General features: G+C 47.9%; 34 protein-coding genes, 2 tRNA genes and 2 riboswitches (2 of these 38 cut by a window edge). Of the genes, 25 read left to right on the top strand and 11 right to left on the bottom strand.

Annotation, left to right across the window (positions count from 1 at the left end; translation table 11 throughout):
- From FHS56_RS04830 to FHS56_RS04810, 5 genes are all read left to right on the top strand, one after another.
- Positions 1 to 748 carry the final stretch of a T9SS type A sorting domain-containing protein gene (locus FHS56_RS04830; RefSeq protein ID WP_166918717.1) on the top strand. The gene continues 6,173 nt to the left of window position 1, outside the view, so 748 of the gene's 6,921 nt are visible here — the last part of the coding sequence; its start codon lies off the left edge, out of view; it ends in the stop codon at positions 746 to 748.
- A gap of 300 nt (positions 749 to 1,048) precedes the next feature.
- On the top strand, positions 1,049 to 8,278 hold the full coding sequence (locus FHS56_RS04825) for a T9SS type A sorting domain-containing protein (RefSeq protein WP_166918716.1): 7,230 nt from the start codon (positions 1,049 to 1,051) through the stop codon (positions 8,276 to 8,278).
- Positions 8,279 to 8,424: 146 nt separating this feature from the next.
- Positions 8,425 to 12,117 (top strand): T9SS type B sorting domain-containing protein, encoded by a 3,693-nt coding sequence (locus FHS56_RS04820; protein WP_166918715.1) that lies wholly within the window; start codon positions 8,425 to 8,427, stop codon positions 12,115 to 12,117.
- A gap of 83 nt (positions 12,118 to 12,200) precedes the next feature.
- On the top strand, positions 12,201 to 14,711 hold the full coding sequence (locus FHS56_RS04815) for a DNA gyrase/topoisomerase IV subunit A (RefSeq protein WP_166918714.1): 2,511 nt from the start codon (positions 12,201 to 12,203) through the stop codon (positions 14,709 to 14,711).
- Positions 14,712 to 14,832: 121 nt separating this feature from the next.
- Positions 14,833 to 14,910: transfer RNA gene (locus FHS56_RS04810), tRNA-Val, on the top strand.
- Between the two features lie 234 nt (positions 14,911 to 15,144).
- On the opposite strand, the gene uvrC is transcribed toward FHS56_RS04810, so the two are convergent.
- Genes uvrC through FHS56_RS04790 form a run of 4 tightly spaced genes read right to left on the bottom strand, consistent with a single transcriptional unit; the run spans position 15,145 to position 22,513 of the window.
- On the bottom strand, positions 15,145 to 16,965 hold the full coding sequence (uvrC, locus tag FHS56_RS04805) for an excinuclease ABC subunit UvrC (protein WP_166918713.1): 1,821 nt from the start codon (positions 16,963 to 16,965) through the stop codon (positions 15,145 to 15,147).
- A gap of 3 nt (positions 16,966 to 16,968) precedes the next feature.
- Positions 16,969 to 19,221 carry a penicillin-binding protein 1A gene (locus FHS56_RS04800; protein WP_166918712.1) on the bottom strand — a complete coding sequence of 751 codons (2,253 nt, stop codon included), beginning with the start codon at positions 19,219 to 19,221 and terminating at the stop codon, positions 16,969 to 16,971.
- 25 nt (positions 19,222 to 19,246) lie between these two features.
- The gene (gene porW / locus FHS56_RS04795; RefSeq protein WP_166918711.1) at positions 19,247 to 21,436 is read right to left on the bottom strand and encodes a type IX secretion system periplasmic lipoprotein PorW/SprE; all 2,190 of its coding nucleotides are present in this window, start codon (positions 21,434 to 21,436) and stop codon (positions 19,247 to 19,249) included.
- A gap of 51 nt (positions 21,437 to 21,487) precedes the next feature.
- A complete protein-coding gene (locus FHS56_RS04790) occupies positions 21,488 to 22,513 on the bottom strand; it encodes an RluA family pseudouridine synthase (protein ID WP_166918710.1) in 1,026 nt (341 codons plus the stop codon).
- On the opposite strand from FHS56_RS04790, the gene FHS56_RS04785 reads away from it, so the two are divergent.
- The 4 genes from FHS56_RS04785 (at position 22,494) to FHS56_RS04770 (ending at position 26,516) form a co-directional block, all read left to right on the top strand.
- A complete protein-coding gene (locus FHS56_RS04785; protein ID WP_208409628.1) occupies positions 22,494 to 23,426 on the top strand; it encodes a 1-aminocyclopropane-1-carboxylate deaminase/D-cysteine desulfhydrase in 933 nt (310 codons plus the stop codon). The genes FHS56_RS04790 and FHS56_RS04785 overlap by 20 nt on opposite strands.
- 75 nt (positions 23,427 to 23,501) lie before the next feature.
- The gene (locus tag FHS56_RS04780) at positions 23,502 to 24,278 is read left to right on the top strand and encodes an SDR family NAD(P)-dependent oxidoreductase (protein WP_166918709.1); all 777 of its coding nucleotides are present in this window, start codon (positions 23,502 to 23,504) and stop codon (positions 24,276 to 24,278) included.
- Positions 24,275 to 24,796, top strand: a complete 522-nt coding sequence (locus tag FHS56_RS04775; RefSeq protein ID WP_166918708.1) for an NADPH-dependent FMN reductase — start codon at positions 24,275 to 24,277, stop codon at positions 24,794 to 24,796. The genes FHS56_RS04780 and FHS56_RS04775 overlap by 4 nt, the downstream gene beginning before the upstream one ends.
- 76 nt (positions 24,797 to 24,872) lie before the next feature.
- Positions 24,873 to 26,516, top strand: coding sequence for a CTP synthase (locus tag FHS56_RS04770; protein ID WP_166918707.1), 1,644 nt, complete (start codon positions 24,873 to 24,875; stop codon positions 26,514 to 26,516).
- A 99-nt stretch (positions 26,517 to 26,615) separates the two neighbouring features.
- Here FHS56_RS04770 and FHS56_RS04765 read toward each other — a convergent pair whose 3' ends face one another.
- The 3 genes from FHS56_RS04765 to FHS56_RS04755 all read right to left on the bottom strand — a co-directional run bounded on the left by FHS56_RS04765 (position 26,616) and on the right by FHS56_RS04755 (position 30,278).
- Complete coding sequence (locus FHS56_RS04765) at positions 26,616 to 27,851, bottom strand: homoserine dehydrogenase (RefSeq protein WP_166918706.1); 1,236 nt, start codon at positions 27,849 to 27,851, stop codon at positions 26,616 to 26,618.
- Positions 27,852 to 27,916: 65 nt separating this feature from the next.
- The gene (locus FHS56_RS04760; RefSeq protein ID WP_166918705.1) at positions 27,917 to 28,960 is read right to left on the bottom strand and encodes a homoserine O-acetyltransferase family protein; all 1,044 of its coding nucleotides are present in this window, start codon (positions 28,958 to 28,960) and stop codon (positions 27,917 to 27,919) included.
- A 4-nt stretch (positions 28,961 to 28,964) separates the two neighbouring features.
- Positions 28,965 to 30,278, bottom strand: coding sequence for an O-acetylhomoserine aminocarboxypropyltransferase/cysteine synthase family protein (locus FHS56_RS04755; RefSeq protein WP_166918704.1), 1,314 nt, complete (start codon positions 30,276 to 30,278; stop codon positions 28,965 to 28,967).
- A 292-nt stretch (positions 30,279 to 30,570) separates the two neighbouring features.
- A riboswitch (SAM riboswitch) is annotated at positions 30,571 to 30,679 on the bottom strand.
- A 211-nt stretch (positions 30,680 to 30,890) separates the two neighbouring features.
- On the opposite strand from FHS56_RS04755, the gene FHS56_RS04750 reads away from it, so the two are divergent.
- Positions 30,891 to 32,267, top strand: a complete 1,377-nt coding sequence (locus FHS56_RS04750) for a M28 family peptidase (protein WP_166918703.1) — start codon at positions 30,891 to 30,893, stop codon at positions 32,265 to 32,267.
- Positions 32,268 to 32,631: 364 nt separating this feature from the next.
- On the opposite strand, the gene nhaD is transcribed toward FHS56_RS04750, so the two are convergent.
- Positions 32,632 to 33,939, bottom strand: coding sequence for a sodium:proton antiporter NhaD (gene nhaD / locus FHS56_RS04745; RefSeq protein ID WP_166918702.1), 1,308 nt, complete (start codon positions 33,937 to 33,939; stop codon positions 32,632 to 32,634).
- 221 nt (positions 33,940 to 34,160) lie between these two features.
- On the opposite strand from nhaD, the gene FHS56_RS04740 reads away from it, so the two are divergent.
- The 11 genes from FHS56_RS04740 to FHS56_RS04690 all read left to right on the top strand — a co-directional run bounded on the left by FHS56_RS04740 (position 34,161) and on the right by FHS56_RS04690 (position 43,609).
- Positions 34,161 to 34,604 carry a Fur family transcriptional regulator gene (locus tag FHS56_RS04740; protein ID WP_317165654.1) on the top strand — a complete coding sequence of 148 codons (444 nt, stop codon included), beginning with the start codon at positions 34,161 to 34,163 and terminating at the stop codon, positions 34,602 to 34,604.
- A 61-nt stretch (positions 34,605 to 34,665) separates the two neighbouring features.
- On the top strand, positions 34,666 to 35,295 hold the full coding sequence (locus tag FHS56_RS04735) for a peroxiredoxin (RefSeq protein WP_038031444.1): 630 nt from the start codon (positions 34,666 to 34,668) through the stop codon (positions 35,293 to 35,295).
- Between the two features lie 115 nt (positions 35,296 to 35,410).
- A riboswitch (TPP riboswitch) is annotated at positions 35,411 to 35,513 on the top strand.
- 97 nt (positions 35,514 to 35,610) lie between these two features.
- Positions 35,611 to 35,823 (top strand): sulfur carrier protein ThiS, encoded by a 213-nt coding sequence (gene thiS / locus FHS56_RS04730; protein ID WP_166918701.1) that lies wholly within the window; start codon positions 35,611 to 35,613, stop codon positions 35,821 to 35,823.
- A 39-nt stretch (positions 35,824 to 35,862) separates the two neighbouring features.
- The gene (thiC, locus tag FHS56_RS04725) at positions 35,863 to 37,746 is read left to right on the top strand and encodes a phosphomethylpyrimidine synthase ThiC (protein ID WP_166918700.1); all 1,884 of its coding nucleotides are present in this window, start codon (positions 35,863 to 35,865) and stop codon (positions 37,744 to 37,746) included.
- Positions 37,709 to 38,314, top strand: a complete 606-nt coding sequence (locus tag FHS56_RS04720) for a thiamine phosphate synthase (protein ID WP_166918699.1) — start codon at positions 37,709 to 37,711, stop codon at positions 38,312 to 38,314. The genes thiC and FHS56_RS04720 overlap by 38 nt, the downstream gene beginning before the upstream one ends.
- Positions 38,284 to 38,964 carry a thiamine phosphate synthase gene (locus FHS56_RS04715; protein ID WP_166918698.1) on the top strand — a complete coding sequence of 227 codons (681 nt, stop codon included), beginning with the start codon at positions 38,284 to 38,286 and terminating at the stop codon, positions 38,962 to 38,964. The genes FHS56_RS04720 and FHS56_RS04715 overlap by 31 nt, the downstream gene beginning before the upstream one ends.
- A 13-nt stretch (positions 38,965 to 38,977) precedes the next feature.
- Complete coding sequence (locus tag FHS56_RS04710) at positions 38,978 to 39,745, top strand: thiazole synthase (RefSeq protein ID WP_166918697.1); 768 nt, start codon at positions 38,978 to 38,980, stop codon at positions 39,743 to 39,745.
- A gap of 11 nt (positions 39,746 to 39,756) precedes the next feature.
- Complete coding sequence (gene thiH, locus FHS56_RS04705; RefSeq protein ID WP_166918696.1) at positions 39,757 to 40,911, top strand: 2-iminoacetate synthase ThiH; 1,155 nt, start codon at positions 39,757 to 39,759, stop codon at positions 40,909 to 40,911.
- Positions 40,880 to 41,986 carry a HesA/MoeB/ThiF family protein gene (moeB, locus tag FHS56_RS04700; protein ID WP_166918695.1) on the top strand — a complete coding sequence of 369 codons (1,107 nt, stop codon included), beginning with the start codon at positions 40,880 to 40,882 and terminating at the stop codon, positions 41,984 to 41,986. The genes thiH and moeB overlap by 32 nt, the downstream gene beginning before the upstream one ends.
- A 67-nt stretch (positions 41,987 to 42,053) precedes the next feature.
- Positions 42,054 to 43,358, top strand: coding sequence for a nucleotide sugar dehydrogenase (locus FHS56_RS04695; protein WP_208409626.1), 1,305 nt, complete (start codon positions 42,054 to 42,056; stop codon positions 43,356 to 43,358).
- Between the two features lie 175 nt (positions 43,359 to 43,533).
- A tRNA-Glu gene (locus tag FHS56_RS04690) sits at positions 43,534 to 43,609 on the top strand.
- Positions 43,610 to 43,771: 162 nt separating this feature from the next.
- Here FHS56_RS04690 and FHS56_RS04685 read toward each other — a convergent pair.
- Positions 43,772 to 44,050 carry a hypothetical protein gene (locus FHS56_RS04685; RefSeq protein ID WP_166918694.1) on the bottom strand — a complete coding sequence of 93 codons (279 nt, stop codon included), beginning with the start codon at positions 44,048 to 44,050 and terminating at the stop codon, positions 43,772 to 43,774.
- Positions 44,051 to 44,286: 236 nt separating this feature from the next.
- On the opposite strand from FHS56_RS04685, the gene FHS56_RS04680 reads away from it, so the two are divergent.
- The 3 genes from FHS56_RS04680 (at position 44,287) to FHS56_RS04670 (ending at position 51,112) form a co-directional block, all read left to right on the top strand.
- Positions 44,287 to 50,124, top strand: coding sequence for a CHAT domain-containing protein (locus tag FHS56_RS04680; RefSeq protein WP_166918693.1), 5,838 nt, complete (start codon positions 44,287 to 44,289; stop codon positions 50,122 to 50,124).
- Positions 50,125 to 50,373: 249 nt separating this feature from the next.
- On the top strand, positions 50,374 to 50,688 hold the full coding sequence (locus FHS56_RS11940) for a CHAT domain-containing protein (protein ID WP_243844142.1): 315 nt from the start codon (positions 50,374 to 50,376) through the stop codon (positions 50,686 to 50,688).
- Between the two features lie 274 nt (positions 50,689 to 50,962).
- Positions 50,963 to 51,112 (top strand): hypothetical protein, encoded by a 150-nt coding sequence (locus tag FHS56_RS04670; RefSeq protein WP_166917842.1) that lies wholly within the window; start codon positions 50,963 to 50,965, stop codon positions 51,110 to 51,112.
- A 254-nt stretch (positions 51,113 to 51,366) separates the two neighbouring features.
- Here the strand turns inward: FHS56_RS04670 and FHS56_RS04665 are convergent, their stop codons facing one another.
- On the bottom strand, positions 51,367 to 53,274 hold the full coding sequence (locus tag FHS56_RS04665; protein WP_166918691.1) for a hypothetical protein: 1,908 nt from the start codon (positions 53,272 to 53,274) through the stop codon (positions 51,367 to 51,369).
- Between the two features lie 645 nt (positions 53,275 to 53,919).
- Positions 53,920 to 55,704 (bottom strand): sodium:solute symporter family protein, encoded by a 1,785-nt coding sequence (locus FHS56_RS04660; protein WP_166918690.1) that lies wholly within the window; start codon positions 55,702 to 55,704, stop codon positions 53,920 to 53,922.
- A gap of 104 nt (positions 55,705 to 55,808) precedes the next feature.
- On the opposite strand from FHS56_RS04660, the gene polA reads away from it, so the two are divergent.
- Positions 55,809 to 57,671, top strand: the 5' portion of a protein-coding gene (polA, locus tag FHS56_RS04655; RefSeq protein WP_166918689.1) for a DNA polymerase I. Its footprint extends 948 nt past the window's final position; only the first 1,863 of its 2,811 coding nucleotides appear in the window; the start codon lies at positions 55,809 to 55,811; its stop codon lies beyond the right edge, outside the window.

Genomic DNA, 57,671 nt, shown 5'->3' with positions numbered 1-57,671 from the left:
GGCAACACCCTCAATAGTCAATACGGAATTGTCTATCCGCAGAGGTTATGCCTCCAAAGGCGAGTACTGGCGCGACATTGGTGGAATCGGGGACTTGGAGTCTAATATTGTAACCATCAGCTCTACCGAGCGTGTGACCACCTTAGGCAACAGCCGCTTTACCATCGGATGGTATTTCATTCCGTTGCCCGTAGAGGTATTGAGCCTGCAGGCGAAGGTAGTCAATCAGAGCCAAGTACAGCTTGATTGGGTAGTTGTCAACGAAAGCCACTTGGCTTACTATGGCATAGAACGCAGCACCAACGGGCAGCAGTTTGAAGAAATAGCCCGTGTGGAAGCCCGCAATAGCGGCGAAACAGTGGCTGCCTACTACCACATCGACCCTGCTCCGCACATAGGGGTGAATTACTACCGCCTGCGCCAAGAAGAAAAAGACGGCAAAGTAAGTTATTCGAAGGCAGTGGCAGTAGAAGTAAGGGATAATATTTCTGAGCTGGGTAGGATGAGCGTTTATCCCAATCCACTGACCGGCAGTGAGCTGTTTGTTGTTTTACCTCATACAGATATGAAGGTTGCTGTCCTGCGTTTGTATGATGCTCAGGGACGCCTCGTAGAAGTGAATCGTCATACAGTGGACGCACATACACTTCGCTTGCAATTTAGCCGTAAACCACAAGCCGGCGTGTATATACTGAGTCTTCAGACAGACAAGGGGCAAGTGTACTATGCTCGTCTTGTGATTGAGTAGCAGCTTACAACGGTAAGTGATTGTTCAGATGAAGGAGCCCTATAAGGGCTCCTTTTTTTGAGTCTGAAATTTGTACTGTTTTTTGTTAGTTCAAAAAAATGCTTTTGCCTTTGGACATCTTTGGGGGATTTTTCTATTATTTGACGCAACAGAGCGTCGATCTATTCTTAAACATAATTAACCATTTTTCGTACCATAAAAAAATAAGAACATCTTACTTAGTTATTGCCCCTTTCTCATTTACCTTTGCAAAAGGTGAGATATTTAAGGAAAAGTAACTGTCTTAAAAATGTAAGCGCTATGAAAGTGCATAAATCGCAAAAATGGGTAGTGATTTTAGTTTTGCTGATGAGCTTGCCCATGCTCACGTGGGCACAAGCAGTTTTTACGTGGACAGGTGCATCCAATACTGCATGGAATAACTCTGCCAACTGGATAAGGGTGGGGATTGATGATGATAACGATGGCATCCCTGATGCGAATGATGATGTAGTATTTACAGGGGCGAATAATTGCACACTCTCTCGCAATGAAGCCTGTAAAAACCTGACCTTTGCGCTTACCTACACGGGCAGGCTAAGTTTGGGTACTCATACCCTGGAGGTGTACGGCAACTGGACACATATTGCTTCCAGCAATGTATTTCAGCCCAATACGGGTACAGTGGTGCTCCGTGACGGAGGGGCTGTGTCTTACCAGATAACAATGAACACTTCGTATAATGACTACTTTTATACGCTCATTTTTGACAGAGGTAGCAAGACTACGGACATAGGTCCTGCTTTTGGTGGGGGTACACGCATGGTAAGCAATGAGCTCATAATGGAGAGTGGTACACTCACAGCAGCAGGTACAGGCTATTTGCCGGTGGCTAACTTGCGTGTGCGTGGCGGAAACTCTTCCTTTAGTAGCTTAGGTGGTAGAATTTTGCAAGTACAGGGTAATGCGGTTGTGGAAAGTGGTAGCTTTACTTTGCAGGCTTCAGCTAAAGTGGAGATTCAAGGCAATTATACGCAAAATGGCGGTTACATCGTAGGGGATAATACTACTGCCCCGTTTTCAGCTCCAGTTCGCTTCATGGGGGGCAGCTCAACGAGTGTGGTCAGTGGGACAGCCGTGAACATACGTGCTGCAGTATCTATTCTCAAAAATGTACGTTGGAATGTACCGGTTACTATAGGGGAAACTACCGCACAGAAGAACTTGGTGATAGGAAACAATGGGCTTTTGGATATACAAACCACTGCGCCGCATAGCATCAATGGTAGTGTGGTGTATGCCAATGACAATGGGGTAATCCGGGCTTCTGCATCACCTACTGTGCTCAAAATTTTACAAGATTGGGACAGCAGTCAATCTACGGCAGTCGATCCTTTGCAGCGCCCGGTGGGTGACTCGCAAATCTATTTTATAGGTAATACAAGCAATTGTAGCATCAACGTATCGGCTAATACGTTTTTCGACTACTTGTATATTAACAAGACCGATGCGTATCGTATAGTAAGCAATACAGGCTCCAACCCTTTGCGCATCAAGAAAAACTTTCATATCCTGTCAGGCACTTTCCGTGCTAATAACGTAACCAATGCTACCAATACTTTATCTATTGTAGCATCGGTAAATCATCGCCTGAACCGGAACAACAGCACAGGAGGAGCCATTAATATTAGCTCCGATCCTATTCAAGCTTTGGCGATGGGAGCCAATACCGGAGAAACTGTTTCTTACCCTGCAGGAGATATTATTGTAGAAGAAGACGTCATTATAGAAGACGATGCATGTTTGGACTTGGGAACCAACGAACCGGGCAATATAGAAACTAATCGCACCAATTTTATTACCATTGCGCTATACGTAGGCAAAAATTTGGATGACAAAAACAATACACTGCCTTCTAATGCACAGGCAATCCCAAGTACTTCTTATCCTACTAATCCGGGACCACCACGTGGTTTGTATTGCGGACTCTCTACTGCTTATCCTTTGGGGGTTCGCCAAAGTTGTACAGCTGCGGGAACTGTGAATTATCAAACAGGATTAGCGCCAAGAGAAAACTATCAAATCCCGACGATTGTATTCTTCGGAGGAACTCCCGCAACCATTGTCGGAAACGTACCTCAGTTACCTAATTTTTGTAACAATTTCAATGGGGGCAAGGGTCTCTTATTGCCGAATGTTTACATCGTAAAGACCAGCACGAGTGCAGATCCGAATGCCACTCAAGTAACCATGTCAAATAACCTCCGCATTCATGGCAATTTTAAAATTCTGCGAGGGACTTTTAACACCAACGGCTACACCCTTTATTACGGCGACTACGCAGCCAAAGATGTGGGAGGGGGTATTAGCGACGCTGCCCTTATGAGCAATTACTATTCGCGTGATGACGTCATAGACGTATATGGGCGCTTTTTACTCACTGCTGGCAGTCGTTTGTTTATGAATACCGCAGGAGAAGAAAGAGGGACGTTTTTACGTGTGCGCAAAGGAGGCTTTTTCCGTGCTTTGGGGACTGCTGCCAACCGTGCCACAGTAACACGCGAAGGTACGCCCGGGCAGTATTATCGTATTTGTGTGTATAACGGAGGTGCCATAGAAGCCATTCATACAGAGTTTACCTTTATGTCGGCTTTCAGCGACAGCCGATATGGAACGTCTGATTCTAGAAACTGGCTGGGAGACAACACTATTACAAGCTCGCCCAACTACGATCTACCCTCTTGGGAATACGAAGGAGGACCGGGTTCTGGGCATGGCTGGCAAGAGAGCCGGGGGGGGTTGAAGGTGATGATGGGCGCTATCATTAACCCTCTTGACAACACTTCGCCCGATCTGCAATGGGGCACTGTGCCCCATAATTTCAGCTATTGTTCTTTTGGTAGTGGGGGCATAAACGCAGCTTGTTTAACCATCAATACGGGACAAGCATTGACTATTTACAATGCTAACTTTTCTAGCAACAGCGGTAGCTATTCTAAGAATGTGATTGCCAACGCTCGTTATTATTTTAACTCTTCTGTAATGGGTGACCCTGCTGCTAATGTGGCAGGTTTTGGTAATTTGCAAATAAACGTGATTACCATGAAGAGCTCTTCTGGTGCCATAGGAGGCGGTGTGGGTGAGCAGTATGATGGTGGTTTGAACGACAACAATGTAAATCCTTTCTATGACCAAATTCGCTGGGAGAACTATGTGAGGATTTATTGGGTGGGGAATTCCTGGGGAACAACAGGACCCAATCCAAAGCGTCAGAGAATAATAAAAGAAGGTGACGTAGTAGTAAGTGGCGGCGAAGGTCCCTATTATGAAAATTCTAACCTAGATCCCCTAGTATATAAATATATAGATGAGACACACACGGATGATGCAACTGCTTGGACTAACCCCAAAAACTGGTCTTTATATAACGACCGATACTATAACCCCTTCCAAATATACCCTGGCCAAACCACCTTACCCTATGGCTTGCCTAAAAAAAACAAAGAATCTACTGTATGGGTAGGTAATGACCCCAATGGTGAAATACCGGCAGATACCTTGAAGATGTTTGATGTGATGATAACACGTTCGGCGGGCTCAAATCCCACTGTGGATATAGACGTTGAGGTGTATGGCGCGGTAGTGGTCAATGCCGGCGTGCTCCGCGATGGGCAGCGCATTTATGATGCACGTGATAATGGAGCATCAGGTACTGCGGGAGTTTTTGGGCAAATGCTGGCAAGAGAAGATCTAGACCCTTCGGTTAATCGAGGAAGGGATAGTACTACTAGTAGTATACCTCACAAGGTGCTTACCATCTCTGCTGGGCGTGTTTTGACTGTGGGGGGCGACATGCAAGTGCGTGCCAATGGGCAGTTGAAACTGCAAGCCAACGCAGAAGTGCGTATAGGTACTAACTTATTTGCCTTAGATAACCTTGCAAGTTGGAATGAGAATATCTCACCACCAGCATATTATTGCGACGCGGCTGATGATTCTAAAAGTTATGTGACTATGGGTGGTTTAAAGACTATGCCCAATATTGTAATGGATCCAACTGCTACGCTAGTGTTTAATGGAACAGGCGAGCAGCAAATCATGGTACGTAGAAACGAGGTGCAAAATGTACGCGTGGATAAACCGGGTGGTGTACTTCGTGTGCAGGGGCTCACTTTCTCTGAGCGCGCACGATTCCAGATCCTGGGTAATTTGACCATCAACGGAGGGGAGTTCCGTATGCTTTCTACTACGCCCCTGTTGGTCAATGGTAATGTAACCTTGAACGGAGGTAGCTTTACCTTTAACGACAGCCCAGTGACAGTACGGGGTAATTGGATAAACAATGGGGCGAATATAGACCCGGGAGCAGGGCGCATCAACTTTCACCCCAATAGCACGGCTAAGCGCATCATTAAAACCAATGGACAGCCCTTCCCCGCTGTTTACATTGGCTTCTTTGTAGATTACACGCAGGTGGGTAATTGCTATATGAAAGATGCCGACCCTGATGACTATCCTGTGGGTCATCCCATTCGTTACCCGAAAGTTACCTCTATGGTAGAGTATGAGGTGCAAGATGAGTTGATTGCATTGGGGCATACCACCGTGATGGCAAACCGGAAGTTGAGCACCTTACCTAATGCCAATGTGAAGTTGAAGTTGGCGGGTGTACGTGTGGAAAACAATGGGGTGCTGGATTTGAACCCAGGGGCAGAATTGCTTATAGATCCCAACCCGGCTTATCCTTTCTATGTGGATAAAAGAAATAATATTTCTCCGATTCAAGCAGATAAACCCACTCGAACGCTTTTGATCGAAGAGGGCGGTTATTTGGAAGCTGTGGGCTCTGCTTCGCAATATGTGAAAATCAGCCGGCAAGGGATATCTGACTATTACCGCTTCTTGGTAGAAGGTACTATTCAAGCGCGTTACTTCCTGTTTGAATTTATGGATGAGCGCGGAGTGGATCTTTCTGGCACCTTAACCGGTGATGGAGCAGGGGTGGCAGGTAGCGGTATATTAGGAAGCACCAACAGTGCAGGTAGGGGCGCAAGCACAGACCCAGCAGCTGGTATTGGCAGCTTTAGCGATGGTATTTTTACCAACGGCAAGCCGCTTGCCGGGTCAGTGTATTTAAACTTGCCGATAGTTTACTCAACAAGCGATATCTATAGAACCAACTTTGCACTGCCCATTCCGGGAGGCTATAACGTACGGCGAAGCCCCAGTAGTTGTGCATCCAACCAAGTAGTTTTCCGCCTAGCATCCGGTGCTTTCCGTGGGGAAAGCTATGATGACGACCGAGATGTGGCAAGCTGCTTTGGGGGAGATGGTAATGTGCGCTGGATTGAAAATATCAAGCGCTGGGATGGGCGCACCAATGGAGGAGTGGCTACTAATGATAACTTGTGGACTAACCCTGCAAACTGGGAAGGGGATGTCTTGCCTACTTCCAGCGATGATGTAGTTATAGACTACACAGCATCCAATCTTGACCCGAATTATGCTTCTGGTGGGCGTTCTTTTGTAGTAGAAATTACTTCTGGTACAGTTCAGTGCGCCAGCTTAACCATCAATGCTACCAACGATCCCAATGGTCCTATCAACGATGTTTACTTGCGTTTGAATGGCGGAAACTTGCAGGTAACCGGCGACTTCTCTGTGCAATCAAACAGCCATGTAGAAGTGCTTAACCCTGCTAGTACGATTACCGTAGGAGGCAGCTGGAACATACGTGGTGCCTTCACCCATGGCAACGGTACAGTGGTGTTCGATGGCGGCACCGGATCGCGGGTAATCTATGGAGGTGCCAATCATGCCCCTGGTACCTATGGCGTATTTAATAACCCCTTCTATAATGTAGAATTCCGCTCCGGAATCAGTGAGCTCAACTCTACCTTGTTCGTAGAAAACGATCTGACCATTGCGGCTGGGGCTACTTTGGATGCAAGTATTGCCAATAACCGTATAGACATCAAAGGCAACTGGGTGAACCACGGTACCTTCGTGCCGCGTCAAGGAGAGGTGGTCTTTTCGGGCAACAAGCCCCAAGCATTAACAAAGACCGGCGGGGCAGGCTATGAAACCTTCTGGCGCTTGATTATGGCAAAAGAGGATGTAACCTCTGCGGGTAGCTTTACACCTTCTACTACCAATTTGACGCTCAATAATCGTGTGGTCGTTGGACCCATCACGGGTTCGGTACTGGGCGGGGAGCTCTACCTCATGAACGGAAAAATTATTTCCGATAAAAACAAGGAGTTAATTATATCGGAAAAGGCACAATGGCGCCGTGACCCCTCATCACCGGTTGCCAGTGCCTTTGTAGAGGGACCAGCCGGGCGTATATTCTCTAGCTTTTCCTCTGAGGTGCGGTTGGCTTTTCCTATAGGGAAGGGAAGCTATCCTGGGACTATTACTGATGGGGTAGCCTTGAATGTGAGGCTTAATAAACAGGTACCCACCACCTTCACAGTAGAGCAGTTCAATGCCAACCCCGAAGACTGGACACCTTCCAACACACGGACATTGTATCCGGCAAGCAGCCGCATCAACATGATTTCGCAAGACCGCTATTGGGTGGTGAAGAATATAGAGTTTCCTAACGATCCAAACAATGCTGCAGATTTCGTATCGCTTTCTGTGGAGCTGCCCTTCCGTGGCGAGGATGAAACTTCCAACTTTCCTATCAACGTGAATGGCAACACCTACTACGTGAGTGCTGCCAACAACCTAAGTTTACTGGAAGATATCCACATATTGCAAGACTTTGACGATTATGACAAAAACTTGGCAGGATTGCGGAATACCGCTCCCCCAGACATCGAGCGTCGAGTACGTCGTGGGCAGGCAGACGATGAAGGACAATACTGGAGAGACTTGGGTGGTTTGCCTTTCTTGTCAAACTCCAATACACAGATAATAGCCGGCGGTATCGCTACGCTGGGCAATGGGCAAATGACCTTCGGTTGGCATTTTATTCCTTTGCCGGTAGAAATTCTCAACTTAGGAGCCAAAGCAGTAGAGGGCAGAGTGCATCTCAGCTGGGTAACCGTGTATGAAAAAGACAACGCCGGCTTCACGATTGAGCGTAGCCTGAATACCAGGGAGATAGAAGAAATAGGTTGGTTAGAGGCAAAAGGTTCGGAAGGGAGCAGTGTAACCGCCTATGAGTACTGGGATAACCATCCGCCTCAAGGCGTGGTGTATTATCGCCTGCGTCAGAAAGATAAAAATGGAAGCACCAGCTATTCGAAGTGGGTGGCTGTAGAAGTAAAACAAGGCAATCGTTACGAGCCGGGCAAAGTGAGTCTGTATCCTAACCCGGCACAAGACGGACAGTCGTTCTATGTAGAATTGCCTTATGGCATGGAGCTTTACGAATGGCAGGTGGTGGACATGAAAGGCAATATCATCGCAGGCGAACGTGCCCAATCCGGCATGAAGAATACTTTGAAGGTAGATTTGAAACGCCGCTTGCCAGAAGGTGTATATTTAGTGCGTTTGCGCACCCAAAGCGGCTGGCAATTTGTTCGGTGGGTAGTTCTGTAAAGCATCGCGCCTGATTCTGAAAAAGAGGGGTATCTTCTCTAACAGATGCCCCTCTTTTTTCGTATGAACAATGAGTCTGTTTTATTGTTTTTGATTACATTTTCGGACTCTTACTGTATTTACGAGTGATACAAAGTGCTAATGTCATGAAAAGAATATTGTTAGTTTGGCTGACAGTACTACTTTCTGCTACTGTTTATGCTCAAACCACTCGCTATGTAGATGCCAACGGAGGAGCTGATGCTGGTGATTGTGCTTCAGCTGGCAGCCCTTGTAAGACCATCACCTACGCGGTACAAAGGGCGCAAGCCGGCGATATTGTACAAGTGGCAGCAGGCACCTACAATACTGCACTTGGAGAAAGCGCTACTCTTACGCTAAACAAGCGCCTTACCTTAAAAGGTGCGCAGGCAGATGTGTCGCCCAATATGCCTACTTCGGACAGAACGCTGATCTGTTCTGAAACGACTACTCTACCTGAATCGATTTTGGATGGCGTTGGTTTAGTTGTAACGGCTGCCGGAGTAGTTATCAATGGCTTTGAAATATTGAATGCCAATATACAAATATCCGCTTCTGATGTTACGGTGCAATACTGCATGATTACTCCAGCGAGCACTCAAAGGGCAATAGAACGTACAGGCTCTGGGCAGCTTACCCATTGGCTAATAGAGGAAAATCGTATCGGACATAAAAATGGGCTGACAATGGATGCGGAGGGCTTTTTTGTGCAGCAGATTGATGACCTTCGCATGCGTAGAAACTATGTATGGAAAGCCGACGGCGCTTTTCGACTGATAAACGTAACTAATGCATTGCTTGAAGAAAATGTGGTGAACAATGGAGCTCAATGGCGCAGTAATTCCCCTCCCGGCTGTTCTTCCTTTAGCTATAGAGGGCAGCCCAAGCCTTCGGTCGACTCTGATGCTTCCTTTTTTGCTTTGAGCATAGAAGGGGCATGCAGCAACCTACGTATTGAACGCAATGAGTTCGACGGAGTAGTCACTGACTCGCAAGCAGAAGAAGGGCTGGTACGTATCCATGCTTCTGAGTTGGCAGGAAGCTGTGTCTTTATGAATAATTTTTTTGTGAGCTCTGGCGGCTTGCCCGTTATTCGAATCCCCAATGCCTATAGCAGTTATACACACAATTTCATTGTTTTCAGAGAAAATTTTATTAACGGCACTACCCCTTTGGTGGACGTAGGTACAGGAACCCCCAGCGGCAGTATTGATGCCAATGCTAATAACTGGGCGCTGAAGAAAATGGGAGACCCCAGTACGAAGAGTGCTAATGTTAGCGGAAGCCCCAATGCCCGCAATGCATTTAAAACGGTTACCTACTTTTTTCTGTCTGATGGGAGGGTAAGTAACGACCAAGACTCGCTGGCATATGGCTTCCAAAGTAAGCGTCAAATTGGCTACTCCTCCTCCTCCAATACCTTGCAAGAAGCCATCGATGCCACACCTGCGGACCCAGCAGAGCGTTGGACCTTGGTTTTGTCTTACTCAGAATACCCAGGTGGAATTTTTGATAAAGCTGAGCCATCAGTAATAAACCGCCCTATGATTTTGTATGGTTTTGTGTCGGGGTATGGCACGGTTACACTTACAAGTTCTACGCTCAGTGCTCCCCTTCTGGAGGTAAGCAGCGATTCGGTTACTATAAGACGTCTTTTCTTACGACTTACCAACGTTGCTACTAAAGGCATTAGCATAAAGGGCAGCAATCAAGTGCTGCTTGACAGCATACAGTTTCAAGTTAACAACGGAGTTGCTGATTTTACCCATCTTATCATAGATTCGGACGACGCTTCGGCTTCGCTAGAGCAGAACAGTGTGATGGTAACCAACTGCAACTTCAATGCCACCGCCACGCCCAATGTAGGGCAGGGAGTGGCTATTTACAATGCCAACAAGGGAGTGAGTGGGCAACCTCTGCCAGTTTATCAAAGCATACGCATTGAAAATAACACCTTTTCCGGCAATTTGAAATACTATGTTTTTATGGACGGCGCAGCTGGCAAAGAGGTAGATACGGATATAGACATAAGAACCAATTCCTTTAACGGCAAATTGCCCTCTGCAATGTTGGATGCGGAAAAATACACACTAACCGAAAAAATTATCGACGGTATAGACGTGTACAATACCGGTTATTGCTATTTTGAAAATAATACTGCCTATGTTACAACCAACAGCTTTTACACTCCTTATACCAACACACCGGACCTAAGCCGCGCAATTGCACGCTTGCAAGATGGTGGTGTAGTGAAGTTCTTACCGGGTAATTATCCTCATGTTATTGTGGTAGATAAAGGCGTTACGTTACAACCCGATGGAAATGGAGACTTTACTGCTGCAGGCATTGACATCAATGCTCCCGGAAAGGAACTGATTTTAAAAGGAAAACTGACTATCAATCAGTCGCTTACGCTTACCGCCGGCTATGTGCGTAGTAATTATGACTTCGTCATGTTGCGAGCTACGGTAGTAAACGGAGGAGATAATGGCTCTTATGTGCGTGCCAAAAAAGTATGGTGGGATTTAAGTAACGGTTCGGGACTTACCACCGTGAACTTCCCCATAGGCGAAGCTGGACAGAACGAGTACAGAGGGCTTATCCTTAGAAATATAGATGGCGATGCATTGTTGTATGCTGAAACCCAAACCATACCACTTCCAAGTAATGCAGTGTTTGGAAGCAGCGTGAGTGGAACAATAGGCACGCGTTCCTGGAAGCTTGTGACGGATTTGGGGAGTATCACTACCAATGGGGAAGTGGAAATATTTTTTGGTAATGGAGATGGGGTCAATGCTTCGAACCACTTGTATTTGGCAGCGGCACAAGCCCCAGGTTTTTTAGGTACTTACGAAGCTCTTTTGCCTGCTACTACCAATACTTATCCGATAGGTTCAGTGAAGGGGGCGCATCGAACCATAGGCAGCGGCGACGCCTATTTTATACTGGTTTACAGCTGCCCTGCCGAAGGACCACCCCCCACGGTGACTACTTCTTCGCAGTTCTACGATGCCGACAACCAAGTGGTTTATGTATGTAGTGGAAGCTCGGTAGTTTTAGAAGCAAGCATCAACGACCCTACCTTTACCTATACATGGCAGCAAAGTAATGATGCTATTGGATGGACAAATATTCCGGGTGCCGAAGCCTCTACCTACACTGCTTCACAGCCGGGTTACTATCGCTATGTGGCACAAAGCCTATGTTTTACTGTTGCCTCTCCGCCAATACAACTTGTAGTCCCTTCTGAGCCGTCTGTTGTCGTACTCGATGCCGCCGGGCAAGCTGTAACTGCCCCCATCGAATTGTTTTTGGGTAATACAGTGAACCTTCAGCTACAGATTAGGGGAGGAAATGGCTTAGAGAAGGTCCTCTGGGAGCCTTCCGAAGGCATAGACAACCCCACCGGAAAAAATGTGGTGTTGACAGCAGTGCGCCCCGGCAGCACAACTTATACCGTTACTGTGCGTTACGGCGAAGGTTGTGCAGTGAGTACTACTTTTGAAGTCGTTGCTATAGAGGATTACTTCTTGCCCAATGCTTTTTCGCCTAATGGCGACGGCGTGAATGACACCTTCAAGTTTTTTGGTTTTGGAGTGTCAACCCTTAATTTCCGTGTATTCAATCGCTTTGGGCAGCTGGTATATGAAACCAACCGAGTAGAAGACCTGATGAATATCGGTTGGGATGGCAAAAGCCTCGATGGGCAAGAGCTGCCGGGTGGAATTTATATTTGGGAGCTGAACGCAAAGAAAATCAACGGAGACCCCATCACACTGAATGGGAAAACCACCGGTACCCTTATGATTCTGCGTTGAATTTTATTGAGCCAGGGTATAATCGGGAGCATGGCTTGGGTCATGCTCCTTTTGATTTTTAAAGAGAATGCTTCTAATTTTACATGAAACATCATCGAAAAAAAGCCAATATGAACGTAGAAAAAGAGGTGATGCCCGTATCGGGGCTATATGAGAACTGGTTCTTGGATTACGCATCTTATGTGATTTTGGAGCGTGCCGTGCCGGCGCTCGAGGATGGCTTGAAGCCTGTGCAGCGGCGTATTTTGCATGCCATGAAGCAAATGGACGATGGACGTTACCACAAGGTAGCCAATATCGTGGGGCAAGCTATGCAGTACCACCCACACGGCGACGCTTCTATTTACGAAGCTTTGGTGAACTTGGGACAAAAAGGGCTACTGATAGACACCCAAGGCAACTGGGGCGATATACGCACCGGCGACAGCGCAGCGGCTGCCCGCTACATAGAAGCACGCCTAACCCCTTTTGCCAAAGAAGTGCTTTTCAATGCCGAGCTGACCGAGTGGCAGCTCTCCTACGACGGGCGTAAAAAAGAACCGGTAGTGCTGCCCGTCAAATTTCCGCTTATTCTCTTTTTGGGTGTAGAAGGCATTGCCGTGGGGCTTTCTACCAACATACTGCCGCACAACTTTTGCGAGCTGATAGAAGCTTCCATAGAGGTGCTCAAAGGCAAAAAACCGATGATTTACCCCGACTTCCCCACCGGCGGCTTGATGGACGTTTCTCAGTACAAAGGCGATGGGAAAGGCGACCGTATCCGCTTGCGCGCCGAAATAGAAATTGTGGACAAAAAAACACTGGCTATCCGCAGCGTGCCCTACGGCGTTACGACCGAGCGCTTGATAGATTCTATTTTGAAAGCCAACGACAAGGGAAAAATCAAAATAAAGCAAATTATAGACAATACCGCCGAAGAGGTGGAAATCCTTGTGAAGCTTCATGGAGACGTGTCGCCAGAGGTAACCATAGATGCTCTTTATGCCTTCACCGATTGTGAAAAGACGCTCTATCCCAATTACTGGGTATTGCACGAGGGCAAGCCGGTGAACCTGAGTGTTTCCGATATCTTGCAAATCTCTACGGCACGTACCAAAGAGCTGTTGCGCCGCGAGTTGGAGCTGGCAAAGCAACACCTGCAAGAGAAGATTCTTTTTGCTTCGCTCGAGCGCATTTTTATCGAAAACCGCATTTACCGTAAAATAGAAAACGCCGAAACCTGGGAGGAGGTGATTGATATCATTCGCAAGGGCTTGAAGCCCTATGCCAAGGAGTTCTATCGTGAAATCACCGATGAAGACATTGTGCAGTTGACTGAAATCAAAATCAAGCGTATTTCAAAATACGACCTTGACAAAGCCAATGAGCAGCTGCGTGCCTACGGCAAAGAACTTGAAGAAGTAGAAAACAATCTCGCTAACTTGACCCGTTATGCCATCAACTACTTCAAAAATCTGCTGAAGACCTATGGCAAAGGGCAGGAAAGAAAAACGCAAATTACCGTTTTCGGCGAGATAAAAGCCACCGAAGTGGTCGCCAACAACCAAAAGCTGTATGTAAACCGCAAAGAAGGCTTTGTTGGCTATGGCTTGAAAAAAGACGAATACGTTTGCGATTGCTCCGATATCGATGACATCATTGTCTTTTTGCAGGATGGCACCTGTGTAGTTAAAAAAATTGAAGAGAAGGACTTTGTAGGTCAAAACATCCTGCATGTGGCGGTCTTTCGCAAAGGCGACAAGCGGATGGTCTATAACATGGTATATCGCGACGGAAAGACAGGCGCCGCCTATGTGAAACGCTTTCAGGTGCTTTCGGTAATTCGCGACCGCAAGTATAACCTCACACAAGGCACACCCGGCTCGGAGGTGTTGTATTTGAGCGCCAACCCCAACGGAGAAGCCGAAAAAATAAGAGTGCAGCTTACACAAAGCTGCCGTGCTAAAAATAAAATCTTTGAATTCGATTTTGCTGAACTTGCCATCAAAGGCAGAGACAGCAAGGGCAATCTATTGACCAAGTATCCTGTGAAAAAAATCACCAAGATATCGGAAGGCGTTTCTACACTTGATGACCCCAAGTATTGGTATGACCCTTTGACCGGCGAAGTAAATATGGACGGGCGGGGGCAATATCTGGGACAATTGCCGCAAGATGCCCGTCTCATTGCTGTGTATCAAGAGGGCACCTATGAAGTGCGTGGCATAGAAGAAGACAAGCGCCGTTATGACGAGCGCAGTTTGCGGGCTATCGCGCCACTTGACGATGACACCATAGTGACAGTCATTTATTATCATGCCAAGCGCAAAGAGTATCTTATCAAGCGCTTTGCCATAGAAACTTCTACGCTTGACCGCCGTATTTCTTTCTTACCTGACGGTGAAGGACATGAGCTGGTTTTTGTCAGCTTGTCGCCTTCGGTGTCGGCAGATGTTACTTACAAAGGGAAAGATAAGCAATCCAAAACCTTCCTTTTCGAGCTGGACGAAATAGCAGAAGTGAAAAGCTATCGTGCGGTAGGGGACCCATTCCCTGTGCAGGATATTCTTGAGGTGAAGGAAGTAAAGCAAGAAGCAAGCGACGAAGAGGAATAAAGCAATGTTTTGATTATCAAACCAATGGGAGCGGGGAGAGCCATCCTCGCTCAAATTTTTTTGAAAAATATTTGCACGAGCCAGAAAGCAGCCCTATATTTGCATCAGCATTTGAGCAAAAGGGTTCTTAGCTCAGTTGGTTCAGAGCACCTGCCTTACAAGCAGGGGGTCGCAGGTTCGAATCCTGCAGAACCCACCACGCAAGCGACACACTTAAAAAGTGTCGCTTTTTTGTTTTGTAACCCCTTACATGCCTTTTGCTACTTCGGCTTTCCTCTGGCATTTCTCGCGCAGGCAAGAAGTTTCTTTAGTTGAATGTCCTGCTTTGAGAAGCTCAAAATAAGGTGTTTTGTTTCCTTTGAAATGGCAAGTTGTGCGCATTTTTACTTTCGCAAAGCAAGAGGGAAGTGCTCAGTCTTTCAAGATACTTTGTTTATTCATCATCTTGTTGAGGCGTGTTGTGAAGAAACTGATAGATTTGCTGTGCTTTGCTTTTGCCCACTACCTGTACAAGAGCCTCTTCGGTAGCTTCGCGGATGGCTTGCACACTGCGAAAATGCTGAAGCAGCTTTTGTGCTGTTTTCTGACCGACGCCCGGTATTTGCGTAAGTACGGATTCGAAACTTTCTTTACTGCGCTTATCACGGTGAAAAGTAATGGCGAAGCGGTGCGCTTCGTCGCGCAGGCGTTGGATGAGGCGTAGTGCCGGCGATTTTTTACTCAAATGCAGCGGGTATTTATCGCCCGGGCGGTAAATCTCTTCCAAGCGTTTGGCTATGCCTATGATGGGGATTTGTGTTTCCAGCCCCAGCTCTTTTAGAGCATCCAGTGCAGCATTCAGCTGTCCTTTGCCACCGTCAATGACAATCAACTCGGGGAGGGCGCCCGCTTCGTCTAATTGACGTTTATAGCGTCGGTACACCACCTCGCGCATAGAGGCGAAGTCGTCGGGACCTTGCACTGTTTTAATGTGAAACTTGCGGTATTCGCTTTTTGCCGGTTTGCCATTGATAAAACATACCATAGAAGCGACGGGGTGTTGACCTTGTATGTTGGAATTGTCGAAACACTCGATGCGCCGCGGCAATACCGGTAGCTGTAAGGCATCTTGCAGTTCTATCAATGCTTGATTTTCTTGTTCCTGCTTTTTGGCTTTCTTTTTTAGTTCCTCTTTTCGCAACAAGTAGATATTGTGCAAGCCCATCTCTATGAGGCGGCGCTTGTCGCCGATTTGTGGCACTTGCGTATGCAGTTGCTCGCTGTGTATTTCTAAATTGCTCAGCACAGGTACTTGACCCGATAAGCGGTATTTGGTTTTCATTTGTTCATATACACGCTCCATGATTTCCGCTTCGGTATCTTCTAATGGGCACTGTATGGCAAAGGTCTCGGTATGGATAATAGCTCCTTGGCGGATATAGAAAAAGCAGGCATAGCCTTTGCCCGCTTGCGGCTTATTGAGCACAATCACTGCCAAGTCGCCGTATTTGGGATTGATGACGGTGCGTTTCTGTTGGAATACTTGCAGCTTTTCTATTTTTTCTTTCCAGAATTGGGCTTCTTCGAAGCGTAAGTCAGCGGCAGCTGCCCGCATTTTTTCTTCAAAAAAAGCTTTTACCTCTGCTATTTGCCCTTTGAGCACGTGTCGTACCTGTTCTATGTCGGCATTGTATTCTTCCATGCTTTGCTTTCCTTCGCAGGGCGCTTGGCAATTGCCTATGTGGTATTCGAGGCAGGCGGCAAACTTGCCTTGTGCAATGCCGGAAGGTGTAAGTGGCAGATGACACGAGCGTATGGTAAACAGTTGCTTGAGCAGGTCCAACACTTCATACATGGCAGTGGGTTGTGCATAGGGACCGAAATACTCACCCATGTATTGGTCTATGCGGCGGGTGGTCAACACACGCGGAAAGTCTTCTTTCGTAATGCAGATGTAAGGGTAGGTCTTGTCGTCTTTGAGCAGAATGTTGTACTTGGGTTGATGCGTCTTGATGAGGTTGTTTTCAAGCAGCAGGGCATCTTGTTCGGAGGGCACGACGGTGTATTCGATGCGCTCAATTTGTTGTACTAGCCGTTGTGTCTTACGGTTAAGTTGTGCTGGGGATTTAAAGTAGGAGCGCACCCTTTTCCGTAGCGATTTGGCTTTGCCTACATAGAGTAGTTTGCCGTCGGCATCATAAAAACGATAGACTCCTGCCTCATCGGGCAAGAGTCTGAGGGTTTCTTCCAAGTGAGCTTTGTTTGTGCTGCTCATAGCTTACAGCGCCTCGTCGTCTATGATTTCAATTTTAATTTTATCGCTGACTCCTTCCTGCAATTTGTTACAATCAAGCTCTACACTGATTTGTGCAGGGCGGGGGAAATAACCCGGTTTGTAGGGTATGCTTTTGTCTTCGTAAATGGCTTTGGTGAAGTTGCCCCATATGGGAAGTGCGAGCACAGCCCCTTGCCCATCAAGGATAGAGGGAAAGCGGATGTACATGTCGTCGCCGCCCACCCATACGCCGGCTACATAATCTTTGGTAACGCCTATGAACCAACCATCGGCATGGTTTTGTGTGGTACCGGTTTTGGCAGCAATTTCGTTGTTTTGTGTGATGCCATAGCGATGCAGTCCCACTGAAGTGCCGCCCGGTTCTAAAGATGCTTTGAGCATATGCAGCATCATATAGGCTTTTTCTTCACTCATCACCTCGCGGGCATCGGGTATGAACTCCTCTATTACTTTGCCGTTGCGGTCGGTAATGCGCGAGATGTATATGTTGTCGATGCGTTTGCCTTGATTCAAGAAGACCGAATAGGCTTGGCACAGCTCATAGAGTGTAACAGCACTGGAACCCAAAGCCAAGGAGCCTACGGGGTCCAGGGGACTGGTGATGCCCAGCTGCCGAGCAAATTTTACTACATTTTGCACGCCTATTTCCATGATGAGCTGTGCGGCGATGGTATTGATAGAGCGCCCCAGCGCTTGGCGCAAGGTGTAGCTTCTGCCGGTGAAACCGCCGTAGCTGTTTTGCGGCGACCAATCGCCAAAGGTAACTGCTTTGTCCACCATCTCGTAGCAAGGGGTGTAGCCCATATCTATAGCCGTGGCATAGACAACTGGCTTGAAAGTAGAACCCGGCTGGCGACGTCCTTGTTTGACATGGTCATAGCGGAAGTGTTTGAAATTGATGCCACCGACCCAAGCACGTATCTTGCCTGTTTGGGCTTCTATGCACACAAGCCCGGCATGCAAAAAGCGCTTGTAGTAGCGAATAGAGTCCATGGGGCTCATGATGGTGTCTTTTTCACCTTCCCATGAGAAGACAGTCATAGGAATGGGCTTGCGCATTTCGGCAAAGATGGCTTTTTCATCGTCGCCGTATTGTTGTTTGAGGGTACGGTAGCGTTCCGACTGCCGCGCCGCGGCTTCCAGATAACCCGGAACCTCGTACCAAGGGTCGAGCTTGCTCCATACTTGATTGAAGCGTTTTTGACGCTCTTTCATATGGGCAACCATCGCTTGCTCGGCATAAGCTTGTACCCGCGAGTCGATGGTGGTGTATATTTTGTACCCGGCAGTATAGAAATTGTTTTCGGGTAGCCCTCTTCCTTTTTCCCACTTCTTCATAAATTCACGCACTTCGGCGCGGAAGTAGGGGGCAATGCCCTCGTTGGGGTCTTCGGGGTGGTAGTCTATTTTTACGGGGGTGGCAATTGCTTGACTGTAGGTATCTTTATCCAAAAATCCATACTTGTACATCTGCCCCAATACTACGTTGCGGCGTTCGCGACAGGCTTCGGGGTGTGAAACAGGGCTGTAGCGTGAAGGTGCTTGCAACAAACCGACGAGGGTGGCTGCTTCGATGGCATTCAGCTCGCTTGCCGGCTTGTTGAAAAAGGTGTGGGCGGCTGCTTCTATACCGAAGGCGTTGTGTCCGAAGGCAACCTCGTTGAGGTACATAGTAATGATTTCACGCTTGGTATAGTTGCGCTCCAGGCGCACAGCTGTAATCCATTCTTTTGCTTTGATGATGAGCATACGCAAGCCGGGCACACGAGCAAGAGGTCCCAAGCTTTCTTTGGCACGGGTTTCAAACAGGTTTTTTGCCAGCTGTTGGGTGAGGGTACTGCCGCCCCCCGATTCACGTTTTCCCAACAAAATGGTTTTAAAGAAAACACGCCCTAAGCCTTTGAGGTCCACGCCGGCGTGTTTTTCAAAGCGCACATCTTCGGTGGCTATCAGTGCGTTGATGACGTAGGGCGATATTTCTTCATATTCTACGGGTATGCGGTTGACTAAGTAGAGCTTTCCCATGAGTTTGCCATCGGCACTGTAGATTTCGGAAGCCAATTCGCTGCGTGGGTTTTCGAGGGCTTGCAGTGAGGGCAGCTCGCCGAACAGCCCCAAAAAGTTGACACCTACTGCCCAAATGAAAAGGAAGCTACCAAATACAGCCAATACAAAGAGCATCCAGATGGTTTTGATGTGGCGTTTATACTTGCCGTTTTCCAATGCTATGCGCATAAATTTTGTGTTTTCTGATGTGTTTTTATGGTGTTGTGTTTGCCGGTAAAGAGCCTATTTGAGTAAGCATTTGCTCTACAAGCTTGGTAAAAGCGCTCTTCGGATGAGCAAGCAAAAAGCGTTCTGCCAGCGTCTGCCATTCGTTTTGATTTAGCGCGCGCTTGCATAAAATTACTAAAAAGTCCGTTTTCTCGCGCAAGTGGCTGTCGGGGTACTGTTGTTGTAGCTGCTCTAGCTTTTCCAAAGCGTTGGCATACTGCTTTTGCTCGTATTGGAGGAAAGCTTCGTGATAGAGCGCTTCTACTTCTGCTGTCTTCGCCTGCATTTTTTGATAGTAATCGGGGTGTTCTATGAGTTTCAGGTAAATGCTTGTCGGGTATTTCTGCTTCAATGCCTGCTTTTGTTCTTGTGCCAAAGCAGGGTTTTTGTCTTTATAAATCAGGTAGCGTAAATACAAGACTTCTTCGAGAAAGGGGTTTTGTGGATAGCGGTTGAGTAGGTCCTGATAGCTACGGTCGGCAGCATCGGTTTCTAACAGTTGAAACTGATAGATTTTTCCTAAGTTGAACAGAGCGTTTTGTGTGCGCTGGTGAGAGACCGCCAGTGCTTCTTTGGTACGAGGTAGTTTTTTTAGAAACTCTTCTTTGAGGGCATTGACTTGCAGCGCTACGGGGTCGGTCGTGCCATTGGTTGTGGATGATGCTTGCAGGCTTTCATCTGCTGGATAAGAAGCGGCTTTGGAAGCCACGCGCCAGTAGTCGGAAAGCGCTCGATTGCCCCACTTTTGCCGAAAAGCACTTTTGCCCTTGGCAACAGCTAAGGGGTCATCGAAGTACCATGTCCTGTTGCTTTGTTGGTTGAGTGCCTCCTGCAGGGTGCTGCCTTGTTGTAGGCTCTGCTGCTGTTGTGCTTTTTTACGTGCTTCTTCCTCTTCTATTTGCTTACGCACATGGCGGGTCAGCACTTGGGTAAGCTCTTGGTCGAAAGCTTCGGGGCTCATGCTTTTTTCTTTTTGTGCCCACGTGCGCAAGCTGTCTTCCAGCTCAATGGTTTCTATATATTCCACAAACTGATTGAGTACTTTGCTTCGGCGCTGTATGTTGTTGTACAGGGGCTCCTCTTTGGGTAAAAACTGCAGGGTGCTGTCGTAGTAAGCCTTTGCTGCTCTGTATTGTTTGAGATTTTCGTAATGCAGGCGCGCCAAGAAAAGATAGCCGTAGGCTTTGTAAAGAGGGTCTTGGCTTAGATTTGTAGCTCTACTGAAGTCTTCTTTAGCGCTTTCGGGGCGCTTGCGGTAGAGCCAATATTGGGCACGGGCATAGTATATGTTGCCACGATATTCAAGGTTTTTTTCATCTTTAAGCAGGCGCTCGAACTGCTTTTCTGCCTTGGCATAGGGTACCTTGCGGAAGTCGGTAAGTAACAGGACTTGCAGGCGTGCCATGAGGGAAAGCAGATAGTCGGGACGGTGTTTTTGTACCTCTTTGAATGCATGAAGGGCTTGGGTGGGGTCGTTGAGTTGTTGATAGAGCTGCCCTTGCAGATAATGCAAGCGGGCACGATAAGAATTGCTTTTGAGCAGGGGCAAGGCGAGCTCCAGGCTTTTAAGAGTGCGCAGGGTGTCTTTGTTCTTTTGATAATAAAAAGCTTGTGCCAAGTAGAAATCTTTGAGTGCCCCGGCTTCCACGCCTTGTTGGCGCAGGTAGTTCTTGACCGTTTCGGCATTTTGCATTTCGCCTATGGTGGCATAGGTGCGCAGCAGCTCTGTGAGGGCGAGGTCTTGTACCAAAGCATTTTTGCTTTGGGCATTCAGGTATTTGAATGTGCTGATGGCATTGTTGTAGTCGCGCAGATAGAAGCGAGCTTTGCCCACGACCAGATAAGCCCAGTCGGTCCATTCGCTGTTGGGATGGCGCTCAATGGCAAAAGCGGCTTTTTTGATGCAGTCTTTTAAGGTAGTCTCGTATCGTTTGAGCCGGTTGGTATCTATTTCCGGATATATCGGCAGCAGGCGTAAATAATGGTCTTGCCGCTCGCGAAAGATGGCATATTCTACACTGTCGAGGCTTTGTTTGGCAAGGAAATAGCCGTTGTAGTGCGCATTGAGATTATGGTAAAAACGCGCAACGGGTCCGGTGGCTTCGGGGCTGCACTGCCAAAACAATAGCCCGATGCTAAGACAAGCAAGCGGGTAAATAAGTGGTGATCCTTTCATTTCGACATCGCTTCAACAAATCACAAGCAAAAATGATACGATACGGTAAGCTTACTCATATTGCACGTAGCGGCGCCATTTGTCGAGAACCGCCTGCATATCTTCGGGAAGTGCTTGCTCAAAATACAATTTTTCTTTGGTGCGTGGGTGCACAAAGCCCAAACTGGCAGCATGCAGTGCTTGGCGTGGCAACAGGCTGAAACAGTTTTCTACAAACTGCTTGTATTTACTGAATGAGGTGCCGCGCAATATCTTGTCGCCACCATAGGCGGCGTCATTGAAAAGGGGATGCCCCAAGTGTTGCATGTGTACACGTATTTGGTGGGTGCGCCCTGTTTCGAGGCGGCACTCGATGAGCGACACATAACGCAGGTCTTCTATCACTTTGTAGTGTGTAACGGCATATTTGCCTTCCCCTTCTTCGAGCACGGTCATCACACGGCGGTCTTTGGGTGAGCGTCCAATGTAGTTGGCAACAGTGCCTTGTGGCGGGTTGGGCACGCCCCACACCAAAGCATAGTATTTCCTTTCTATGGTGTGGTCATAAAATTGCTTGGCAAGGAAAGTCATTGCCAGCTCGGTTTTGGCTACTACCAGCAAACCAGAGGTGTCCTTGTCGATACGATGCACCAAGCCGGGGCGCATGCTTCCGTTTTGAGAGGTGGGCAGGTTTTCAAAATGATACATGAGTGCATTGACCAGTGTACCACTCCAATTTTGATACGCCGGGTGCACGACCATACCTGCCGGCTTATTGATTACCAGCAGGTCATCGTCTTCATATACTATATCAAGCGGTAGGTTCTCCGGCAGTATTTCATCGGTACGCGGAGGCTCAGGCAGGCACACCGTAATCACATCCAAAGGGCGTACCTTGTAGTTCGGTTTTATGGTTTTGTCGTTTACTTTTACAAACTCGGCATGAATGGCATTTTGTATCTTTGTGCGGGTGGCATTTGCCAAGCGTTCCATCAGGTACTTATCGATGCGCAGGGGCTTTTGTCCTTTGTCCACTACGATTTTGTGGTGTTCATATAAATCCAACTCCTCTTCTTCTATGAATGACTTATCCTGCATGGTCAGCAATTTTTTTGAAAAAGCAAATTTACAAGAATTTGCACAAAGTGCACTGCAGCCACTGCTCGATGACCGCTTGAATAGTCGGGGTATCCGTGCAGAGATATTGCGCATCGACCGCCTCCATCCACAGATTTCGGGAAACAAGTGGCTGAAGCTGAAATACAATTTACTGGAGGCGGCACAGCAGGGTAAAAGGCGCCTACTTACTTTTGGCGGCGCTTATTCCAATCATCTGTATGCTACGGCAGCGGCAGGCAAGCTCTTAGGCTTCGAGACCATAGGCATCGTGCGGGGGGAGCGTGTGGAGCCGCTCAACTCCACACTTCAATTTGCACAAGAAGCAGGCATGCAGCTACACTTTGTGAGTCGTTCGGATTACCGGCAAAAGCATAGCCCTGCATTCATTGAGCACCTACACCGCCTCTTTGGCGACTTTTTTCTTGTACCCGAAGGGGGCAGCAATGTGTATGCAGTGCCGGGATGCATGGAGTTGCTGGGCGAATGGAGCGCTGCTTACGATTATATCTTGTTGCCATGCGGAACGGGGGGTACTCTGGCAGGCTTGGCGTTGGCTGCCGCAGCACATCAAAAGCTTATCGGGGTGTCGGTACTTAAAGGCGGCGATTTTCTTTTTGAAGAGGTGAAAAAGCTTCAGGTGGCATATGCCGGATACCATACGCAGAACTTTGAAATATGGACTGGCTATGCGCATCGAGGTTATGCCAAAACTACCGCAGCCCTGCTGGCATTCATGGAGGATTGGCGGCGGCTTTATCCGTCTGTGCCTATAGAGCATGTGTATTCTGCCAAGATGCTTTATGCTTTCTTTGTCGAAGTAGAGCAGGGCTATTTTGCGCCCGGCAGCCGTGTGCTCCTTGTGCATACCGGAGGCTTGCGCGAAAAAGATTGATGTTTTTTCTTTTTTGAAACAGCGACGGTTCGTCGCAAAATATGTATTTTGATAATCCACCACTTATGGAGAACTATGTCTTCTGTGCTCTCTTTCTTTAGCGGAAAACATGTGGTCATTACCGGGGCGGCGTCTGGCATTGGTTATGCCTTGGCAAAGGAACTATTGCCCGTTGCCGCTTCTTTACTGCTCATAGACCTGAACACCGGGACTATAAATGCCTTTGCCGGGCAGAGTGGCAAAATTTCCTTGTTGCAAGCCGACCTCTCGACACGAACGGGCTGCGAGCGCCTTTTGGCACACTTGCGTGAGGCTGCCCATCCGCCCGATGTGGTTTTTCTTAATGCTGGACTTGCCCGTTATGGTCGTTTCGAAGCGCCCGATTGGCAAAGTATAGAATCGCTTTTGATGTTAAATGCCGCCGGCGTGATGTATGTGAGCGGACAGCTGCGCCACCTTTATCCTCAAACACTGATTTGCATTACGGCTTCTTCCATGGCATTTTTGGGGGTTCCCGGTTATGCTGTCTATGCAGCAAGCAAGGCGGCTTTGCACCGTTGGGCGCAAACGCTATGGGCAGAAGGTGAGCGGCGGCTCACGTTGGTATATCCTATTGCCACGCGCACCGCTTTTTTCAATACGGCTCAAAGTCCCTTGCTTTTTCCCAACCAAAGCGCTGAACAGGTGGTTAAAGCCATGTTGCGAGGGGTAAGCCGAGGAAAGAGGCAGATTTTCCCCTCAAGGCTTTTTTATTGCATCACAATCCCTGTATTTTTGTATGAATGTTTTATGCGCCTTTACACCTTATATGCTCGGCGCCTTTTAGACCGAAGAACCCATCCAAATCCATGATAGGAATAGTTGTAGGAACCAATCGCAAAGAAGCTGTCTCAGAGCAAGTAGCCACCTATTATGCTACCCTGTTGAATGAAAGGGGGCACTCTGCCGATATCATACGTTTGACCGAACTACCACCTGACTTTATAGCCACGGCATTGTATGAAAATGAAGGTAAAAATGAGCATTTCAACCGTTTGCGCGACCGTTTGCTGGCTGCTACACGTTTGGTTTTCATTGTTCCCGAATACAATGGTTCCTTCCCCGGTGTGTTGAAGGCTTTTTTGGATGGCTTCCCTTATCCGAGTGGTCTGGAAGGCAAACGCATTGCTTTGGTGGGAGTATCGAGTGGTATACAAGGGGGCGCTTTGGCGCTCAGCCACCTGAACGATGTCTTTTCTTATTTGCATGCCGACGTGGTGGGGGTCAGAGTAAAGTTGATGCAGATAGACCAATATTTGCAAGAAGGAAAAATTACGCATCCGTTTTACAATCAACTGTTGAACATGCAAATCGATGCCTTGGTGCGCTAAATTTGTACTTGCTTGCGAAGTTGCGTAACTTCGCATCCCATAGTGGTAGAAACACAACCTTACAAGCAAAACCATTATGGGCACGCAAACAAAATATATTTTCGTAACCGGTGGCGTTACTTCTTCCTTAGGCAAGGGCATCATTGCTTCCTCTCTGGCGAAACTCTTACAGGCACGGGGCTTTTCGGTAACCATTCAGAAGTTTGACCCCTACATCAACGTAGACCCGGGCACGCTCAACCCCTATGAGCATGGCGAGTGTTACGTGACTGACGATGGCGCCGAGACAGACTTGGACTTAGGGCATTACGAGCGTTTTTTGAATATTGCCACTTCACAAGCCAACAACGTAACGACAGGGCGCATTTACTACTCAGTCATTACCAAAGAGCGCCAAGGGGCTTATTTAGGCAAAACCGTGCAGGTGGTGCCTCATATTACCGATGAAATTAAAGCCAACTTCCGTAAACTTGCCGACACCGGGAATTACGACATTGTCATTACTGAAATAGGCGGTTGCGTGGGCGACATAGAGTCGCTTCCTTTTTTGGAGGCACTGCGTCAGTTCCGTTGGGAGGTAGGCTTCAACAACTCGCTGGTCGTGCATTTGACGCTGGTCCCTTACTTGAAATCGGCGGGCGAGCTGAAAACCAAACCCACACAGCACTCGGTCAAAGAACTGCTGCAAACAGGCATTCAGCCCGATATACTCGTTTGCCGCACAGAATATCCCCTTCCGACCGAAATAAGAAAAAAAATAGCCCTGTTCTGCAATGTGAATGTCAATTCGGTGATTGAAGCCATCGACGCCGATACCATCTATGATGTGCCTTTGTTGATGCTGAAGGAAAAACTCGATGAACGGGTGCTTATCAAACTTAAGCTGCCTCACAAGCGCGAGCCCGACATGGAAGCATGGAAACAGTTTTTGGGCAAGCTGAAAAACCCCACTTCTTCGGTCAATATAGGCTTGGTAGGCAAGTATGTAGAGCTGCGCGACGCCTATAAATCCATTGTAGAAGCTTTCGTACATGCCGGCGCTTACAATGAATGCAAGGTCAATATTCGCTGGGTGCAGTCAGACCATCTGTCTGAAGAAAACATAGCAAGCAAGCTGTCCAGTTTAGACGGCATCTTGGTAGCACCGGGGTTTGGCGAGCGGGGCATCGAAGGCAAAGTGTTGGCAGTGCGCTATGCCCGCGAAAACAAAGTGCCTTTTTTCGGTATCTGTTTGGGGATGCAATGTGCCGTAGTAGAGTTTGCCCGTCATGTGGTAGGCTTGAAAGGTGCCCATACCACGGAAGTAAACCCCGAAACGCCTCATCCGGTGATTCATCTGATGGAAGAGCAAAAACATATTCAAGACAAGGGAGGAACCATGCGCTTGGGAGCATATCCCTGCGTTCTGGAGAAGGGCTCCAAAGCGTATCAGGCATATGGCAAAACAAAAATCAGTGAGCGCCACCGCCACCGCTATGAGTTCAATAACGAATACCGTGAGTTATTTGAAAAACACGGGATGCGAGCAACTGGCATCAACCCCGATAAGAATTTGGTAGAGATAGTAGAGATAGAAGACCACCCTTGGTTTGTGGCTGTGCAGTTTCATCCTGAGTTGAAAAGCACAGTGATGAACCCGCATCCGCTGTTTATGAAATTTGTGCAGGCAGCGCGCAGCTATGCACAATCCCGCACTGGCGAGGTGCTTGCATCGAAATGAGTATCCTCAAAGCAAACAAGCATAAGAAGGCATGCCAAGCAAGGCGACTGTCCTTTTGCTGCATGCCTTCCCTTGTGTGTGCTGCCTTTTGCTTTCTGACTATACGGATAGCAAGGTGCTCGCTTGCTTTACTCTCTGTCGCGTGAGCTGTGGATGGTATGCCACAAAGATGCCTGTTTGAGGATGTTTTTGCAGGAAATCGCGCACTTGGTCATAACGGGCATATCCTTCGAAGGCAAAGCCAAAGGCATCGCTTATTTGCGCGTGCAGCTCATGAAAAGGGAAATGCTGCAGCACTCGGCGGGCGCTACTGTTTCCGCTTACCCACAAGGGAAGCATCTCTTCTTCGTAGAAATAGCGCTTAATGTTCACCTTGCCGGTGGCTATATACCCTTTCAACACGCGCGCTACGTCTGCCATCACTGCGGCGCCGGTGGGCGTGCTGCCAGCGCCTTTGCCGCGCAATAACTGCCGATGGGCATAGCGTAAGCTTAGTTCTATGGCATTTTCTTCTTGCTCTACGCTTGCCAAGGGGTCCTGAACAGGCAAAAGGGCAGGAAGTACAAAGGCAGTAAGGCTGCCGTCGCTACGTTCATATGCTTGGGCAAGCAGCTTTATACGGTATTTTTTTCGTGTACAGTAGCCAGTAGTTAGTGGGTCGAGATGATGAATGCCTTGGCGTAAAAGCTGCTCGGGCGATGCCTCTATGCCAAAAGCATGATACAGTAAGATGCTGAGTTTATAGACGGCATCGAAGCCTTCGACATCCAGCGTGGGGTCTGATTCGGCAAAGCCCAAGGCTTGCGCCTCCTGTAGGGCAGCTTCGTAGGTAACTCCTTCGCTATGCATCTTGCTAAGGATAAAGTTGGTAGAGCCGTTGATGATGCCGCGCAACCATTCGATGCGGTCATAGCGGTAGTAGTGCTGCAGCAGCTGCAGGATAGGTATGCTTCCGGCTACGGCTGCCTCATAGAGGAAAGTGCGTTGCTGGCTGTGTGCCAAAGCTCGCAACTCGTTCCCGTAAAGCGCCACCATTTTTTTATTGGCACTGACCACATGCTTGCCTGATTGCAATGCCGTTTTGGCAATATGATAAGCCGCCTCGGCATCATCAATAGCCTCAACTACCAAGCGGATGGTGGGGTCGTTGAGTATGTCTTGAGCTTGAAAATAAAATTTGCCGGTAGCAATGGGTCGTTCTTTGTTGGGGTTCTTTACTACTATTTTCCGTATTTGAGCCTGTACTTCACTTTGTTGCTCCTGAAAGATACGGTAAAATCCTTGCCCCACGCAACCGAAACCAAACAATCCAATTTGAACAGGAAAATCACTCATAGCTGGTTGAATTTATGATGAAAGAAAGAGATAGATGGTAAATGAAAATGTAGTGGTAGCTTCACCTATGACACAGGAAACAAACAACTTTCAGTTTGAGCAAAGCAATCGAAATAAAAGCGCTCGACGGCATCGGTTTCAATCAAGAAGGCGTCGTGCCCATATACTGAATGCAAAATGCGCAGATGTGCATGGGGGATGTACTTTGCCAGCAGTTGCTGTTCGGCAAGCGGAAACAGGATGTCGGTACTGATGCCCAGCACGAGCACCTGCGCACGTATGCGCTCCAGCGCTGCTTCCACACCGCCCCGCCCACGCCCCACGTCATGACTGTCCATAGCTTTCGACAACCACCAATAACTGAACGCATGGAAGCGTTCACGCAACTTCTTGCCTTGGTGCCTTTGATAGGAGGCTGCTCGAAAGTTGCCTGTGGGAGAGTATTCCTCTGCCTCGCTTTGCGTGAGCGCATAGGTTTGATAGTGGCGATAGGAAAGCATGGCGCAAGCACGGGCAGCTTCCATGCCTTTCAGCCCGGCATCGGGAGTGCGCTGTCCCCAGCTGCTGTCGGACTCTATAGCCATGCGCTGCGCCTCATTGAAAGCAATGCCCCAAGCAGAATGGCGGGCATTGCAGGCAATCAAGTAAGCCGAATCGAAGAGATGAGGAACTTCAATGAGCCACTCGAGAGCCTGTTGCCCACCCATAGACCCCCCAATAAGGCAGCGAATGCGGCGGATGCCCAAGTGGCGGCGCAGTAGCTCGAATCCCCGCATGATGTCCCGGTTGGTAAGTACAGGAAAGTCATAATAGTAAGGTATGCCGGTTGAAGGATTGGGAGACAGCGGGTTGGTCGAGCCGTAGCATGAACCAAGCATATTGGCGCAAACGATAAATTGCCGCTCTGGGTCGAGCAGGCGCCCTTTGCCAAAGAGCCCTGCCCACCAACGGTCAACGTCTGCACTGCCTGTGAGGGCATGGCATACCCACACCACATTGTCGGCGCTTGCATTCAGCTGCCCGTAGGTGCGGTATGCCACCGTAAGCCCCTCGAGGGTATCGCCACCCTCGGTAATAAAAGGTGCCTGATATTGGAAGGTCTTTAACATTCTTTTAGACGGTCACTGCTGTGCTTATTTTCTCAAAAGCCTGCTCGAAGTCGGCGATGATGTCGTCGATATGCTCGATGCCCACAGACACGCGTATCAAATTGGGTTCCACGCCGGCGCTGCGTTGTTCGGCTTCGCTCAACTGCTGGTGGGTGGTCGATGCCGGGTGAATCACCAGTGTTTTGGCATCGCCCACGTTGGCTAAGTGGCTGGCAAGCTTCAGATGGTTGATGAAAGCAGCCGCTTTTTGTTTTCCTCCTTTGATGGCGAAGGTGAGCACTCCCCCGAAGCCATTGCGCAGATATTTTTTTGCTAATTGATGATAGGGGCTGCTTTCCAAGCCCGGGTAATTTACATACTCTACCTGCTCGTGTTGTTCGAGCCAACGTGCCAGTGTTAGGGCGTTGTCTACGTGTCGCTGCACCCGCAACGACAGGGTCTCCAAGCCTTGCAATAACAGGAAAGCATTGAAGGGGCTGAGGCTGGGACCGTAGTCGCGTAGCCCTTCGACACGTGCACGGATGATAAAGGCTATATTACCAAAGGGGCTGTTGGGTCCGAAGGCATCCCAAAAGACCAAGCCGTGGTAGCCTTCTGAGGGTTCGGTGAATTGCGGGAATTTGCCGTTGCCCCAGTTGAAACGCCCGCTGTCCACAATCACACCGCCGATGCTGTTGCCGTGTCCGCCAATCCACTTGGTAGCCGAGGCAGTAACCACCGCTGCGCCGTAGTCAATGGGGCGGAAAAGGTAACCTGCCGCGCCAAAGGTGTTGTCCACTACCAGAGGAATGCCGTGGCGGTCTGCCAGTTTGGCAATGGCTTCAAAGTCGGGGATGTTGAAGCCCGGATTGCCGATGGTTTCCAAGTAAATGGCTTTGGTCTTGTCATCTATCAGGCGTTCGAAGCTTTCTACTTTGTCGCCTTCGGCAAAGCGAGCTTCTATGCCCAAGCGCTTGAAGCTTACTTTGAACTGGTTGTAGGTACCGCCATACAAATAGGAGGTCGTTACAAAATTGTCGCCGGCTTGCAAGATGTTGGTAAGTGCAATGAACTGAGCTGCCTGCCCAGAAGCCGTGGCTAAGGCTGCCACACCACCTTCGAGTGCCGCAATGCGCTTCTCGAATACATCCGTGGTGGGGTTCATGATGCGGGTGTAGATGTTACCAAACTCTTGCAGTGCAAAGAGGCGGGCACCGTGTTCTGCATCGTTGAACACATAAGAGGTGGTTTGGTAGATGGGTACGGCGCGAGCACCAGTGGTTGGGTCGGGCTCTTGTCCGGCATGCAACTGAAGGGTTTCGAAACGGTAATTACTCATAGCTGGTTGATGGTTTATGGTGAAACAAATAACTTTATTTAGACTAAGTAAAGTGCCCGATAGAAATAGAAGGAAAGCCCTTTGGGCAAATGCGCAGCATTCGTCTACTGCGGCAAGCGCCCGTCAGGATAAGACGCTATGGGGAGTGGGATTACATGCAACAACAGCAACAACAACACATGGCTGCCATGCAGAAGCGGAGAGAGAGGGAGGGGAAGAATAGAATTTCTGCGAAAGATGGGGCAGGTTGTGCGTTTGAATTCTTGGTGTTGATGCGAATCATGACTTTTTTGGTTTATATTTCCTAAATGACCTTCATTTAGGCGGGATTTGGCACCTTGCCGTGCGGTAGGTTGCCAGCGCTTCATAGAGCCCGTTCTCTCAGCGCTTCTCTATAAACCTTTTACTTTTGCGGAAAAGTAAAAGTAAGAGGTTAGATGGTGCAATAATAAGGAAGCTTTACGAAGTGTGCAAATTTTTTTTAAAATTTCTGCTGACTGTATTGGTTATCAACATTTATGCTTGCTGAGGCAGGCGGAGCAATTAAAAAAACGCAAAGGCGGCGCAAGAGACGTACCAAGATATACCACATCAGCGTTCTTAAAGAAAAACATGATGAAGCGTTTTTTACTGTTTTTTGCCCTATGCTTGGGCACAGGGCGGTTCGCCCAAGCACAGAACGACTCCCTGCTGATTCGCAGCATTTATGAAAAAGCCCTTGAAAGCCACGTCGCCTACAACTATCTGGAGTATTTGAGCAACCGCATCGGAGGGCGCTTGAGTGGTTCGCCACAGGCGGCGGCAGCAGTCGAATACATGCGTGCTGTGATGGATACGCTTCCTTTCGACACCGTCTATTTGCAGCCGGTGATGGTGCCGCATTGGGTGCGTGGCGACAAAGAAGAAGCACGTGCCTTATCCTCGTACCGTGGCAGCATCAGTTTGCGGGTATGTGCTTTAGGCAATTCCGTAGGAACGGGTGAGGGGGGTATTTCGGCACCGGTAGTGGAAGTGCACAGCTTCGACGAGCTCAAAGCCTTAGGGCGGAAGAAAGTAGAGGGCAAAATAGTGTTTTTCAATGTGCCCATGAAACAGCATCACATTGAGACTTTTTCTGCTTATGGTGAGGCGGTGCGTTATCGTGTGTCGGGTGCTTCGGAAGCCGCCAAATTGGGGGCAGTGGCTGTGGTAGTGCGCTCGATGGGTACCGCCCTCGACGATGAGCCCCACACCGGTGCGCTGCGCTATGAACAAGGCGTGCCTGCCATTCCTGCTGTGGCTATCAGCACCAGAGGGGCAGAGCAGCTGAGTGCTTTATTGCGGCAAGACCCTTCTACTCGTCTCTTTATCGAAACGCATTGCCGTATGTTGCCCGATGTGCTCTCTTACAATGTAATAGGGGAAGTGTGGGGCGAGCGGCGCGATACAGTCATTGCCGTAGGCGGGCACCTCGATGCATGGGACAATGGCGATGGTGCGCATGACGATGGTGCCGGTTGTGTGCAGTCGGTAGAAGCTGTGCGTATCTTGCGCCAACTGGGTGTGAAGCCGCGTTACACTTGGCGCGTGGTCTTATTCATGAATGAAGAGAACGGTCTGCGTGGGGGCATAGAATATGCGCGTATGGTGCGCGAGCGTGGCGAGCATCACTTGTTGGCATTAGAATCCGACGCTGGCGGTTTTTCGCCCCGTGGTTTTAGCTTTGACATGACACCGGAGCACTTTCGCCGCATACAGAACTATCTGAAAAATATGTTAGAACCCTACGGCTTGCATATTTTCCGTTTGGGCGGCAGTGGTGCCGACATCAGTCCTTTAAAAGGCAGTGCCACTATCTTAGCGGGCTTGCGCCCTGATTCGCAGCGCTACTTCGACTATCACCATACAGCCATCGATACTTTCGATAAAATCAACCGGCGTGAGCTGGCGCTTGGTGCAGCAGCCATGGCAAGCCTTATCTATCTTGCCAATCAAGGAATGCTGCACTAATAAAACGGAAACTGTACGCATGCCCTGTTGGCGTTAGCCGGCAGGGCTCAGCGGTTTTTGCCGCTCTTGAAAAAAGAAAAAAGAAGGTAATTCCCTTCCATCAAGATTCGTAAAAGACTGCACCGTCGATGCTCATGAAGTTTGTCCGAACGACATAGGCGCAACTCTCATACACAGTTTTGAAGAAGCATCTTTCCTTCTCTTAACTCTTAAAAGTCTGTTTTACTTTACTGAAACCTTTAAAGTAAGGCAGGGGGCAGAGAGCTTGGCAAGTGCTGATGCCTGCCCTGCGATATTCAGCAAAAAGAAAGGCGTCTTCCTGCCAGAAGACGCCTTTAGAATAGAGAAGATTTTTAGGAATTACTTAGAACATAGCAGCCAAGGTACTGAATTGTTCAAGTAGCAGATACACCACAGCACCTGCCAGATAGCCAATCAATGCCAAGAAAGTCATTTTTCTCAGATACCAGATAAAATCTATCTTTTCCATGCCCATCACGGCAACACCCGCTGCCGAGCCGATGATAAGTAAGCTACCCCCGGTTCCGGCAGTATAGGCAAGAAATTCCCAGAATAGCCCGTCAGTAGCATAAATGCCGCTTGCTGCTAAGTCATACATACCCATAGCACCGGCTACCAGCGGCACGTTGTCTATAATAGCAGACAGCACCCCGATAATCAAGTTAATGAATACTGGGTTCTTGATGGTGGCATCCAAGTATTCTGCCATGGTCCGCAGGGCGCCAATCTCCTGAAGGCTGCCAATGGCAAGTAAAATACCAAGGAAGAACAGTATGCTCGCAGTATCGATACGGGACAAGGCTTTAGCAGCTGAAAACTCTTTGCGTTCTTCTTCGTCTTTGTCGCTGTTGATAATTTCCGACACAATCCATACGATACTAAGACCCAGCATCATACCCATATAGGGTGGCAAGTGGGTGATGGTTTTAAATACAGGTACTGAAATGAGTGCTAAGATGCCTGTAATCAACATGACGCGGCTGCCGGTAAGATTTTCATATTTGCCGTTCTTATCTTTGGCATGCTCGGGGCGCACCACTTCGGCTTTGGGCATCATCAAAGAGGTGATTATCAAAGGTACCAGCAAGCAGACCAAGCTGGGTAGAAATAGAGAGGTAACGATGCCATGAGCTGAAATGAAACCTTTAATCCAGAGCATGGTAGTGGTTACGTCACCTATAGGCGACCAGGCACCACCTGCATTGGCAGCAATCACAATCATACCCCCAAAGAAGAGACGCCTTTCGCGGTCACTGATGAGCTTTTGTGTCAAAGACATCATCACTATAGAAGTGGTGAGGTTGTCCAATATAGGCGACAGGACAAAGGTAATCAAAGAGATAATCCACAGCAGCCTTGTGGCGTCTTTGGTGCGTACGCGGTCGGTAATCAGACGGAAGCCTTCGTGTACATCTATAAATTCTACAATGGTCATGGCTCCCATCAGGAAAAACAAAATTTGGGCAGCTTCTTCTAAGTGTTTGCCGAGCCCTTCTTCCACATGGTGAATTTCATGAGACGAGAGCGCAAAGATTGTCCAACACACAGTAGCCGTAAGGATAGCCGTGGCTGTTTTGTTGATGCGTATGGGATGTTCAAGCGCAATAGCAAGATACCCCACTACAAAAACAGATATGATAGCAATTTCCATAGACAAGTATTTAAATCGGGTTCTTGAATGAAAGGCAAGCCAAAATTACAGGCAATTTGTAAAAAAGCAAATTCACTTGTAAGATAGCCACTTTAAATAGTATTTTTTTACAATGCTTTAAAACAAGACGCAGCGGGTCACAGGGAACCTCGCTTGACAGTCCCATGTTTAATGCTTAGCTTTGCAAAAAAATGTGAGGTAGTATAAATTATCGATTGATAGTGAGCATTAGTTTAGTGGATATCCAAAGCAAACTGGCAGAAGCCGGCTTAAAGGCTACGCAGCAACGTTTGGTTATATACAAAGCGTTGTACGATAGCCGTAGCCACTTGAGTGCTGAGCAGCTTTATCGTATGATTCTTCCCGACCACCCAACGATTTCCTTAGGTACTGTGTATAAGACGCTGGACACCTTCGTAGAAAAAGGCTTAATTCGGCGTGTACCCTGCGAAGACGGCACACTGCGCTTCGATGCCCGCATAGACATGCACCATCATATTTTTTGTGAAGACACCGGCGAAATCATAGACTGGGACGACGCCGAGCTGAATGCTTTGCTGGAAGAGTACTTGAAAAAGAAGCGACTGTCTGGGCTGGAAGTCATTGGCGTACAATTGCAAATTACGGCGCGTCGTCGCGAAGCCAAGCTCGGCATAGAGTCTTAAGGCTTTGCTTAAAATAGTTTTTCACTTCACATAAACCATAAAAAAAACAAAAAAACAGACTATGAACTTAGTACTGCAAAAAGCCCCGAAATTTACTGCTCCTGCTGTTATTAACGGCGAAGAAATCGTAGAAAACTTTTCTCTGGAGCAGTATCTTGGCAAAAAATACGTGGTTTTTTTCTTCTATCCTAAGGACTTCACCTTTGTATGTCCTACTGAAATCTTGGCATTCCAAGAGAAACTTGCCGAGTTTGAAAAACGTGATGCCGTGGTGGTAGGCTGCTCTACTGACACCGAAGAGGTGCACTTGGCTTGGTTGAACACTCCCAAGAACCAAGGTGGCATTCAGGGGGTAACTTATCCGCTGGTAGCCGATGCTTCAAAGACCATCGCCATGAACTACGGCGTATTGGCTGGTCATTATGATTATGACGAAGAAGGAAACCAAATCTTCGTGGGTGCTCCTATCGCTTTGCGTGGTACTTTCATCATCGACAAAGAGGGTATCGTGCGCCATCAGGTAATCAACGACTTCCCCTTGGGACGCAATATCGATGAGGCGCTGCGTATCTTGGATGCCATCCGCTATGTGGAAAAACATGGCGAGGTGTGCCCCGCCAACTGGAAAGAGGGCGAGGAAGCTATGAAGCCCAATCGGGAAGGCGTAGCTGAGTACTTGTCGAAGCACTAATCCAGTTTTTCGATAAAAAAAAAAAAGAAAAACAGACAAAAAACCAGAAAGGGGCTTTATAGCCCCTTTTTTGATTTTGCAGAAAACCAATCTTTTTTTAACTTTGTTTTAACCCATAGCACCTTAGGGGTGCTCAACCACTGCCGGTTGGGCTGAGAAAACACCCTCACTACCTGATCCGGGTAATGCCGGCGAAGGGAAAAGGTGCAACAGCAAAGTAAGTTGAAAGGGGTATTCCCGCTTTTCTGTTGCTTCCCGGTTGAGCACATCTCCTATAAGGTGCTTAGGCTTTTACTCACACAAAAGCATAAGCGCATGCAACAAATACGCATACAAGTAAACCGGGAAGAGCGCAGCATCCCATCCCAAACCACACTCATTGCACTGCTCGATTTATTGGGCATAGAACAACACCGCGGTATAGCCTTGGCGGTGAATGAGCAAGTAGTGCCCAAAAGCAAGTGGGCTGAACATATCCTCCACGACAACGACCGTGTAACCCTTATCAGAGCCACACAAGGTGGTTGAACCTTTTTTTTTCATCATTCAACAATTAAAAACACTGTTATGAAGAAACAACAAAAAAGACCCAATCAGTTGATTATCACCCGCGAGCCCTTCCCTTGCTCCCGCAAGATATATGTGGAAGGCAAGCTGCATCCCATCAAGGTGGCGATGCGTGAAATCACCCTGCACGATACCGTGACCAAGTTCAATGGTGTGGAAAAGCGCGAAGAAAACCCACCCATTACCGTTTATGACACCAGTGGACCCTATACCGACCCCAACGTTGAAATAGACATTACCAAAGGGCTGCCGCGTGTGCGTGAAGAGTGGATACGTGCGCGTGGCGACGTGGAAGAGCTGGAAGCGCCCACTTCCGACTATGGCAAACAGCGCCTAAGCGACCCCAAGCTGGCACACTTGCGTTTTGAGCATATCCGTAAGCCCCTGCGTGCCAAACCCGGAAAAATTGTTACACAGATGCACTATGCCAAGCAAGGCATCATCACACCGGAAATGGAATATGTAGCCATTCGTGAAAACATGCGCATTGACGAAATGCGCTCGAAGAGCAACAAATTCAATGCGCTTTGGAAGCAACACAAAGGCAACAGCTTTGGCGCTTCCATCCCCGAGGTCATTACCCCCGAATTTGTGCGTGAGGAGGTAGCACGCGGGCGGGCTATCATTCCTGCCAACATCAACCACCCCGAATCGGAACCGATGATTATCGGGCGTAATTTCTTAGTGAAAATCAATGCCAACATAGGCAACTCGGCAGTGAGTTCATCAATAGAAGAAGAAGTGGAAAAAGCTGTGTGGGCATGTCGTTGGGGGGCAGATACCATCATGGACCTCTCTACGGGTGCCAACATACACGAAACCCGCGAATGGATTTTGCGCAACTCGCCTGTGCCTATAGGCACCGTGCCTATTTATCAGGCACTGGAAAAAGTAGGTGGAAAAGCCGAAGAGCTCACTTGGGAAATTTACCGAGACACCCTCATTGAGCAGTGTGAACAAGGCGTGGACTACTTCACCATTCATGCTGGCGTGCTGTTGCGTTACATACCGCTCACTGCCAAGCGCGTAACCGGCATTGTTTCGCGTGGGGGCTCTATCTTGGCAAAGTGGTGTTTGGCGCATCACAAAGAGAATTTCCTTTATACCCACTTCGAAGAAATCTGCGAAATACTCAAAGCCTACGATGTATCTATTTCTTTGGGCGACGGTTTGCGTCCCGGCTCTATTGCCGACGCCAACGATGAAGCGCAATTTGCCGAGCTGGAAACACTGGGCGAACTGACCAAGATTGCATGGAAACACGACGTGCAGGTGATGATTGAAGGACCCGGACACGTGCCCATGCACCTCATCAAAGAAAATATGGACAAACAGCTGGAGATTTGCCATGAAGCACCTTTTTATACCTTAGGTCCTTTGACTACCGACATAGCACCCGGCTATGACCACATCACCTCTGCCATTGGGGCTGCTATGATTGGCTGGTTTGGTACTGCCATGCTTTGCTACGTAACGCCCAAAGAGCACTTGGGGCTGCCCAATAAAAAAGATGTAAAAGATGGTGTGATTGCCTACAAAATAGCGGCTCATGCTGCCGACCTTGCCAAAGGGCACCCCGGCGCCCAGTATCGAGACAACGTCTTGAGCAAGGCACGCTTTGAGTTTCGTTGGGAAGACCAGTTCAACTTGTCGTTGGACCCCGACACCGCCCGCGAATTTCATGATGAAACTTTGCCTGCCGAAGGGGCAAAAATCGCACACTTCTGCTCTATGTGTGGTCCGCATTTCTGTTCTATGAAGATAACCCAAGATGTGCGCAAATATGCCGAAGAAAGAGGGCTTGACGAGCAAACAGCCATTGAAGAGGGGATGAAGGAAAAAGCCAATGAATTTAAATCGAAAGGAAAAGAGATTTATCTCTAAGCCCAGTGGCTTTGAAATAGCTGTCATTTGCTCGCCGGACGACCTGCCCGGTGAGCAAGCCACCCTATTGGCTCTTTTAGAAGCGGGAGTGGAGCGCCTGCATCTGCGCAAGAAGCATTGGGACTTGCGGCAGACCGCCGCTTTCTTAGACAGCTTGCCTGCAGCGTATCACCCCCGTATCATCCTACATGCCCATGCCACCTTGTTGAATCACTACGAGGTGGCGGGCTTTCACGGGCAGCAGCCCCCAAGGCTGCCGGTCGCTTGTAAGGGCTGTTCGGTACACAGCTACGAAGAGTATCAAGCGCTGTATGCGCTTTATGATTACTTGTGGTTGAGCCCTTTTTTCGACAGCCTTTCAAAAAAAGACTATGGCGCCAATGTCGGCTTGTGGCATCCACCGCCTGATTGCCCTCTCGACAAAGTGGTGGCTTTAGGGGGCATTACACCACAGCACTTGCCTCATCTTGCCCGTTTGGGCATCCGTAGGGCAGCAGTGTTGGGATACATATGGAACGCAAAAAATCCGCTAAAAGCATGGAAGACATTTCAAAACGTGCAAGTGTAGCACGACTGCATTTTATCACACAGGGAGAAACACCCCGTGAGCATTTGCAGCAGATAGAGGAAGTATTGACTGCTGGTGTGCGTTGGGTGCAACTGCGCATGAAAAAACAAAGTCTGCAAGTGGTAGAAGAGACCGCTCGCCGTGCTTTGGAGATGACACGGAGTGCTGCTGCCTGTCTTATCCTGAACGATTACGTGGAGGTCGCCGCTCGTATAGGCGCCGACGGCGTACATGTGGGAAAAGAGGATATGCCTTTAAACCAAGTGTTTCATTGCATGGGGCAGCGGGCTTTGGTAGGAGCTACTGCCAATACTTTTGAGGACATACAAGCCCATGCGCTTTATCCTGTCAGTTATGTGGGGCTGGGTCCTTATCGTTTCACGCAAACCAAAGAAAAGTTAAGCCCTACTTTGGGCTTGGAAGGATATAAGCGGCTTATGCAGCAGATGAAAGCAGCCGCTCTCAGTATCCCCGTCATTGCCATTGGGGGGATTCGCTTGGAAGACATTCCTGCTTTGTTACGTAGCGGGGTGTGGGGGATTGCCCTTTCCGGCTTCATAGCCCATGCTTCTGACCGGAAGGCACAAGCCCGCCGAGTGCTGGACACCATCGAGGCGGAGCTGTGCCGCTCCGCTGATTATTCATCATAAAAGCCGAGAAACCATGTTGAAAATAGCCGACAAAACATTTCGTTCACGTCTTTTTACGGGCACAGGCAAATTTAGCAATGCCACGCTCATGCAAGAAGCCCTCAAAGCCAGTGGTTCGGAGCTGGTAACCGTCGCGCTCAAGCGCATAGACATGCAAGCCAAAGACGACGACATTTTACCGTATCTCGACTGGGAGGGGCTTCACCTCTTGCCCAATACGTCGGGGGTACGTACCGCCGAGGAGGCTGTATTTGCTGCCGAACTGGCGCGTGAAGCCTTAGAAACCAACTGGGTGAAATTGGAAATACACCCAGACCCGCGTTATCTGATGCCCGACCCGGTGGAGACGCTCAAAGCCACTGCCGAGCTGGCGAAGCGTGGTTTCGTGGTGCTGCCCTACGTGCATGCTGACCCTGTGTTGTGTAAGCGGCTCGAAGAAGCAGGAGCCGCTGCCGTCATGCCTTTGGGCGCACCCATAGGCAGTAATCTTGGGCTGGAAACCAAGGTGTTTCTTGAAATCATCATTGAGCAGAGTCAGGTGCCGGTAGTTGTAGATGCCGGCATAGGCACCCCTTCTGATGCCGCCTGGGCAATGGAATTGGGCGCCGATGCCGTCTTGGTCAATACGGCAATAGCTGCTGCCGACGACCCCGTGCTCATGGCAAAGGCTTTTCGCTTGGCAGTGGAAGCCGGGCGCATGGCTTATGAAGCCAAGCCTGCCGCAGCTGGGCTGAAAGCATCGCCTACCAGCCCCCTCACTCAATTCTTAGATGAACTTTAACCCTCACCGCCATGACTTTCAAAGCAGTATTTGAACAATATACTTGGGAGGAGGTGCAAGAAAGCATCTACCGCAAAACAAGCTTCGATGTGGAACGCGCCCTGCGAAAGCAAAAGCGCGACATAGAAGATTTTAAAGCGCTTATTTCGCCCGCAGCAGCCCCTTACTTGGAACAAATGGCACAGCTGAGCCATCGTCTGACCGTACAGCGCTTTGGCAAAGTCATCAGTTTGTATGTGCCCTTTTATCTTTCGAATGAGTGCCAAAACATATGTACCTATTGTGGGTTTAGCTTTAGCAATAAAATTCCGCGCCGTACGCTGAACGATGCTGAAATTTACCGTGAAATAGAGGCTATCAAAGCCATGGGCTTCGAGCATGTGTTGTTGGTAACAGGTGAAGCCAACAACACGGTGGGCATGGCGTATTTCGAGCATGCCTTAGACCTGATAGTGCCGCATTTTGCCAATGTATCGATGGAGGTGCAGCCACTCGAAGAAGAAGACTACCGTCGGCTGGTAGAAAAGGGGGTTTATGCTGTTTTGGTGTATCAAGAAACTTATCGTCAGGCGACCTATAAGGAATACCATCCCAAAGGAAAAAAATCGAATTTCTTTTACCGCTTAGACACTCCAGACCGCTTGGGGCGTGCTGGCATTCATAAAATAGGCTTGGGGGCACTCATTGGGCTGGAAGACTGGCGCACCGACAGCTTCTTTGTGGCATTGCATTTAGACTACCTGAAACGAGTCTATTGGCAAACCAAATATTCTATTTCTTTTCCGCGCTTGCGCCCGCACGAAGGAGCCTTTGAGCCTAAGGTGCACATCACCGACCGCGAACTGGTGCAATTGATTTGTGCCTACCGCTTGTTCGATAGCGATGTAGAGCTGTCTCTTTCTACGCGTGAGTCGCCCAAGTTTCGCGACCATGTGCTTAAGTTGGGGATTACTTCGATGAGTGCCGGTTCGCGCACCAACCCCGGGGGGTATGCCGTGGACCCGCAAACGCTCGAGCAGTTTGAGATTGACGACACGCGTAGCCCGCAAGAAGTGGCTGCTATGATTCGGCGGCAGGGCTACGAAGCAGTATGGAAAGATTGGGATGCTTCTTTATTTTTAAATCAAGCCAAACATGCTTTCGACAGAGGAAAACTTGCGATATGACCGGCACCTGCGCCTGCAGGGCTTTGGTTTGGATGCCCAGCTGCGTCTTAAACAAGCCAAAGTGTTGGTAATAGGTGCCGGGGGGCTGGGGTGTCCCGTGCTGCAATATCTGGCAGCTGCCGGCGTGGGGACCATAGGCATCGTAGATGGCGACACGGTCTCTTTGTCTAACCTGCAGCGCCAGCCACTTTATACCCCCGCCGACATAGGCAAAAACAAAGCAGAGACCGCAGCGGAGCGCTTAAGGGCTTTCAATCCCTTGATAACCTATGAGGTTTATCCCTTTTTTTTGACGGCAGAAAATGCCGTCGAGCTGATTGCCCGTTTTGATGTGGTGGTTGACGGAAGCGACAGCTTCGCTACCCGCTATTTGGTCAACGATGCTTGTGTGATTGCCCGGCGACCGCTCGTTTACGGGGCAGTTTTCCGCTTCGAAGGGCAAGTGGCAGTGTTTAACTATCAGGGAAGTGCTACTTACCGTTGCTTATTTCCTGAACCCCCTTTGCCCCACCAGATGCCTGCTTGCAGCGAAGCCGGTGTACTGGGCGTGTTGCCGGGAGTCGTAGGCTTGTGGCAAGCCACCGAAGTCATCAAGTTGCTAACGGGCATCGCTAAGCCCTTGGTGAACACCTTGATGACCATAGACTTACTTCATAACCGAACGGAAACCTTTCACTTTTACCCCAACCCTGACAATCTGAACATAGACGCTATTCGTCCGATAGAATGGACTTGCTCTGCCGAAACGGTGCGTGTTTTAAAAGTGGAAGATTTTTTGAAGTGGCAGGCAGAGCACAAGCCTTTTGCTTTGTTGGATGTGCGCACAGAGGAAGAATATGCGCAAGAAAATATAGGAGGGGTTTTGTGTCCTTTGTCAGAGGTGGAGCAACGTTTTGCGCCGCCTGCACATACCCAAACGTTGGTGGTACTTTGTCAGGGGGGCGTCCGTGCACGACAGGCAGCAGCACGGCTCCAGCAGCGTTATCCGCAATATGAGTTTTGGGTGCTCGAAGGCGGGCTGAATGCCCTGCGGCACTACCGCAACTTAGCCCCTGAGTGCCATGGCATGAAATAATATACGTGAAAAAGCCAATCTTTTTACCTTTGTACATCTTTTATCTTGCAAAAGCACTTGAAAATACATGAGTCAACTGTACCAAGAAATCATTGAGAAAAAAGCGCCCATTGCTGTTATTGGCTTGGGGTATGTAGGTTTGCCCCTCGCCTTGGCTTTTGCCGAAAAGGTGCGTGTCATTGGTTTTGACATCAACAGCAAGCGCATAGCCATGATGCGCCAAGCTATAGACCCGAGCGGTGAGCTTCCCTCTACCGATTTTGAAGGAAAAGACATACTTTTTACAGACAAGATAGAGGACTTGCAGCAGGCGCGTTTTTATATAGTAGCAGTGCCCACGCCTGTTGACCGCCATACTCAGCCCGATTTACGCCCCTTGCTTTCAGCTACAGAAACAGTGGGAAAAGTATTGAAGAAAGGCGATTATGTAGTATATGAATCTACGGTCTATCCGGGCTGCACCGAAGAGGACTGTGTACCTATTTTGGAACGCCTCTCGGGATTGAAGGCATGCCGCGATTTTAAGGTGGGGTATTCACCGGAGCGTATCAATCCGGGCGACAAAGAGCACACTTTGCGTACGATAGTAAAGGTAGTAGCAGCTTGTTGCCCCGAGTCGCTCGATACCGTTGCTCGGGTGTATGGGCTGGTGGTGGATGCCGGCGTGCACCGCGCCCCTTCCATCAAGGTGGCAGAAGCAGCCAAGGTCATAGAAAACACACAACGCGACTTGAATATTGCTCTGATGAACGAGTTGTCGATGATATTCGACAAAATGAACATCAATACCTACGATGTGTTGGAAGCAGCCGCTACCAAGTGGAATTTTCTGCGTTTTGTGCCGGGTTTGGTAGGTGGGCATTGCATAGGCGTGGACCCTTATTATTTGACTTACAAGGCTAAAGCCATTGGGCACTACCCCGAAGTGATACTGAGCGGGCGAGGTATCAACGACCGTATGGCAGCGCACGTAGCCAAGCGAGTAGTGCAATTGCTCTTAGAAGAAGGGCACGATTTACGTACTGCCAAAGTACTGGTTGCTGGCATCACTTTCAAGGAAAACGTAAAGGACATACGCAATTCCAAAGTAGCGGACTTGGTGCATGAGTTGCAGTCTTTTCACTTAAATGTGAGCATCATTGACCCTCACGCCGAAAGTGAAGAAGTGGAAGAGGAGTATGGTCTAAAACTAAGTGCAGCACCAGAGGGACCTTATCAAGCCATCATATTGGCTGTGCCTCATAATGAATACAAAGCGTGGCAGGAAAAAGAACTCAAGGCACTATTGCAGCCCGCTGGTGTCTTGATAGACCTGAAAGGCATCTGGCGTAAGATAGCAGAAAAAGTTTCTTGTAGATATTGGAGCTTGTAGATGCCTTGAATGAAAGGCTAAAGCCAACCCCTACCGTAGGGGTGGCTTCCTGTTATTTGTCTTTTTTAAGCAACTGCTTAAAAAGCAATCTAATAGTTCGGATTTTGAAAAAAAATGCTAATTTATTTGGAGGGCACGGAAAGATAGATTACCTTTGCAAAGCAAAATGACACAGGGCCCGTTCGTCTAGCGGTCTAGGACGCCACCCTTTCACGGTGGAAACACGGGTTCGAGTCCCGTACGGGTCACCAAGGGCGACTTCAGAAGGTCGCCCTTTTTACTTTATTCTTCCGTCAGCCATTGTCTGGCAGTCTCTACATCTTGGAAAATACGCCTCTGCATGGTGCGCACTTCGCCTATTTCATCCAACCCTTCTTCTGCAGAAATTCCTGCAAAGAGGTCTGGCGATACAACTACCCCATACGCTTCACACAATGAGTGCGAGGAGAGATGTGTTGAGCAACCCATTCTTGCATTTTGGGTGATATGATATAATGCATCTGCCGGTTATCCAGCAGCAGGCGATGAGGTCGGTTCTGTTCTCCCCAAGAGGCATAAGCTTGCATACCTTCCATAAATGCTTCGTCTGAGAGAGAGGCATTCACACAGGCACAAAACAAACTCAAAGAGAAGTACGGCGCGCCGTATTTTTGGGGCGCTTTTGTGATGGTGGGCGAGTGAATAAGTGCCATGCTGCTGTTGCGGGCTTTGTATGCGCTTACCTTTGTAAACGCTCGGGCGCTACAAGCAAGCCCTGGCAGGTTTTCAAAACCTGTCAGGGCTTTGCTCTCTGGATAAGTTGCTGTGCAGCGAGTTAGTTGTTTTCTTTAGGTAATGATTCAGAAAATTTTCCAAAAGATGCAGTTTTTTTAACTTAGAAAGCGAGACCCTCATAGATTGAATTTACTAATGGCAAAATATTCATCATATGAAAAAGTTCATTTTCCTTGCCGTGTGGATACTTCCGACTGTGTTCCTCAAAGCCCAAGATTGGGAAACACTTACCCAACAAGGCGTCACACTATACCAAGAAGGCAAGTATGCCGAGGCAATAGCAATATTTGAGAAGGCTAAAACTCAAGCGGAAAAAGAGTTTGGCAAAGAACATCCTTCTTATGCTGTTTCTTGCCACATTTTAGGGGCTTTGTACCAAAACCAAGGCATGTATTCGCAGGCAGAGCCTTTGTTGGTGGAAGCGAAGAATATTTATGCAAAGGTCTTTGGCAAAGAACACCCTTATTATGCCATGTCTTGCAACAATTTGGCAGGTCTATATGAAGCCCAAGGCTTGTATTCCAAGGCAGAGCCTTTGCTGGTGGAAACCAAGAATCTTTTTGAAAAGATATTGGGCAAGGAAGACCCCGATTATGCCAATTCTTGCCACAATTTGGCAGCTTTGTATAATGAACAAGGTTTGTATTCCAAGGCAGAGCCATTGTATGTGGAAGCCAAGAATATTCGTGAAAAAGTATTGGGTAAAGAACACCCTGATTATGCCACTTCTTGCAACAATTTGGCAGAATTATACAGAACGCAAGGCTTGTACTCGAAGGCAGAGCCATTGTATGTGGAAGCCAAGAATATTTATGCAAAGGTCTTTGGCAAAGAACATCCTTCTTATGCCACTTCTTGCAACAATTTGGCAGCTTTGTATGAAGCCCAAGGATTGTATTCCAAGGCAGAGCCATTGTATGTGGAAGCGAAGAATATTCGTGCAAAGGTCTTGGGCAAAGAACATCCCGATTATGCCACTTCTTGCAACAATTTGGCAGGTTTGTATGCAAAACAAGGCATATATTCCAAGGCAGAGCCATTGTATGTGGAAGCGAAGAATATTTATGAAAAGGTCTTTGGCAAAGAACATCCCGATTATGCCACCTCTTGCAACAATTTGGCAGCTTTGTATGAAGCCCAAGGATTGTATTCCAAGGCAGAGCCATTGTATTTGGAAGCGAAGAATATTCGTGCAAAGGTCTTGGGCAAAGAACATCCCGATTATGCCACTTCTTGCAACAATTTGGCAGGTTTGTATGCAAAACAAGGCATATATTCCAAGGCAGAGCCATTGTATGTGGAAGCCAAGAATATTCGTGAAAAGGTCTTAGGCAAAGAACACCCTGATTATGCCCTGTCTTGCAACAATTTGGCAGTTTTGTATGAAGCCCAAGGATTGTATTCCAAGGCAGAGCCATTGTATGTGGAAGCGAAGAATATTCGTGAAAAGGTCTTAGGCAAAGAACACCCTGCTTATGCCCTGTCTTGCAACAATTTGGCAGGTTTGTATGCAAAACAAGGCATATATTCCAAGGCAGAGCCTTTGCTCGTGGAAGCCAAGAATATTTATGCAAAGGTCTTAGGCAAAGAACACCCTGATTATGCTACTTCTTGCAACAACTTAGGGTTTTTATACGCAAACCAAGGCATGTATTCCAAGGCGGAGCCATTGTATGTGGAAGCGAAGAATATTTATGCAAAGGTCTTGGGTACAGAACACCCTGATTATGCCCTGTCTTGCAACAATTTGGCAGCTTTGTACTACGACCAAGGTTTGTATTCCAAGGCAGAGCCATTGTATGTGGAAGCGAAGAATATTTATGCAAAGGTCTTTGGCAAAGAACACCCTGCTTATGCCCTGTCTTGCAACAATTTGGCAGCTTTGTATAAAGCCCAAGGTTTGTATTTCAAGGCAGAGCCATTGTATGTGGAAGCGAAGAATATTTATGAAAAGGTCTTTGGCAAAGAACACTCTGATTATGCCACTTCTTGCAACAATTTGGCAGAATTATACAGAACGCAAGGCTTGTACTCGAAGGCAGAGCCTTTGTATGTAGAAGCTAAGGATATTGTTGCAAAGGTCTTTGGCAAAGAACACCCTTATTATGCCACTTCTTGCAACAATTTGGCAGCTTTGTATAATGAACAAGGTTTGTATTCCAAGGCGGAGCCTTTGTATGTGGAAGCGAAGAATATTTATGAAAAGGTCTTTGGCAAAGAACACCCCGATTATGCCCGGTCTTGCAACAATTTGGCAGCTTTGTATAAAGCCCAAGGATTGTATTCCAAGGCAGAGCCATTATATGTGGAAGCTAAGGATATTGTTGCAAAGGTCTTTGGCAAAGAACACCCCGATTATGCCACTACTTGCAACAATTTGGCAGGTCTATATGAAAACCAAGGATTGTATTCCAAGGCAGAGCCATTGTATGTGGAAGCGAAGAATATTCGTGAAAAGGTCTTGGGCAAAGAACACCCTGATTATGCCATTTCTTGCAACAATTTGGCAGCTTTGTATAAAGCCCAAGGTTTGTATTCCAAGGCAGAGCCATTATATGTGGAAGCTAAGGATATTGTTGCAAAGGTCTTTGGCAAAGAACACCCTGATTATGCCACTTCTTGCAACAATTTGGCAGTTCTATATGAAGCCCAAGGTTTGTACTCGAAGGCAGAGCTATTGTATGTGGAAGCGAAGGATATTCGTGCAAAGGTCTTTGGCAAAGAACACCCTGATTATGCCATTTCTTGCAGCAATTTAGGGCTTTTATATGAAAAACAAGGATTGTATTCTAAGGCAGAGCCTTTGTTGGTGGAAGCGAAGAATATTCGTGAAAGGGTATTAGGCAAAGAACACCCTGATTATGCTACTTCTTGCAACAACTTAGGGTTTTTATACGCAAACCAAGGCATGTATTCTAAGGCAGAGCCTTTGTTCGTGGAAGCCAAGAATATTTATGCAAAGGTCTTTGGCAAAGAACACCCTGATTATGCCACTTTTTGCAACAATTTGGCAGCTTTGTATGAAAAACAAGGTTTGTATTCCAAGGCAGAGCCATTGTATGTGGAAGCTAAGGATATTGTTGAAAAGGTCTTTGGCAAAGAACACCCCGATTATGCCCGGTCTTGCAACAATTTGGCAGCTTTGTATAATGAACAAGGTTTGTATTCCAAGGCGGAGCCTTTGTATGTGGAAGCGAAGAATATTTATGAAAAGGTCTTTGGCAAAGAACACCCTTATTATGCCACTTTTTGCAACAATTTGGCAGCTTTGTATGAAGCCCAAGGTTTGTATTCCAAGGCGGAGCCTTTGTATGTGGAAGCGAAGAATATTTATGAAAAGGTCTTTGGCAAAGAACACCCCGATTATGCCCGGTCTTGCAACAATTTGGCAGCTTTGTATAATGAACAAGGTTTGTATTCCAAGGCGGAGCCTTTGTATGTGGAAGCGAAGAATATTTATGAAAAGGTCTTTGGCAAAGAACACCCTGATTATGCCCGGTCTTGCAACAATTTGGCAGCTTTGTATGAAAAACAAGGATTGTATTCCAAGGCAGAGCCATTGTATGTGGAAGCGAAGGATATTCGTGCAAAGGTCTTAGGCAAAGAACATCCTGATTACGCCAGTTCTTGCAATAATTTGGCTTCTTTGTATGAATCTCAAGGCTTGTACTCGAAGGCAGAGCCTTTGTTGGTAGAAGCGAAGGATATTCTTGCAAAGGTCTTAGGCAAAGAACACCCTGATTATGCCCTGTCTTGCAACAATTTGGCAGGTCTATATAAAGCCCAAGGATTGTATTCCAAGGCAGAGCCATTGTATGTGGAAGCGAAGAATATTTATGAAAAGGTCTTTGGCAAAGAACACCCTGATTATGCCATGTCTTGCAACAATTTGGCAGCTTTATATGGAGCCCAAGGATTGTATTCCAAGGCAGAGCCTTTATTGGTGGAAGCCAAGAATATTCGTGAAAAAGTATTGGGCAAAGAACACCCTGCTTATGCCCTGTCTTGCAACAATTTGGCAGCTTTATATGGAGCCCAAGGATTGTATTCTAAGGCAGAGCCTCTGTTGGTGGAAGCGAAGAATATCTTTGAAAAGGTTTTGGGCAAAGAACATCCTGATTATGCCCTGTCTTGCAACAATTTAGGGCTTTTATATGAAAACCAAGGTTTGTATTCCAAGGCAGAGCCTTTGTTGGTGGAAGCGAAGAATATCCGTGAAAAGGTTTTGGGCAAAGAACACCCTGCTTATGCCACTTCTTGTGGCAATTTGGCAGCTTTGTATGAAGACCAAGGCTTGTATTCCAAGGCGGAGCCGTTTTTCCTGGAGGTACTTAGCGGCTTATTAGCCCAAATAGAGAACAATTTTTCTCACCTTTCTGAGAAGGAGAAAGCCCTCTTTTACAAAAGTTTTGCCTATCATTTTGAGATTTTCAACTCTTTTTCACTTAAAAGATACCAAGAAAACCCTGCGATTCTATCGCACGCCTACAACAACCAACTCGCCACCAAGGCTTTGCTTTTCAACACAAGTGTCAAAATCAAAGAACGCATCCTGAGTAGCAAAGACCAAAACCTGATAGACCTATACGCCAACTGGAAAGCCAAACGAGAGTATCTGGCAAAGGTGTATCAGATGAGCCTCTCGGAGAAAGAGAAACAGGGCATCAACCAAGCGCAATTGGAGGCAGAAGTGAATGAATTGGAAAAACAGCTTTCGAGCAAGTCGGAGTTGTTTGCCACTGCCCAAGACAAACGCCGCTACACTTGGCAAGACGTACAAAAGCAACTCAAAAAAGGTGAAGTAGCCGTGGAGATGATAAGGACACGCTACTACGATAAAGATTGGACAGATTCTGTGGTGTATATTGCGCTTATCGTGAAGCCCGAGACGGAAAATTATCCTGAGATAGTGGTTTTGTCAGATGGCAACGCAATGGAGAAACGGGGCATTAACTATTACAGAAACTGTATCAAACTCAAGAGAACAGATAGACTTTCATACAACAAATTTTGGAAACCCATCAAAGACAAAATCGGTACGGCACAGAAAGTATATTTTTCTGCTGATGGGGTGTATCACCAACTGAATTTGCTCACGCTTCAGAACCCAGAGACAGGCAAGTATGTGCTTGAGGAGACGAATGTCCAGCTTGTGAGCAATACCAAAGATTTGGTATTGTTTAACAAACGCAAGCAACTTCAAAAGAACTTCAAGGAGTATGAGCTTCATTTGTTTGGCTTCCCGGATTATGGGAGCCCAACCAATTCCCCAAACACCGACAGAAGCGCTTTTGCCATTCCGTTAGACACGACACAACGCTTTCTTGATGGAAGCGGAGGCATTAGTGCGCTTCCTGGGACAAAAGTTGAAGTAGAAAGTATTGGAAGTTTAGCTCAATCTCAAAACCTCAAAACCTTCATTTACACAGGCAAGCAGGCAAGCGAAGGCAATCTCAAGAAAATCTTAAACCCTGATATTCTGCACATAGCCACCCACGGCTTTTTCCTTGCAGATGTACCCATCATCGACAAAGACGATAGGATGGGATTGCAGAAACATGAGGTTCTATTAGAGAACCCGCTGTTGCGTTGTGGTTTGTTGTTGGCAGGCGCCGAGGAGGGATTGAGAAATGGGGAGCAAGAGGGGAAAGAGAATGGGGTACTCACTGCCCAAGAGGCGATGAATTTGAATTTAGACCACACGGATTTGGTGGTGCTGTCGGCATGTGAGACGGGCTTGGGGGAGATAGTGAACGGAGAGGGTGTTTTTGGATTGCAGCGGGCATTTCAGACGGCGGGCGCCAAGACAGTGCTGATGAGCCTCTGGAAAGTAGATGACACAGCTACGCAGGAAATGATGAGTCTTTTTTATGAGAACCTGCTTGTGAAAAAACTTCCGAAGCGAGAGGCATTCACACAGGCACAAAACAAACTCAAAGAGAAGTACGGCGCGCCGTATTACTGGGGCGCTTTTGTGATGGTGGGAGAGTGAATAAGTGCCATGCTGTTGCGGGCTTTGTATGCGCTTCCCTTAGAGCAAAGACCTGGCAGGTTTTCAAAACCTGTCAGGTCTTGCTTGTATTATTTTACCACAGAGGACACGGAGGAGCACAGAGGAAGTTTTTCTATTCATCCTCCACTTTCCTTATTTCCTCCTCTGCTAACCCATACAGTTCATACACCAACCCATCTACTTCCCGCGTTTTTTTGTCAGCAAGAATTTTATCAACCAGCGCCTCAATTGGCTGAACGAAATTTAGACCACACGGATTTGGTGGTGCTGTCGGCATGTGAGACGGGCTTGGGCGAGATAGTGAACGGAGAGGGCGTTTTTGGATTACAGCGGGCATTTCAGACGGCGGGCGCCAAAACAGTACTGATGAGCCTCTGGAAAGTAGATGACACAGCTACGCAAGAAATGATGAGTCTTTTTTATGAGAACCTGCTTGTGAAAAAACTTCCGAAGCGGGAAGCATTCACACAGGCACAAAACAAACTCAAAGAGAAGTACGGCGCGCCGTATTTTTGGGGCGCTTTTGTGATGGTGGGTGAGTGAATAAGTGCCATGCTGCTGCTGCGCGCTTTGTATGCGCTTCCCTTAGAGCAAAGACCTGGCAGGTTTTCAAAACCTGTCAGGTCTTCGCTCTCTTTGCTACAAGACACTTTTTCCCTAACTTTTCATTTGTTTGATTTCTTGAGAGGGGGCTTGGTTTTTCTTAGCTTATCAAAGCCATTTTTTTTACAATAAAAATAGTTTGTTTTTATCGGTAAAAACTTGTAAACTTGCAATTCCAAATGAGGAAATGTGGATTACTTAACAATAAGAAGTCATGGCAAGGAAATTGACAACCAAGGAAATTAAGCGTCGCCGTAGAGCGGTAAATCGCATCAAAGAAATTAAACGCTTGAACTTTGTTCCTCCGATGAAAGCTGTGGATGTGGAGGCAGTGAAAGCCGAGTTTGCAGCTAAGAAAGCATAGCGTTATAGAAAAACGCTTCGCAAAACATAATGCCCAAAGGCTATTCCTCATTGTGAATAGCCTTTTTTGTTTTTTGGTGATACTGTGTGTAGAGTGAGGTTTTGGTAAAATGGGATACTACCAGACAATCCCCCAATGAAAGTTGGCTATACTGTAACCACGCGCAAGTTCGATAACAAAATACAAAAGCGGAACTTGTGCGTCAGGTTTCCATTACTAATATGGAACATCCAATTATTTACCGGCATCAGTGTTTACTTTAATTCCCTAACCAGTAGATACCTGTTGCCTGAATATTCTTTGTTTTGAAGGTAAAGCACACGGCCTCCTTTCACGGCTTCAAACCAGGCATGGAATGTTTCAGTTTTGTTATTATGCCGATTGGTTAAAACTATTTCCCAATTGGTAACGGTTGCTTTACCTGCATACGACAGCGAATAGGTATTCATATTGCCTACCATACCCGATGCGCCCTGGTGTTTGCTTACATACTGTCCGTTGGCAAAAAATTCGAATTCATCGCTCGAAGCAGCAAAAGCCATACCTGCATAAGCACCTGTGTAGGCATTATAATAATTCATGGCTGCATTACTGCTTTCGTGCCACTTGCCCACAATATCAGGCAAAGCCACCGCAAAGCGGTTATATCTCGACATGGCGGCAAGGTCTGAGTGATACTTATCTTCGGCTTTCGGAAAGGTGGTTCGTATGCTTTGCTCATCAGGCGCTATCGCCAGTGTAGGAAACATAATTCCATTGGAGGCGCCAACGTAAAAAGCCAGAAAGCAATTTCTTCCGGTTTTAGGGTCAATGGCTGTACCTTCAATGTAGGGCGCCTGCAAAGCGGATATCACTTCACCATGGTCGCGGTATTGTTTAGAAAGAATGCGGAACTCTTTGGTTAGATAATTATCCCAGAAATAATCTCTTCCTGCGTTTCTTGCAGCATCATCAAAAGGTAGGGGATAATAGAGGTGAACACGTATATTCCCTTTTGTAACCACCACTTTGTCTTCTTCAATGGTGCTTACCCAGCCGTCATCCCAATTGGTTTTGTTGTAGGTATATGTGCCGGTAAAAGTGCCTTTGTTAGTAGGCGCTGAAGTCTGCGAACCGGTTGATGCCTGATTGGAAGTTGAAGAAGGTTTGGTGTTTTCGGGGGACCTCTGTGTATTATTATTTGAAACTTCACCAGGGGGCAATTCAGGTAGGTATGAAGCGTTGGGAGGACGCTGATAAAAATACGTGTTAGGAAACTGCGAGTTGATGCCAAACATACCATCTCTTTCGGTGGTCTTCCCGTCAACCGGTGAAAGTAGCAAGTTAAGCTCTGAAAATTCTACGAATCGCACCGTATAGGTAGTTACTTCAGGCGTAACTGTTTGTGCTTTAATTAAGCTGCCATATTGGTCGGCATTGTCTTTCTTGCTCCACGTTTGCACCACCGCACGTGTGGGGGTTATAGAAAGAGTGTTGCCTGTTAATTTCCATGATCCGGTTTCCTTGCGGAAAATTATCTGCGGGGTGTACGCATCGAAAGTCTTCTTGTAAAATACAAAGGTGCCATCATCAAAAAAGTTGTACTGGCATTTTATATAGCCATAGGCAGAAGATGAGGAGGTAGCCGAAGTTTTCAACCATGTACCTGTAATTCCTCCTGTGTTTGTTGTGGTGGTCTGGGGCTCGGCTGGCGTGGTAGGGGTAACTGTAGTAGTGGCTGGGAGTGAAACGGCTGGTATTCCTTCGGGTTTGCCAAAGTATAAATCGGTTTGCTGAGCCTTCTCCTCATAATAATATATCAGGTACTCATTGCCGCGCTTCAACCAGCCATAGTTGGGCGAGGTAGCCGGAACAAGCTGCCAGCCCGCCAGCCTAATCAGCTCCTCGAAGCGGCTGCGGCTCCATCCGCTGCTTTTCCCCGGCAACTGCAGCACCTCGGCCTCACTTACTTTTACCCCTGCCTTAGTCGACTCATCTTCCAGCAGCACGGCAGCAGAAGCCTTACTTAAAAGTCGGTTGTCCTGCAATGAACCCTGAGGAAGGCTTATGCCACTAAACGCTGATACAGAAGCCGGCACCAATTTTTTCTGTGCCCATGCCGGCAAAGCCTCGCACAACAGCACCGCAGATAAAAGCCAGGTAATGCAAATTGGATGTTTCATATAATTATATGATACTGTCCCAAAAAGTGTGTAAAGTGAGGTTTTGATAAATAAGTTTAATTAACAGTTGAAACTTTTAATACATGAAAGACCTAACACTTTACACAACAGTAAGTTACAGAATTTTATCAGAAGTGGCAAGCCAGTGTGAAGAAATTTAACAAAATATTACAACTCTCCTTAGAAGCTCTCATGCGAGCAGAGCGGGAGTTACACAATTTCGCCAGTAGAGATGTTAGTAATGGTTACCGTTGGCGGAAAGCCATTGGGCAACACGAGCAGCTTATGCTGCAAGTACCTCGCACGCGATATCATTATTTTATCCAGCATGGTAGACGCTACTCCAGCCGTTGATGCTATATACATTTCTACCCGACGCGGGGAAAGCACCAGCAAGTAAGCATACTTTACGATGTTAGGAGTAAAAGCCGATAGGACAAGGGAAGTACTTTCTATTGTCAATTTTTCTGTGGAGAGCTACTGTATGGATTGAAGTATTTAAAGATTTAAAGGGAAGAGGGAGCAAAAAAGCGGACTTGGTAGTCAGCGATGCCTTAGGCGGGCATAGAGGAAGCTATAGCTAAACATCACAGCTGGGTATCTCATCAGTTGGTACTACTTCACTTAGTGAAAAGGCATTACGCTTTATTTTTGAAGACGTTTCATCACAAAGGACAAAGCCACGCCGCAAGCCAAAGCAAGGCTCAGGCTTATGGTCATAGGGAAGAAGTCGAGTAGTACGGCATAGCCAATGCCAAACAGAAGACTATAAACAAGCCCTACGCCCAATGCCCAGGCGATGAGTAGTCCCAACAGAGGGCGCGTGCCGTCCTGTTTACTTATCGGCTTCCACCAGCCCAATGGCTGCACCCGCTCGTAGAAAGCCTTGAGTTGGGCAGCATCGGTAGGGGGAGTCAAGAAGGTAACGGTAACCCATGCCGCGGTCGTAACACCTACGGTGAGGTAATAACTGTGGGGAGCCTCTTGTAAAGACAAACCCCAAACCGGGTTCCAACGCGACAGTACATATTTGGCAATAAAATATACGACTAAGGGCACAAGGGTAGCCGTGATTTCGCTCCATGCATTTACACGCCACCAGTACCATCGCAAAATCAACACCAAGCCCAGCCCGGCACCACATTCTATGATGAATTCCCAGATGGCAGTAATGCGTTCCACGTAGAGCGTCACAACCAAGCCGCAGGCAGCCAGTAGAATAGTGAATAGTTTGGAAACCAATACATAATGGCGGTTGATGCTTTCTTGCCCGGATAGCTTCAAAGGGGGTGCCAAAAGGCGCTGATACAAGTCACCGGTTAAATAAGAAGCGCCCCAGTTGAGTTGCGTGGAGATGGTGCTCATATAAGCAGCGATGAAAGCCACCAACAGCAGACCGCGCAAGCCTTCGGGCAGAAAATCGCGCATCACGTACACAAAACCGTAACGGCTCTGTTCAGCCGGCAGGTCGGGAAAGAGCACCAACGCACAAAGAGCGACCACAATCCACGCCCATGGACGCAGCGCATAATGAGCAATTTGGAAGAATAAACCGGCTTTTACGGCTTCGGTTTCGCTGCGGGTACTCATCAGGCGTTGGGCAATGTAACCACCGCCCCCGGGCTCGGCACCCGGATACCAGCTTGCCCACCACTGCACTGCTACAAACGCCAAGAAGCTGCCTATGCCGATGCTCATGGAATGCCCACTACTGGAAGCACTGCCTATGGTAGGGAAGAACGAAAGACGCTCGGCAGACAAGCGGCTTTTGAGTGCCTGCATGCCTCCCACAGACTCTGAGTGCAAAACGATGATAGCCAGCACGATGCATCCCCCCATGGCAACTATAAATTGCACTACGTCGGTGGCAGCGATGCCTTTAAGCCCCGAAAGAGAGGCATATAGCATCACCATAACCATCATAACCGAAAGCCACAGAAAAGCCTGTGTGTCGTTTAAATCAAAGAATACCTTCAGCAGGGAAAGCATCGCCAGGTTCACCCAGGCAATGATGAGCACGTTCATGAATAGCCCCAAATAAACGGCGCGGAAGCCCCTAAGAAAAAGAGCTACTTTGCCGCTGTAGCGCAGCTCTGCCAGTTCGGCATCTGTCATCACACCGGAGCGGTGCCAATAGGCAGCAAAGAAAAATACCGTAAGTACGCCGCCTGCCACAGCATTCCACCATAACCAATTGCCTGCTATGCCGTTTTTATAGACCAGCTCGGTAACTGCCAGAGGGGTGTCGGCGGCAAAGGTGGTAGCCACCATAGAACCACCTGCCAGCCACCAGGGCAAGCGCCGTCCCCCCAAAAAATAATCCTGTATGTTTTGGATACTGCTGCGCCCTGCTCGTAGTCCGATGCCTACAAACAGCAACAAAAAAAGAATGATAACGCCCCAGTCCAATAGTGTCAATGTGCTACCCATAAACGCCCTGATTTCTTTCGTCAGTCTATTCAGTACCTCTTGGAAGTTGAATTGTTTTCTTGTTAAAAAAATTGCAACTTCCAGCCCAAAGAAAATATTTTTTTATGAAAAAACTATTTCTTTTAGACGCTTTGGCGCTCATTTACCGTGCCTACTACGCTTTTATCAATAACCCACGCCGAAACTCTAAAGGACTTGATACCAGTGCTATTTACGGTTTTACCAACACTTTGTTGGAGGTACTTCAAAAAGAAAAACCCACACACATAGGCGTGGCTTTTGATACGGCAGCCCCTACTTTTCGCCACGACACCTACGAAGAATACAAAGCCCACCGTCAAGAGCAGCCCGAAGGCATTTCTGTAGCCATTCCCTACATCAAGAAGCTTCTGCAGGCTATGCATATCCCCATCTTGGAAATGGATGGCTATGAAGCCGACGATATCATAGGAACCTTAGCCAAGCGTGCCGAAAAGGAAGGATTCGACGTCTACATGATGACTTCCGATAAAGACTATTGCCAGCTGGTGAGTGAACACATCTTTCTTTACAAGCCGGCTACCAAAACCAAGCCGACAGAAGTGATGGGCGTTCCGGAGGTGCTGAAAAAGTTTAAAATCAAAGACGTAAAACAAGTCATAGACGTGTTGGCACTACAAGGCGACAGCTCCGACAACATACCGGGCATACCGGGCATAGGTGAAAAGACAGCCCAAAAACTCATCATGCAATATGGCAGTGTGGAAAACCTGATTGCGCATGCCGACGAACTGCCGCCCCACTTGCGCGACAAAGTGAAAGAACATGCCCAACAAGCATTGCTTTGCAAAGAGTTAGTAACCATCTATACAGAAGTGCCCATCGATATAGACCTGGAGAGCCTGCACTATGACCCCTTCAATGCAGAAGAGCTGTTGCCGCTTTTAGATGAACTGGAGTTTCGCAGCATCAAAAACCGCCTGCTTGAACATAAAGCCTTCAAAAAACCGGAGGTGGTGAAGCAGGCACAAAAACAAGCCGTGGATAACCTACAATTGGGGCTTTTTGTCAGCGAGCAACAAGAAGAAGTGAGCAATGGAGCGGGGGATTCCATGCCTTCCATGCGTAACATCTACACTACACGCCACTTCTATCATCTGGTCGATACGCCGGAGCTCGTGCAGCTTTTGGCAGATAAGCTGCTGCAGTTGAAAGCTTTTTGTTTCGACACTGAAACCACCCACATCGACGCCCTGCAAGCCGAGCTGGTGGGCATGTCTTTTGCGTGGCAGCCCCATGAAGCCTATTATTTGCCCCTGCCCGAAGACCGCAACGAAGCCATGCGCTCTTTGGAACTGCTGCGCCCTGTGTTTGAAGCACCCGGCATAACCAAAGTAGCCCAAAACTTGAAATACGACCTGGCTGTATTGGCAAACTACGGCATGGAAGTAAAGCCTCCTTTTTACGATACCATGCTGGCGGCTTATTTGCTTGACCCCGATGAGAAGCACGGGATGAATTTCTTGGCAAAAAAGTTTCTTGCTTATGAACCGGTGAGTATTGAGAGTCTCATAGGCAAGAAAGGGAAAAATCAGGGCAGCATGCGCGAGGTGGCGCTGCATGAAATAAAAGAATATGCTGCCGAAGATGCCGACATTACCTGGCAGCTATATGCTGTGTTGCAACAAAAGCTGAAGGCATATCCTCGATTGCAGCAAGTGCTGGAAAACATTGAACTGCCCTTAGTGCCCGTGCTTGAAGACATGGAGCGCTGCGGCATTAAAATAGATGTAGAGGTACTTCAGGAGCTCTCCTCTCTGCTGGGCAAAGAAATTGCCACCCTCGAACAACAGATATATGAGCTTGCCGGAGAATCGTTCAATATTGCTTCACCCAAACAGCTGGGCGAGATTCTTTTCGATAAACTGAAATTAGACAAGAAGCCCAAAAAGACGCCTTCCGGACAATATGCCACAGGGGAAGAAATC

The sequence above is a fragment of the Thermonema lapsum genome (assembly GCF_011761635.1).
Lineage (GTDB): Bacteria > Bacteroidota > Bacteroidia > Cytophagales > Thermonemataceae > Thermonema > Thermonema lapsum.
This window is presented reverse-complemented; position numbering and strand designations above follow the sequence as displayed.

What these genes read in the sequence shown, in the direction of transcription:
- FHS56_RS04825 (WP_166918716.1), top strand. Translation starts at nt 1,049, where the DNA reads ATGAAAGTGCATAAATCGCAAAAATGGGTAGTGATTTTAGTTTTGCTG.
- FHS56_RS04820 (WP_166918715.1), top strand. Translation starts at nt 8,425, where the DNA reads ATGAAAAGAATATTGTTAGTTTGGCTGACAGTACTACTTTCTGCTACT.
- FHS56_RS04815 (WP_166918714.1), top strand. Translation starts at nt 12,201, where the DNA reads ATGAAACATCATCGAAAAAAAGCCAATATGAACGTAGAAAAAGAGGTG.
- uvrC (WP_166918713.1), bottom strand. Translation starts at nt 16,965, where the DNA reads ATGAGCAGCACAAACAAAGCTCACTTGGAAGAAACCCTCAGACTCTTG.
- FHS56_RS04800 (WP_166918712.1), bottom strand. Translation starts at nt 19,221, where the DNA reads ATGCGCATAGCATTGGAAAACGGCAAGTATAAACGCCACATCAAAACC.
- porW (WP_166918711.1), bottom strand. Translation starts at nt 21,436, where the DNA reads ATGAAAGGATCACCACTTATTTACCCGCTTGCTTGTCTTAGCATCGGG.
- FHS56_RS04785 (WP_208409628.1), top strand. Translation starts at nt 22,494, where the DNA reads ATGAATGACTTATCCTGCATGGTCAGCAATTTTTTTGAAAAAGCAAAT.
- FHS56_RS04790 (WP_166918710.1), bottom strand. Translation starts at nt 22,513, where the DNA reads ATGCAGGATAAGTCATTCATAGAAGAAGAGGAGTTGGATTTATATGAA.
- FHS56_RS04780 (WP_166918709.1), top strand. Translation starts at nt 23,502, where the DNA reads ATGTCTTCTGTGCTCTCTTTCTTTAGCGGAAAACATGTGGTCATTACC.
- FHS56_RS04775 (WP_166918708.1), top strand. Translation starts at nt 24,275, where the DNA reads ATGATAGGAATAGTTGTAGGAACCAATCGCAAAGAAGCTGTCTCAGAG.
- FHS56_RS04770 (WP_166918707.1), top strand. Translation starts at nt 24,873, where the DNA reads ATGGGCACGCAAACAAAATATATTTTCGTAACCGGTGGCGTTACTTCT.
- FHS56_RS04765 (WP_166918706.1), bottom strand. Translation starts at nt 27,851, where the DNA reads ATGAGTGATTTTCCTGTTCAAATTGGATTGTTTGGTTTCGGTTGCGTG.
- FHS56_RS04760 (WP_166918705.1), bottom strand. Translation starts at nt 28,960, where the DNA reads ATGTTAAAGACCTTCCAATATCAGGCACCTTTTATTACCGAGGGTGGC.
- FHS56_RS04755 (WP_166918704.1), bottom strand. Translation starts at nt 30,278, where the DNA reads ATGAGTAATTACCGTTTCGAAACCCTTCAGTTGCATGCCGGACAAGAG.
- FHS56_RS04750 (WP_166918703.1), top strand. Translation starts at nt 30,891, where the DNA reads ATGATGAAGCGTTTTTTACTGTTTTTTGCCCTATGCTTGGGCACAGGG.
- nhaD (WP_166918702.1), bottom strand. Translation starts at nt 33,939, where the DNA reads ATGGAAATTGCTATCATATCTGTTTTTGTAGTGGGGTATCTTGCTATT.
- FHS56_RS04735 (WP_038031444.1), top strand. Translation starts at nt 34,666, where the DNA reads ATGAACTTAGTACTGCAAAAAGCCCCGAAATTTACTGCTCCTGCTGTT.
- thiS (WP_166918701.1), top strand. Translation starts at nt 35,611, where the DNA reads ATGCAACAAATACGCATACAAGTAAACCGGGAAGAGCGCAGCATCCCA.
- thiC (WP_166918700.1), top strand. Translation starts at nt 35,863, where the DNA reads ATGAAGAAACAACAAAAAAGACCCAATCAGTTGATTATCACCCGCGAG.
- FHS56_RS04720 (WP_166918699.1), top strand. Translation starts at nt 37,709, where the DNA reads ATGAATTTAAATCGAAAGGAAAAGAGATTTATCTCTAAGCCCAGTGGC.
- FHS56_RS04715 (WP_166918698.1), top strand. Translation starts at nt 38,284, where the DNA reads ATGGAAGACATTTCAAAACGTGCAAGTGTAGCACGACTGCATTTTATC.
- FHS56_RS04710 (WP_166918697.1), top strand. Translation starts at nt 38,978, where the DNA reads ATGTTGAAAATAGCCGACAAAACATTTCGTTCACGTCTTTTTACGGGC.
- thiH (WP_166918696.1), top strand. Translation starts at nt 39,757, where the DNA reads ATGACTTTCAAAGCAGTATTTGAACAATATACTTGGGAGGAGGTGCAA.
- moeB (WP_166918695.1), top strand. Translation starts at nt 40,880, where the DNA reads ATGCTTTCGACAGAGGAAAACTTGCGATATGACCGGCACCTGCGCCTG.
- FHS56_RS04695 (WP_208409626.1), top strand. Translation starts at nt 42,054, where the DNA reads ATGAGTCAACTGTACCAAGAAATCATTGAGAAAAAAGCGCCCATTGCT.
- FHS56_RS04685 (WP_166918694.1), bottom strand. Translation starts at nt 44,050, where the DNA reads ATGGCACTTATTCACTCGCCCACCATCACAAAAGCGCCCCAAAAATAC.
- FHS56_RS04680 (WP_166918693.1), top strand. Translation starts at nt 44,287, where the DNA reads ATGAAAAAGTTCATTTTCCTTGCCGTGTGGATACTTCCGACTGTGTTC.
- FHS56_RS04670 (WP_166917842.1), top strand. Translation starts at nt 50,963, where the DNA reads ATGGCAAGGAAATTGACAACCAAGGAAATTAAGCGTCGCCGTAGAGCG.
- FHS56_RS04665 (WP_166918691.1), bottom strand. Translation starts at nt 53,274, where the DNA reads ATGAAACATCCAATTTGCATTACCTGGCTTTTATCTGCGGTGCTGTTG.
- FHS56_RS04660 (WP_166918690.1), bottom strand. Translation starts at nt 55,704, where the DNA reads ATGGGTAGCACATTGACACTATTGGACTGGGGCGTTATCATTCTTTTT.